Source organism: Pseudoglutamicibacter albus (assembly GCF_022346425.1).
Taxonomy (GTDB): Bacteria; Actinomycetota; Actinomycetes; order Actinomycetales; family Micrococcaceae; genus Pseudoglutamicibacter; species Pseudoglutamicibacter albus.
In genome coordinates this window covers 57,672-115,342 of sequence record NZ_JAKRCW010000006.1, presented here as the reverse complement: position 1 = coordinate 115,342, position 57,671 = coordinate 57,672, and the positions used below count along the sequence as shown (strand labels likewise).

At 59.2% G+C, this 57,671-nt stretch carries 41 protein-coding genes (2 of these 41 cut by a window edge); 36 read left to right on the top strand and 5 right to left on the bottom strand.

All coding sequences use genetic code 11. The annotated features are described in order from the left end of the window. The 5 genes from mtrA to secA form a co-directional block, all read left to right on the top strand. Positions 1 to 670 carry the 3' portion of an MtrAB system response regulator MtrA gene (gene mtrA, locus MHJ63_RS05385; protein WP_035754442.1) on the top strand. It extends 11 nt beyond the left edge of the window, so only the last 670 of its 681 coding nucleotides appear in the window; its start codon lies off the left edge, out of view; it ends in the stop codon at positions 668 to 670. Between the two features lie 67 nt (positions 671 to 737). Continuing rightward, on the top strand, positions 738 to 2,549 hold the full coding sequence (mtrB, locus tag MHJ63_RS05380) for an MtrAB system histidine kinase MtrB (RefSeq protein ID WP_239446436.1): 1,812 nt from the start codon (positions 738 to 740) through the stop codon (positions 2,547 to 2,549). Beyond that, positions 2,546 to 4,285 carry an LpqB family beta-propeller domain-containing protein gene (locus tag MHJ63_RS05375; protein ID WP_239446435.1) on the top strand — a complete coding sequence of 580 codons (1,740 nt, stop codon included), beginning with the start codon at positions 2,546 to 2,548 and terminating at the stop codon, positions 4,283 to 4,285. Before mtrB ends, MHJ63_RS05375 begins: the two co-directional genes overlap by 4 nt. A 1,203-nt stretch (positions 4,286 to 5,488) precedes the next feature. Further along, positions 5,489 to 6,133, top strand: coding sequence for a ribosome hibernation-promoting factor, HPF/YfiA family (gene hpf, locus MHJ63_RS05370; RefSeq protein ID WP_070490542.1), 645 nt, complete (start codon positions 5,489 to 5,491; stop codon positions 6,131 to 6,133). A 186-nt stretch (positions 6,134 to 6,319) separates the two neighbouring features. After that, a complete protein-coding gene (gene secA, locus MHJ63_RS05365) occupies positions 6,320 to 9,010 on the top strand; it encodes a preprotein translocase subunit SecA (RefSeq protein WP_035754450.1) in 2,691 nt (896 codons plus the stop codon). A 123-nt stretch (positions 9,011 to 9,133) separates the two neighbouring features. Here secA and MHJ63_RS05360 read toward each other — a convergent pair whose 3' ends face one another. Together MHJ63_RS05360 and MHJ63_RS05355 are read right to left on the bottom strand one after the other, a co-directional pair. Continuing rightward, the gene (locus MHJ63_RS05360) at positions 9,134 to 9,625 is read right to left on the bottom strand and encodes an Rv3235 family protein (protein WP_239446434.1); all 492 of its coding nucleotides are present in this window, start codon (positions 9,623 to 9,625) and stop codon (positions 9,134 to 9,136) included. Between the two features lie 91 nt (positions 9,626 to 9,716). Then, complete coding sequence (locus tag MHJ63_RS05355; RefSeq protein ID WP_070507127.1) at positions 9,717 to 10,415, bottom strand: LysM peptidoglycan-binding domain-containing protein; 699 nt, start codon at positions 10,413 to 10,415, stop codon at positions 9,717 to 9,719. 159 nt (positions 10,416 to 10,574) lie between these two features. Here MHJ63_RS05355 and MHJ63_RS05350 point away from each other — a divergent pair, with 159 nt between their 5' ends. The 4 genes from MHJ63_RS05350 (at position 10,575) to MHJ63_RS05335 (ending at position 18,822) form a co-directional block, all read left to right on the top strand. Beyond that, complete coding sequence (locus MHJ63_RS05350) at positions 10,575 to 11,117, top strand: hypothetical protein (protein ID WP_070507125.1); 543 nt, start codon at positions 10,575 to 10,577, stop codon at positions 11,115 to 11,117. A gap of 277 nt (positions 11,118 to 11,394) precedes the next feature. Next, a complete protein-coding gene (locus MHJ63_RS05345) occupies positions 11,395 to 12,039 on the top strand; it encodes an SAF domain-containing protein (RefSeq protein ID WP_239446433.1) in 645 nt (214 codons plus the stop codon). A gap of 9 nt (positions 12,040 to 12,048) precedes the next feature. Then, positions 12,049 to 13,812, top strand: coding sequence for a CpaE/TadZ family protein (locus MHJ63_RS05340; protein ID WP_239446432.1), 1,764 nt, complete (start codon positions 12,049 to 12,051; stop codon positions 13,810 to 13,812). Between the two features lie 54 nt (positions 13,813 to 13,866). Continuing rightward, positions 13,867 to 18,822 carry an NAD-glutamate dehydrogenase gene (locus MHJ63_RS05335; RefSeq protein ID WP_239446431.1) on the top strand — a complete coding sequence of 1,652 codons (4,956 nt, stop codon included), beginning with the start codon at positions 13,867 to 13,869 and terminating at the stop codon, positions 18,820 to 18,822. Between the two features lie 185 nt (positions 18,823 to 19,007). Here the strand turns inward: MHJ63_RS05335 and MHJ63_RS05330 are convergent, their stop codons facing one another. Beyond that, the gene (locus tag MHJ63_RS05330) at positions 19,008 to 20,159 is read right to left on the bottom strand and encodes a lytic transglycosylase domain-containing protein (RefSeq protein WP_239446430.1); all 1,152 of its coding nucleotides are present in this window, start codon (positions 20,157 to 20,159) and stop codon (positions 19,008 to 19,010) included. A gap of 406 nt (positions 20,160 to 20,565) precedes the next feature. Between MHJ63_RS05330 and MHJ63_RS05325 the strand changes: the two genes are divergently transcribed. Further along, a complete protein-coding gene (locus tag MHJ63_RS05325) occupies positions 20,566 to 20,958 on the top strand; it encodes an Rv2175c family DNA-binding protein (protein WP_141742442.1) in 393 nt (130 codons plus the stop codon). Between the two features lie 91 nt (positions 20,959 to 21,049). On the opposite strand, the gene MHJ63_RS05320 is transcribed toward MHJ63_RS05325, so the two are convergent. Then, on the bottom strand, positions 21,050 to 22,165 hold the full coding sequence (locus MHJ63_RS05320; protein ID WP_070490536.1) for a polyprenyl synthetase family protein: 1,116 nt from the start codon (positions 22,163 to 22,165) through the stop codon (positions 21,050 to 21,052). 108 nt (positions 22,166 to 22,273) lie between these two features. Between MHJ63_RS05320 and dinB the strand changes: the two genes are divergently transcribed. The 5 genes from dinB (at position 22,274) to MHJ63_RS05295 (ending at position 28,494) form a co-directional block, all read left to right on the top strand. Beyond that, positions 22,274 to 23,590 carry a DNA polymerase IV gene (gene dinB / locus MHJ63_RS05315; protein WP_176745112.1) on the top strand — a complete coding sequence of 439 codons (1,317 nt, stop codon included), beginning with the start codon at positions 22,274 to 22,276 and terminating at the stop codon, positions 23,588 to 23,590. Between the two features lie 74 nt (positions 23,591 to 23,664). Further along, positions 23,665 to 24,051, top strand: a complete 387-nt coding sequence (locus MHJ63_RS05310) for a DUF3040 domain-containing protein (RefSeq protein WP_070490534.1) — start codon at positions 23,665 to 23,667, stop codon at positions 24,049 to 24,051. Positions 24,052 to 24,336: 285 nt separating this feature from the next. Then, positions 24,337 to 25,212, top strand: coding sequence for a hypothetical protein (locus MHJ63_RS05305; protein WP_070490533.1), 876 nt, complete (start codon positions 24,337 to 24,339; stop codon positions 25,210 to 25,212). Between the two features lie 91 nt (positions 25,213 to 25,303). After that, positions 25,304 to 26,581 (top strand): hypothetical protein, encoded by a 1,278-nt coding sequence (locus MHJ63_RS05300; protein WP_239446429.1) that lies wholly within the window; start codon positions 25,304 to 25,306, stop codon positions 26,579 to 26,581. Continuing rightward, positions 26,581 to 28,494, top strand: a complete 1,914-nt coding sequence (locus MHJ63_RS05295) for an ABC transporter ATP-binding protein/permease (protein WP_239446428.1) — start codon at positions 26,581 to 26,583, stop codon at positions 28,492 to 28,494. Before MHJ63_RS05300 ends, MHJ63_RS05295 begins: the two co-directional genes overlap by 1 nt. Positions 28,495 to 28,515: 21 nt before the next feature. Here the strand turns inward: MHJ63_RS05295 and MHJ63_RS05290 are convergent, their stop codons facing one another. After that, the gene (locus tag MHJ63_RS05290; protein WP_239446427.1) at positions 28,516 to 32,346 is read right to left on the bottom strand and encodes a YPDG domain-containing protein; all 3,831 of its coding nucleotides are present in this window, start codon (positions 32,344 to 32,346) and stop codon (positions 28,516 to 28,518) included. A gap of 508 nt (positions 32,347 to 32,854) precedes the next feature. On the opposite strand from MHJ63_RS05290, the gene mraZ reads away from it, so the two are divergent. The 21 genes from mraZ to dnaE all read left to right on the top strand — a co-directional run. Further along, positions 32,855 to 33,286, top strand: a complete 432-nt coding sequence (mraZ, locus tag MHJ63_RS05285; protein ID WP_035754472.1) for a division/cell wall cluster transcriptional repressor MraZ — start codon at positions 32,855 to 32,857, stop codon at positions 33,284 to 33,286. Positions 33,287 to 33,631: 345 nt separating this feature from the next. Beyond that, a complete protein-coding gene (gene rsmH / locus MHJ63_RS05280) occupies positions 33,632 to 34,651 on the top strand; it encodes a 16S rRNA (cytosine(1402)-N(4))-methyltransferase RsmH (RefSeq protein ID WP_052048254.1) in 1,020 nt (339 codons plus the stop codon). Next, entirely contained in the window at positions 34,648 to 35,484 is an 837-nt protein-coding gene (ftsL, locus tag MHJ63_RS05275) for a cell division protein FtsL (protein WP_239446426.1), read from the top strand. The genes rsmH and ftsL overlap by 4 nt, the downstream gene beginning before the upstream one ends. A 27-nt stretch (positions 35,485 to 35,511) precedes the next feature. Further along, entirely contained in the window at positions 35,512 to 37,314 is a 1,803-nt protein-coding gene (locus MHJ63_RS05270; RefSeq protein WP_239446425.1) for a peptidoglycan D,D-transpeptidase FtsI family protein, read from the top strand. An 8-nt stretch (positions 37,315 to 37,322) separates the two neighbouring features. Then, complete coding sequence (locus MHJ63_RS05265) at positions 37,323 to 38,969, top strand: UDP-N-acetylmuramoyl-L-alanyl-D-glutamate--2,6-diaminopimelate ligase (protein ID WP_239446424.1); 1,647 nt, start codon at positions 37,323 to 37,325, stop codon at positions 38,967 to 38,969. A 17-nt stretch (positions 38,970 to 38,986) separates the two neighbouring features. Then, a complete protein-coding gene (locus MHJ63_RS05260; protein WP_239446423.1) occupies positions 38,987 to 40,477 on the top strand; it encodes a UDP-N-acetylmuramoyl-tripeptide--D-alanyl-D-alanine ligase in 1,491 nt (496 codons plus the stop codon). A gap of 3 nt (positions 40,478 to 40,480) precedes the next feature. Beyond that, complete coding sequence (gene mraY / locus MHJ63_RS05255; protein WP_035754478.1) at positions 40,481 to 41,590, top strand: phospho-N-acetylmuramoyl-pentapeptide-transferase; 1,110 nt, start codon at positions 40,481 to 40,483, stop codon at positions 41,588 to 41,590. Next, positions 41,587 to 43,125 (top strand): UDP-N-acetylmuramoyl-L-alanine--D-glutamate ligase, encoded by a 1,539-nt coding sequence (murD, locus tag MHJ63_RS05250; protein WP_239446422.1) that lies wholly within the window; start codon positions 41,587 to 41,589, stop codon positions 43,123 to 43,125. Before mraY ends, murD begins: the two co-directional genes overlap by 4 nt. Before the next feature lie 103 nt (positions 43,126 to 43,228). Further along, positions 43,229 to 44,506, top strand: coding sequence for a putative lipid II flippase FtsW (ftsW, locus tag MHJ63_RS05245; RefSeq protein WP_239446421.1), 1,278 nt, complete (start codon positions 43,229 to 43,231; stop codon positions 44,504 to 44,506). Between the two features lie 23 nt (positions 44,507 to 44,529). After that, positions 44,530 to 45,645, top strand: a complete 1,116-nt coding sequence (murG, locus tag MHJ63_RS05240; RefSeq protein ID WP_035754479.1) for an undecaprenyldiphospho-muramoylpentapeptide beta-N-acetylglucosaminyltransferase — start codon at positions 44,530 to 44,532, stop codon at positions 45,643 to 45,645. A 76-nt stretch (positions 45,646 to 45,721) separates the two neighbouring features. Beyond that, positions 45,722 to 47,188 (top strand): UDP-N-acetylmuramate--L-alanine ligase, encoded by a 1,467-nt coding sequence (murC, locus tag MHJ63_RS05235; RefSeq protein ID WP_239446420.1) that lies wholly within the window; start codon positions 45,722 to 45,724, stop codon positions 47,186 to 47,188. Next, the gene (locus MHJ63_RS05230; RefSeq protein WP_239446419.1) at positions 47,185 to 48,192 is read left to right on the top strand and encodes a cell division protein FtsQ/DivIB; all 1,008 of its coding nucleotides are present in this window, start codon (positions 47,185 to 47,187) and stop codon (positions 48,190 to 48,192) included. Before murC ends, MHJ63_RS05230 begins: the two co-directional genes overlap by 4 nt. A 276-nt stretch (positions 48,193 to 48,468) precedes the next feature. Continuing rightward, the gene (gene ftsZ, locus MHJ63_RS05225) at positions 48,469 to 49,671 is read left to right on the top strand and encodes a cell division protein FtsZ (RefSeq protein ID WP_035754483.1); all 1,203 of its coding nucleotides are present in this window, start codon (positions 48,469 to 48,471) and stop codon (positions 49,669 to 49,671) included. A 4-nt stretch (positions 49,672 to 49,675) separates the two neighbouring features. Further along, entirely contained in the window at positions 49,676 to 50,431 is a 756-nt protein-coding gene (locus tag MHJ63_RS05220) for a purine nucleoside phosphorylase YfiH/LACC1 family protein (protein ID WP_070507105.1), read from the top strand. Positions 50,432 to 50,450: 19 nt separating this feature from the next. Continuing rightward, positions 50,451 to 51,224, top strand: coding sequence for a YggS family pyridoxal phosphate-dependent enzyme (locus MHJ63_RS05215; protein WP_239446418.1), 774 nt, complete (start codon positions 50,451 to 50,453; stop codon positions 51,222 to 51,224). Positions 51,225 to 51,280: 56 nt separating this feature from the next. Continuing rightward, entirely contained in the window at positions 51,281 to 51,841 is a 561-nt protein-coding gene (locus tag MHJ63_RS05210; RefSeq protein ID WP_035754487.1) for a cell division protein SepF, read from the top strand. Positions 51,842 to 51,989: 148 nt separating this feature from the next. Beyond that, the gene (locus MHJ63_RS05205; protein ID WP_052048220.1) at positions 51,990 to 52,283 is read left to right on the top strand and encodes a YggT family protein; all 294 of its coding nucleotides are present in this window, start codon (positions 51,990 to 51,992) and stop codon (positions 52,281 to 52,283) included. A 167-nt stretch (positions 52,284 to 52,450) separates the two neighbouring features. Continuing rightward, positions 52,451 to 53,089, top strand: a complete 639-nt coding sequence (locus MHJ63_RS05200; protein ID WP_035754490.1) for a DivIVA domain-containing protein — start codon at positions 52,451 to 52,453, stop codon at positions 53,087 to 53,089. Between the two features lie 196 nt (positions 53,090 to 53,285). Further along, entirely contained in the window at positions 53,286 to 53,882 is a 597-nt protein-coding gene (gene lspA, locus MHJ63_RS05195; protein WP_070507103.1) for a signal peptidase II, read from the top strand. Beyond that, complete coding sequence (locus MHJ63_RS05190; RefSeq protein WP_370977418.1) at positions 53,879 to 54,796, top strand: RluA family pseudouridine synthase; 918 nt, start codon at positions 53,879 to 53,881, stop codon at positions 54,794 to 54,796. Before lspA ends, MHJ63_RS05190 begins: the two co-directional genes overlap by 4 nt. A 130-nt stretch (positions 54,797 to 54,926) precedes the next feature. Continuing rightward, positions 54,927 to 57,671, top strand: the 5' portion of a protein-coding gene (gene dnaE / locus MHJ63_RS05185; protein ID WP_141739809.1) for a DNA polymerase III subunit alpha. Its footprint extends 819 nt past the window's final position; only the first 2,745 of its 3,564 coding nucleotides appear in the window; its start codon is at positions 54,927 to 54,929; its stop codon lies beyond the right edge, outside the window.

The window sequence follows — 57,671 nt, the reverse complement described above, 5'->3', positions numbered from 1 at the left end:
CGTCCTCGTCGTTGATGATGATGAAGCATTGGCGGAAATGATCGGCATCGTTTTGAAGAACGATGAACATGAGCCGGTTTTCTGCCATCACGGCATGCAAGCTGTCGAGATGTTCCGCCGCAGCGAACCTGACCTTGTGCTGCTGGATCTGATGCTTCCCGGGAAAGACGGCATCCAGATTTGCCGTGAAATCCGTGAAGAATCCGACGTCCCCATCATCATGCTCACCGCCAAATCAGACACGCAAGACGTGGTGCGCGGGCTCGAGGCGGGCGCTGATGACTACATCCCTAAGCCCTTCAAGCCGGCGGAGCTGCTCGCGCGCGTCCGTGCACGCTTGCGTGGCGGCGGGCAACGCCACGACGGTAGCAAACTCACGGTCAAAGACATCACGATCGACGTGGCGCGCCACACGGTTTTCCGTGGGGACGAGCAACTGCAGCTGACCCCACTGGAGTTTGATCTCTTGACCACCATGGCCCGCAAGCCGGGCGAGGTTTTCACGCGCGAAGACCTGCTCAATGAGGTGTGGGGTTACCGCGAAAGTGCAGACACGCGGCTTGTGAACGTGCACGTTCAGCGTCTGCGTTCCAAGGTTGAGCGTGACCCGGAAAACCCAGAGATCGTTCTGACCGTCCGAGGGGTAGGTTATAAGACTGGCCAGAACTAAACCGAGGGGTAGACGAGCAGCCCTACCCAACCGTTATTTGGTGCGCAGGCGCCGCCGAAGCACGGTGGTGCCCGATCCGAGCGCGCACTCCAAATGGGATCCACGCAGATGGTTTGGCCTCGGTTTGCGGTTGTGGCGGCGTTCCGTCCAGTTCCGAACCGTGGGAATCACCGTGGTCCTGGTGGGTCTTGCCGAGATTCTTGTGGGCGGGTTCTTGAGCGCCCAGATCTCCAAGGGCCTGTTCGAAGAACGTCTTGAGCAGGTTTCCGCTGAAGCGACCCGTGGGCTCGCACAAGCGGACTCCGCGTTCTCTTCCGCATCGACCACCAACGCCAACGCCGCATCCACCCTCGTGATGGACACTCTGCGCGGCATGCAAGGCGACGGTGTCGCGGTGCGCCGCGACGTCGTGTTCCGGCTCCTGCCAGGTGCTTCCGCCTACTGGGTTCCGGGCCAAGACACCTCATCAGTTGCATCGGCGGCTATCACCGATGAGCTACAGAACCAGGTCTCCAGCGGCTCCGACATCTACTGGCAATCGGTCGAGCTGACCGGGGAAAAAGGCGAGATCAAACCCGGGGTTGCGTTCGGTAAACGCGTCACCGTCCCGCCGGGCCGTGACTACGCGCTATTCCTCGTCTATGACTTCTCGCAAGTAGCTGACACCCTCGTGTTGGTTCAACGCGTGTTGCTCGGTGGCGGGGCGGTTCTGTTGGTCATCATCACCGGTATTTCTTGGTATGTGGCCCGCCGTTCGCTACAGCCTGTCGCGGAAGCCGCTCAAACCGCAGAGAAGGTCGCGGCCGGTAGGCTCGATGAACGCATGGAAGTACAAGGTCAAGACGAGCTTGCGCGTTTGTCTACGTCCTTCAACCGGATGGCGGATTCACTCGCCGAACAGATCGTGCAGCTTGAAGCGCTCTCACAGATGCAGCAACGCTTCGTATCTGACGTGTCTCACGAGTTGCGCACACCACTGACCACGGTGCGTATGGCCGCTGAGGTCCTCTACCTCAGCCGCGACGAATTCAGCACCGTCAACGCCCGCTCAACCGAACTGCTCTATGACCAGGTTGAACGCTTCCAGGGCCTGCTGAATGACCTGCTCGAAATCTCCCGCTTCGACGCCGGCGCCGCGCAACTAGCGGAGACGAAAACCGATGTCGAAGCAGTCGTTTCCCGCGCGATGGCCACAGCCCAACCGTGGGCAGACAAAGCTGGCTCGCCCGTCAAAGTCACCATCGTGGGTGCTGATAAAAACAAGCGTGGGGTCTATGCGTCAATGGATCCACGCCGCATCGAACGCATCATCCGTAACCTGATCCTCAACGCGGTCGAACACGGCGAAGGTAACCCGATCGAGGTGCTGATCGCTGAGAACTCCGATGCGGTTGCAGTCGCCGTACGAGATCACGGCATTGGCTTGAGCGAAGAAGATGCGGTGCGGGTCTTCGAACGGTTCTGGCGTAAAGACCCAGCCCGTGCACGCACGACCGGCGGCTCGGGACTTGGCCTATCCATTGCGCGGGCGGACGCACGCTTGCATGGCGGTGCGCTCGAGGCATGGGGTAAACCTGGCGTCGGCTCGACCTTCCGCCTGACACTGCCTAAAACCCTCGGCGAGAAAATCACCGTCTCCCCGCTGCCGCTGGGACCCTACGGTAAGAGGATTGGCGCTATCGAAGCCGCAGTCAACACCGACACCAACCCGATCCAACTGCCCGCTGCGGAGGAGAAAGCAGCGGAGGCGAAAGCGACGGAACAGAAGACGACCGCGCAGAACACAGCGACACAGAACACGCCAACTCAGAACACAGCAGCCCAGCACACAGCAGCATCGACGAAGCCGGCATCGCCTGAGGGGAGTGACGCGCCATGACCTCGCTGATTTCACCCAGCCACAACGCAAGCTGCAACACAGGCTCGCGTGGCTGGCGCATCGTGCTGATGTCCGTGCTGAGCGTTGTGCTCGCTACCGTCCTGGCTGGGTGCGGGAGCATCCCCACCGCGGGGCCTGTCGGAACGTTGGAGCCAAGCGAACGCAGTGGCGGGGAACAAAGCTATACCTTCGATGTGCCTGGCCCGTCCCCGGGGGATTCACCAGAAACCATCGTGAGGGGTTTCCTCGCCGCGGGTGTCTCTTCACAGGATGACTGGGCGGTGGCCCGCAGCTTCCTGACTGCAGAGAAGGCGCCTGAATGGAACCCGACCCATGAAGTCATCGTCACTGACTCAACACCTGAGGTGAAGCGTTCCGGGGAGGGCGCAAGCGCTCTGGAAGCGAACCCTCGCGTGCTGCGCACGATCGACGCCTACGGTGTGAAAACCGATGCTGAGAACCCTAAACCACGCAACCTCAAATTTGAGGTTTTGAAAGAAAACGGGGAATGGCGCATCTCGAAGGTGCCCGATAGCGTAGTGGTTGAATCGCAGCTGTTCCAACGCGCCTACGAACCTGTAGAGCTCGCGTTCTATAACCCGCAGTTCACGGCCGTGGTGCCGGATGTTCGGTGGTTCGCGCGCCGTCAAGGTATGGCTACCGCTGTCGTGACCGCGCTACTGCATGGCCCTGCGCCCTATCTTGAGGGTTCGGTCTCGAGCGCGTTCCCGCGCGATGCGAAACTTGCCCGGCAGGCTGTGCCCGTGCAGGACGGCATGGCTCAGGTTGATGTTCCGGAGGGTGTTGTTGCTGGCGCTGATGACCGGCAACGTAGCCTCATGATGCGGCAACTGGACCTGAGTTTGAACGAATTGTCCTCGGTCAATCAGGTCTCAATGTCGGTGGATCAGCAAGAGTTGAAGGTTTCCGCTGATGCTGAACGCAATCCACCTGTTGTCGAAGCCGAGGTATCGGATAAGCTCGTGGGGCTTCAGAACGACCTTTTGGTGCGTGTGCGTGATTCCAACAGCACACTCATTGAGACGGATTCGACTTTAGGCCCGGGGCTGTCGTCTCCGACGATGCAGCCAGAAGATGACACCAAATACGCGGTCTTAGCGGCCCAACAGACCCGGCTTTTGGCCGTGGACGGTGAGAAAAGAACGTACAAGGAGCTCGCCAGCGGCCCGGTCATGACCGCGCCGTCGATGGATAGCTTCGGGTGGGTGTGGACATCGGACCCTGAGGGCGTGGTGGCCTACGATTCCTCGAACGGGAAAACGGTCCGCATGAAGCTGGACATGAAACCTAACACCTCTGTGACCTCGGTGCGGGTTTCTCCGGACGGAGCACGGCTTGCGTTTACGCTCACGGACGCTGATGGCGAACGCTTGCAGGTATCCGGTATTCAACGCACCAAGACTGACCGTCCGGTAGCTTTAGCGAGCCCGCTGAGGTTAAAGACCACCGTGAACCCGACACGCGTGCAGTGGATCGGGGCGGCCGACCTGGTTGTGTATAAACCCGATTCCACGGCCCGGGTGGATGTTGAGCAGATCGGCCTCAACGACGAAACGAGCATGTGGCGGCAACCGTTGCTGGGGCTAACGCACCTGACGGTGGGTGTGGGCCCCGAGGATGTGTATGCAGAGAACGCTGACGGCCTCTATCAGCGCACCTCTAACGGATGGCGGCAGGTTCGCAGAGACGGAAGCCAGCTTTCCTACGCAGGCTAAGTAGTTGCTGCGTTTGCCTATTCACAGGTCTGGTTTCCCGGTGTTCTGTCCACATCTTTTCCTTCTCGCGGTTGAGTGCGGCGTGCGGTGCGCGATGCTGAGTACATGGCGGCACCAAGCAGGCGCTTAGACGGAACCGGTGGAACCGACAAGCGCGGAACAACCGGCAGGCGGCGACTCAACAACAGCCCTGGCGGTCGTGTAGCGCGGTGGCGGGAGGCCGCTGATGCCGTATGGTTTGGGCCTGCCGGAACCACGATGCGCCAGGCAGTGAGTGAGGCAGCACGTGCGATTCTGCCTGCTCGGTGCGTGGGATGTACCAGCGATGCCGGCCCGCTGTGTCCGGAATGCTCCTCGCGCTTAGGCAAGGCTCTGTTGCACCCTGCGGTAGTTGATGATCTACGCGAATTTGATGTTCTAGCCCCGAGCTCTCCGGCCCCGGTGGTGTGTGCGGCACCGTACTCCGGGATCGTCTCTAATGTTTTGCTGGCGGCAAAGACGCGTGGTGGGCTGGGGTTGATCGAACGATTTGGGCCTGCCGTTGAGCGGACGTGGAACCTTTTGCAATCGGTTGCGGGACCTGTTGCGGTTGTTCCGATACCCTCGAAAGCTTCTTCGGTGCGATCCCGTGGGTTCTCTCCGGTTGAAGAGCTCTTACGTGCTTCTCACGTGGGTCCCGTCATGAACCTCTTGCGGGTGCGGACGTTGACGAGCCTGGGGCTGGCCAACCAGGGTCCGCAGAAGTCCCGGGGTAGAAGTGGCCGAGCGAACGCAGTGAAAGGACAGTTCGCTGTCGATTACCGTGCCGTGGCCCACGTGAAACATCGCAGTCCCTACAGAAAGGTTCCCAGGCATGTGGTTCTGTTCGATGACGTAGTAACGACCGGTGCCACGCTTGCCGAGGCTTCCCGCGTCTTGCGTGCTCACGGCTTCAACGTCAAAGGGGCTTTCTGTGTCGCCTGGGTGCGTCCACCGGGAGGGGCAAACGTAGTGTCAGAAATAAGCCACCCGCTTAACTGATCCACAACACGAGCACATGGGATGCGCTCCAGGGTGTGACCGGGGTAACTTTAAGCATGGGCTTGAGTTCGAGGATGAGCCTCCAGCCAAACCCATCACCTGGCGTCAACGGCGGTGATGAGTTCATAATCTTCCCGTCAGACCGTCACCGGGTGTTGTTTCGGAATTGAGGGAGGACCTCTCATGGATGTCAACGTAATTGGCCGCAACGTCAGCGTTACTGACCGGTTCCGCGAATACGTCGAGGACCGTGCCGCGAAGGTTGAACAGCTTTCACCGCGGGCCCACAACATCGATATCAAGGTCTCACGCCAACCGAACGCACGCGTCTCTGATTCTGAAATGACTGTCGAAGTCACCGTGATCGGGCCTGGCCCGGCGGTCCGTGCTGAAGCGCACTCGTCCGAGAAGTTCTCGGCTTTTGACCTCGCATTCGCTAAGTTGCTTGAGCGTTTGCGCCGTGCACGCGACAAAGCAAAGGACCACCGCCGCAATGACCGTGCGTTGAACCCGCCGATCGATCTGGAAGCTGTTCCTGCAAGTGATAAGTCCCTGGTTGAACAGGTGCAGGAAGCTCAGCGTAAGGAAGAGGTTGGCGATGTTCCGGTTGAGATCCGCCGCAAGCGTTTCCCAGCCATCCCCATGACTGAAGACGATGCCGTGGACAACATGGAGCTGGTGGGCCACCCGTTCTATTTGTTCCTTGACTCCGAAACCGGCCTGCCATCGCTGGTTTATCGTCGCCGCGGCTGGTCTTACGGTGTTATTTCCCTGGATGAGAACCTTACGGAAGCAACCCGGGACGGAAGCAAGACCTACCGCAGCTAACACAAGCATCGTGTCTAGCCTTCCCATGGCAGTGGGGAACTAGAGTTTTAATAACTGTCGCCTGAGTCAGTGGCGGGAGATTTTTCATGAATCTCCCGCCATTGGCTTGGGGTTAAAACATATTCAACGCGTAAGATGGCGAAAGGCCGGTAGATTCCGGTTGCTTTGTCATGGGGGAGAACACACGTGGCCAATCTGTTCGAACGTATTCTGCGAGCTGGCGATAAACGCATTCTGAAGCGACTGCGTTCATACGTTTCACAGATCAACGCACTCGAAGACTCCATCATGGAACTCACGGATGACGAGCTGCATTCCATGACGGATCAGTTCCGTGAGCGTTACGCGGCGGGCGAGAGCCTCGATGACATGCTCCCGGAAGCGTTCGCGGTGGTTCGAGAAGCCTCACAACGCACACTGGGTATGCGCCACTTTGATGTTCAGATGATGGGTGCGGCCGCCCTACACCTGGGCAATATCGCTGAGATGAAGACCGGTGAAGGTAAGACGCTCGTGGCTACCGCGGCCGCGTATCTCAACGCGATCTCCGGTAAGGGCGTCCACGTCGTGACGACCAACGACTTCCTCGCCAACTATCAGGGCGAGCTGATGTCGCGCCTCTACCGTTTCTTAGGCATGAGCACGGGCGTGATCGTTTCGAATCAGAAGCCTGCGGTGCGTCGTGAACAGTACGCCGCGGACATCACGTACGGAACCAATAACGAGTTCGGTTTCGACTATCTGCGTGACAACATGGCTTGGTCCAAGGATGAGCTGGTTCAGCGCGGCCACAACTTCGCGATCGTCGATGAGGTCGACTCGATTCTGATTGATGAGGCCCGTACTCCACTCATCATTTCCGGCCCCGCGCAGGGGGATGTGAACCGTTGGTACAGCGAGTTCTCCAAGCTCGTGCGTGGCATGAAGCTGGATGAAGATTATGAAGTCGATATCAAGAAGCGCACGGTGGGCGTTAAGGAATCGGGTATCGACAAGGTTGAGGACTACCTGGGTATCGACAACCTGTATGAGTCCGCGAATACTCCGCTGATCGGTTTCTTGAATAACGCGATCAAAGCTAAAGAACTGTTCAAGCGGGATAAAGACTATGTGGTCATGAACGGCGAGATCATGATCGTCGATGAGCACACGGGCCGTTCACTGCCTGGCCGCCGCTATTCGGAAGGCATGCACCAGGCGATCGAGGCTAAAGAAAACGTTGAGATCAAGGCCGAGAACCAGACCTTGGCAACGGTGACGTTGCAGAACTATTTCCGTCTCTATGACAAGCTCTCCGGCATGACCGGTACAGCTGAGACTGAGGCTGCGGAGTTCAACAACACGTATAAGCTCGGCGTGGTCCCGATCCCAACGAATAAGCCGATGCAGCGCGTGGATAAGCCGGACTTGATCTATAAGAACGAGATCTCAAAGTTTGAGGCGGTAGCTCAAGATATTGAGGACCGCCACCGCCTGGGCCAGCCGGTGCTGGTCGGTACAACATCGGTTGAGAAGTCCGAATACTTATCGCAAAAGCTTGCCAAGCGCGGTATCCGCCACGAGGTTTTGAACGCTAAGCAGCACGAACGCGAAGCCGCGGTTGTTGCTCAGGCCGGTAAGAAAGGCGCTGTCACGGTCGCTACGAACATGGCTGGCCGTGGTACTGACATCATGCTCGGCGGTAACGCTGAGTTCCTCGCCGTCACGGAGATGAAGAACCGTGGCTTGGATGCAGAGAATGATCCTGAGGGCTACCAAGCGGTCTGGGATGAGGTCTTTGACCATATCCAGGCTGAATGCGAAGCCGAAGGCGACGAAGTGCGCGAGCTGGGTGGCCTCTACGTTTTGGGTACCGAACGCCACGAATCCCGCCGTATCGATAACCAGTTGCGTGGTCGTTCCGGCCGTCAGGGTGACCCTGGTGAGTCTCGTTTCTATCTGTCGATGTCGGATGAGCTCATGCGTCGGTTCAATGCCGGTATGGCAGAACGCATCATGAATTCGCCAAACATGCCGGATGATATGGCGCTTGAATCGAAGATGGTTTCGCGTGCCATCGAGTCCGCTCAGCGCCAGGTTGAGTCTGTCAACACGGAGCAGCGTAAGAACGTTCTGAAGTATGACGATGTGATGAACCGTCAGCGTGAAGCGATCTATGCTGACCGCCGCCAGATACTCGAAGGCGAAGACTTGGGTGAGCGGATCAAGCAGTTCATCGAAGACGCCGTGGGTGCGATGGTCACCGAAACCACTCTGGCCGGTGAGCCGTATGATTGGGACCTCGACGCGTTGTGGAGCAACCTGCGGGTTCTCTACCCGGTAACGCTGAGCCCGGAGGACCTCATTGAGGAAGCCGGCGGCGATAAGGGTGGCTTGACCGCGGAGATGCTCAAAGAAGAGATTGTCTCTGATGCGATGGTCGCTTATGAACGCCGCGAGGAGTACTTGGGTTCGAGCACGATGCGTGACCTTGAGCGCCGTGTTGTGTTGTCTTCGATCGGCCGTAAGTGGCAAGAACACCTCTACGAGATGGATTATCTCAAGGAGGGCATCGGTTTGCGTGCGATGGCTCAGCGTGACCCGCTGGTTGAGTATCAGCGCGAAGGCTATGAAATGTTCGAGGCCATGATGGAAGCGATCCGTGAGGATTCGGTTTCCCTCTTGTTCCATGCCGAGGTGGAGCCGGGCCATGACGCCGGTGAGGCTCGCGGTGCTGGCCTGATGGATGCCCAGACGAGCCAGGAAGATCTCGAGTATTCGGCGCCGGATGAAAGCGGGGAGGCGCGTACTCGCCGGACTCGCGCTGCCAAGGAAGGGCCGAGGATGACCGGTAAACAAGCACGTAAGGCTAAGAAGCGTTCACGCAAGCGCCACTAGCTTCCAAACGGATGAGCGAACTAGGGCGCAGAGTTAGAGCGTTGACCTAGGTAGCGGTTCTGATGCAGTGGGGTTTGCACACCAGCCTGGTGTGCAAACCCCACTGTTGATTTAGCTTTGCTTTCACCCGATGTGTACGTCGGTGCAACGCAACCTGCGGCCGTGTGGTTTCAGGGTGAAGGCGATGGCGCGTACCCCGCGCGGGGTGAGGATGCTCGCGCAACATTCAAGCGTGGGGAGTGCGCGGGTGTCTTCGTGTTTGTATTGGGCTTGGACGTGGCATGAGATGAGTGAAAGTGTCCGCCACGGCCACGGGGTTGCGTTCGCTTGGGATGCTTCGCGTTCCCAACCGGCACGGTTTTGGACTTTGTTGAGTGGCATGAGTTCAAACCACCCGGCCAAAGCGAGGGAGGGGCGACGCCCGGAGAGTACATCGGCGATCGCTTGAGCTACCGTTCGTGCCAGATGCTGATGCGCCGGAGCACCCGCCTGCACCGGAGACTGTGGCGTGCTTAATGGCTGTGCTGATAATGGTGGTGCTGGCGCAGGTGCACCTGTTGATGCGGTTGCAAGTGTGGCAGCTGTGGTTGGTTCGCAAAGGGGTGCGGTGGTCATGGGAAGTCCTTTGTTTCCTTGCTGTGATGTGTCAGTAGAGGGCAGTGGGGTGACTGCAGGGCTGGATTGCTAGTACAGGGCGCTGCGCTGTCTAGGCGGGGATGTGTAGCTCTTGGCCGGGCATGATCAGGTGGGGATTGTCTCCGAGGAGATCGCGGTTAGCTTGGTGCCATCGGTTGGTTTCGGCTGCGATTTGTTGTGGTGTTGCGCCGGGTCCTAGGTGGCGTGCCGCGATGTCCCAGAGTGTGTCGCCCGATGTGACTACCACGGTGTCGTTTCGAGCTGGTGTACCCATGTTGCGGGGTAGGGGGACGGGGTCGGATTTCTTGATTGTGAAGGTCTCTTGCTGCTGTTTCGTTGATGGTGCTTGTTGCTCTTGGTCGTCGATCGGGAAGGCGGCGCTGAAGGGTGTGGGAGAGGTGTGCGTGGTGGTTTCGGTTGTGACCACGGTTGTGTCAGGCGTGGGTGCCGCGTGGGATGTTGCCGGAGCTGCGAGGATCAGGCCTGCGGCAACAGCTGATGCGCGGGGGACCCAGCGGCTCCAACGTTCGGTGCTCACGCCGAGTGAGCTGAGGCCGCGTAGGAGGAGGGCGAGCGTGTGGGTGAACAGAAGCCAAGCGCTGATGAGGCATAGGGCCCAGGCCCCGATGCGGGCAATGAGGGTGTCCGCTGACTCTGCGGCTGGGAACCACGGGTTGAGTAAGGCAAGGCCGGTAGCTCCGATGATGAGGCCTAAAACTGGGGCGATCCAAGCGGCTGTGATGTGTATGCGTGAGGCTTTCTGGTTCATGTCGTTGCCCTCTTTTGAGACTCGAGAACTGTGTGTTTCTCAGCGCCTATTGAGTGCTGTAGGGAGGTGCCTCCCTATGGGCGCCAATTTGTTGTGCTTTGATTCTGTTTGATGTTTCGCGTTGGTGTCAAGAGGTAATTTTTTCAGTAGCCTGTGAACATGCGTTTTGACGATCTATTCGAGGACATGGCCCATGAGCTGCAGGCTGGGCAATGGCAGGAGATGCGTGCCGAAGCTGGCGAGCTGGCACGGGCGGAGTACGCGAGGCGAGGGTTCCTCACCGAGATCGCCGGCGCACATGTGAAAGTTCATGCGAGTGGGCACTCGTTTACAGGCGCGGTCGCGGCAGTGGGTGTGGGGTGGTTCGGTGTTGAGACTGCAACCGAGTCGTGGATGTTCCCGGATCAGGGCGGTGCCTGGGTAGAGGTTCTTATGCCTAACGCTGGTGTGCGCGAGCGTGACATGAAGGGTTCGTGTCGCCGCACCAAAGCTCCATGGAAGTCGGCTCTACGTGCGATAGGTAGGGACCGTCAGAGCGTTCGTTTCATCTTGTCTGACGGGGTGGTGGGCAGTGGCCTCATCGTTGCTGTGGGGGCGGACTTTATCCGTCTGCAAGCCCAGGTGGGTGGGACGGCGGCCCGCTCGCTTGTGCTGGTTCCGTTGGTGGCGCTCGTGGCGGTATCTGCGGTATCGACTAGCTAAACGCATCCCGTCGAACCCTACTCAAGGAGAACCTGTGTGAGACCTGTGTCCGAGATGCCGGATAGCACTACTTGTCAGTAGTTGTTGTAGTTCATCGTGCTGGTTATCGTCTAAGCATGCTTGTAAGCGACCTCGCGAGGCATCGAACCGCGAGGCATCGAACCGCGAGGCATCGAACCACGCGGCGGAGCATCGTGCATGGCTACCAAGCGATGCGCGGCTGTCCATCGCGCACGGTCCTCGCGAGCACGCAGGTGTAAAGAGCTTGAGGTGAACAATGACTGACCGCAGTGGCAATAGTTCGTCAGTGATGCGCTGGCAACCAGCTAGTTGGCGTGACCCTAGGCTTGTTATCGGCATCGTCCTGGTTGTCGCATCTATTCTGGGCGTCGTCTTGCTGGTGCGTTCGGTAACCCGCACGGACACCTACATGGTCGCAGCACATGATCTTGCCCCGGGGACCGTCCTGACTGAGAAGGACGTGGTCCCGGTTGAGGTTCGGCTTGCTGGCCCGGGTGAGCGGTATGTTCCAAGCGACACCAAGCTAGGCGGTGCGGTGGTGAGTGATTTCGTTTCGAAAGGTGAGTTGCTGCCTCGCCGCACCATCGAATCGGAGGCCCCCGCTGATTTGCGTTCGTTTTCGTTGACGTTGGAAGGCGCTCTCCCCGCGGGGGTGAAGGTCGGTAGCGGGGTGGATGTGTATGTGACCCCGAAGGACGCTGAGGAGGACGCCGAGCCGAAGCGCGTGCTTTCTGGTGTGCGAGTTGTGAAAGTTGATCGCGCTGATTCCGGTTTCGGTGTCACTCAGGGGCACGTCTTGGAAGTCCTGATTCCGCGTGAGGATGTTGCCACGATGGTTGGTCATGTTGCGCGCGAAAACGTAGTGAGCGTGGTTTCTGCCCCACTTTCAGGCAAGGAATAGGGGTCGGCTGTGAGTTCTTCCGTTGTTTTGTTTGGCGAGTCCCCTGAAGTATTTGCCCGCTTGGAGTCAGAGGTCGGACTGGTTACCGTGGTGCGGGTCTGCACTGACGGGGCAGAGCTTTTAGCGACCCTAGCGGCCGGCTTGGCACGGTATGTGATTTTTGTGGACCAGTTCGATGAGGTCGATAGCGGTCTGGTCGATTCCGTCCACGCTGCCGGCGGCCGTGCTGTTGCGGTCACCAACGATGCGGCGGTGGCCTCGCGATTGCTCCGGCTTGGTGTCGGCTCGGTGAGCCGCTCGTCTTCGGCAGAAGTGATCGCAGAAGCGCTATCGCGTGCCGGCGGGCTTGTACCAGAACAGCCCCGTTCCTTACCTAAACGGCGGGGCCTGCGGCATATCGAACCTAAGCTGAAGACCCCTAAGGTTGTCGACCTTAAAGGTTTCGGAGTCCAAAGCGCGGCCCCCTCGAAATCGGAACCGGTGACGTCGAAACCAGACTCGGCCTCTCCGCAATCGGATTCGGTCCCGCCGAAAGTGGAGCCAGCTCCGTCGCGACCGGAGCCCGTGCCTACGAAACCGGAGCCAGCCCCGTCGGGACCGGAGTCCGCGCCTACGAAACCGGAGCCAACCACTACAGAACAGGAGCCAGCCCCGTCCCAACAGGAATCAGCCTCTCCGCAACCGTCAAGTAGCTCGGAAGAATCGAAACCTGCCGGCCTGAAAGAGCTGAAACCACGCGCACCACTAGAAGAAAAGTCATTCGATGAGTTGGTGGCTGGAATCCCGGACGATCTTTCGCAGCTGTACGTGGTTGATCCGCGTACAGGAATGCTGAACCAGCCAGAGACCCAAACAGATCAAGCCGACTCACAGCATGCGGCTGGGCATAAACGGGGCCGCATCATCGTGGTGTGGAGCGGGGCAGGCGCGCCAGGCCGCAGCTTTCTAGCGATCGAGCTAGCAACGGAAGCCGCGCTAGCCGGGAAGAAAGTCACGCTCGTGGACGCGGATACGCGCGCCTCGAGTATCGCCGCACGCCTAGGGATGCTGGGGGAGACCTCCGGGATCGTGCGTTTGTGTCGTTCGGTCGAAGCGGGCACGTTTTCACCCACCGCTGACACGGATGCGCATGCCCGCATCCGCATCGGGAAGGCTGTACTCCGCGTCACCACGGGACTTCCGCGGCCCAGCCGCTGGCAAGAGGTCGGTAAGGCCGCGCTCAAGCGTAGCCTCGAGGCGCTACGTCAGGGTTCCGAGGTTGTGATTGTGGATGTCGCCGCACCGGCGGATAACGATCACGACGTCAGCTTCGACACGTTCGCCCCGCAACGTGATGACGCCACACTTACGGCCCTTGAAGTCGCCGATGACGTGGTGGTGGTCGGTACTGCGGACGCGGTAGGTTTGCCGCGTTTGATGCGGGCGGCCGCATACGCGCCCGAGCTCACGCAAGCACGGATTTCTGTTGTGGTGAACCAGGTATCCAAGGGGGCCGTCCGAGGGGTCAAACGCGCGTGGGAACGCTTCGGGCCTAAGACGATGCAACCGGAGGTTTTCATCCCGAAAGATGCCGAGGCGGTAGAGCATGCACTGGAGGCCGCGACCGCGTTGAGCCACTCGGCGCCGCGCTCGCCGGTGCGCGCAGTGATACGGGAGTTTGCGCAGAGCTTGTGTGAGTGTGAAGAGAATCTGGAAACTCCCTTAAAACAGGTCCGTGGCAGGCGGTTTAAGGCTAGGCTAAATACGGCTCCATCTGTGACCCGGGGCACATAAAAATAGGCCGTTGCGTACGGCCGTGCGTCTAAACATGTGAAGGCGGTGGGTTGCGTGTCGAACACGCAGTCAGTTCCTCAGTCCGGCTCATCTGCGCAGTCTGGCTCATCTTCTCAGGCTGGCTCGTCTGTGCGGCCTGACTCGGTTCCTCAAACAAGCTGGTTTGGCGATGATGTTGTTGAGCGTTATGGCGCGGATATTGATGCGCAAGAACGTGAGGCGTTCGGTCTTGATCGGGTGAGGGAACTGCTGGAGCGGCACGCGTCAGTGGGGCGGGTTCGGCAGCCGGGTTCTGCGGTGGTCAGTGTTGAGCCGCATGAGCGGGGCACCGTTGTTTTCTTGGTTGCAGATGACATGCCGTTCATCGTTGATTCGGTGACGAACTGCGTGGTGGAGTTCTCAAATAAGATTGGTTTCGTTTTCCACCCGACCTATATGGCGCACCGTTCGGTTGAGGATGGCACGCTGGTTGGTTTGAAGAAGGTTCCGCTTTCGGATGCGGCGCCGGCGTCTGAGGGCACTGCGGCGTTGCCCGCGTTGGGTATGTTGGCGGCACCTGAGGGCGCCCGAGCTGTCATTGAGTCGTGGACTGCGGTGTTGGTGACTGAGGAACTGGATGCTGATCAGCGCGCGCAGCTGCAGCAAGCTGTCGACTCGGTTTTGAAGGATGTTCGTAGCGCGGTTGAGGACTGGGAGCCGATGCGTGTGCAGGCCCGCCGTCTAGCTGATGCGCTTGAGGGGGATATCCCTTCGGTTCCTGAGAAGGAACGGCGTGAGGCCGCGGCGTTTTTGCGGTGGATGGATGATGATTCGTTCACGTTCTTGGGTTACCGCTATTACGAGCTTGAACAAGACCAGGGCCGTGAGGTTTTGCGTGGCGATGTTGATTCGGCGTTGGGTCTGATGCGGCGTACGGATGCTGTTTCCCGTCCGTTGAGTGGTAAGGCCGCTCAGAAGGCGCGCGAGCCGCATCCACTGGTTTTGACTACCGCTAACCGCCGTTCCACGGTGCATCGTCGCGTGTATTTGGACTATGTGGGGGTCAAAGAGTTCGCGGCTGATGGTTCGGTGATCGGGGAGCACCGTTTCATTGGTTTGTACACGTTTGAGGCTCTGCGTCAACCGGTCACTGATGTTCCGGTGGTGCGTTCTAAGGTTCGGCGCGTGCTTTCGCGAATGGGGTTCTTGGCTACCTCGCACACGGGTAAGTCGATTCTGCGGATTCTTGAGTCGTATCCGCGTGAGGAGCTCATCCAATCGAGCACGGATGAGCTCACTGAGATTGTGGCGAAGATTGCCCGGTTGGGTGAGCAGCGCCGTACGCGTGCGTTCGTGCGGGGGGATGCTTTCGGCCGGTTTGTGACGGTCATGGTGTATTTGCCGCGTGATCGTTACAACACTATGGTCCGGTTGCGTGTTGAAGAAGAGCTTAAAGAGACTTTCGCGGCTGAGGCGATGGATCTGGATGTCTGGAATTCCCCGTCCACGGTGGTTCGGTTGACGTACCGGATCAAGGCTGGCGAAGGCGTTGACACGGTAGAGGTTGATGAGCAGGCGCTTGAGGCTCGCCTAACACGGGCGGTGCGCTCGTGGAGCGAGGGCATCCTTGAGGTGTTCACGCAGGAGCCTGGTTCGCAGGAGGGTCTGCAGCATGCGCAGCAGTGGGCTGAGGCGTTCCCGGCTGATTACCGGGTGCGGTATGAGGTTGAAGATGCCCTTGATGATGTCCGTGCTTTTGAGCGGGTTGAAGATGATGAGGATTCTGCCGGTATCGGTCTGAGCTTGGACTCGATTGATAACCCGGAAGAGCTCGATGTTGAGGCGGATGGCGTAACGATCGCTAAGCTGCGTCTGTACTTGAGTGAGCAGGCTCCGTTGTCCTCGATCATGCCGCATCTTGAGGCGTTGGGGATCCGCGTGATTCAGGAGCGTCCTTATGTTGTGGAGCCTCTGGGTGCCCGGGAACGTTATCTCTATATCCTCACGGTCGCATTGGCCCCTGAGGTTGATGTTGCCCGGATCGCTCCGTTGGTTGAAGATGCCTACCGGGCGGTTGCTGCTGGGCGCACGGAGTCTGATGCGTTGGAGGGTTTGGTCACGGCACAGGGCCTCAACTGGCATCAGGTCGCGATTTTCCGTGCTTATGTCCAGTATCTGCGCCAGTGCGGCTCGATGAACAGTGTTGATTTCGCGGCCGCCACTTTGCTGCGGTATCCGGCGGTGACGGCTGCGCTATTGGGCTTATTTGAGGCGCGTTTTGATCCGGATTTCGCGGGTGATCGTGAGCAGGGCCAGCAGGATGCCCGCGATGCGCTTGCAGTGGCGTTGGATGATGTTGCGACCTTGGATGCGGATGCGTGGATTCGACGTATGCGTGATGCGATGGGTGCCACGTTGCGCACGAACGCGTATCAGGGCAAACCTACTGTCGCGTTGAAGATCGCAACGGGTGAGTTGGGTTTCGCTCCGATGCCGCGTCCGTTCCGTGAGATCTGGGTTGATTCCCCGCGTGTTGCGGGTGTGCATTTGCGTTTTGGTGAGGTCGCCCGGGGCGGCTTGCGTTGGTCGGACCGTGAGGAGGATTTCCGTACGGAGGTTCTCGGTCTGGTGAAGGCCCAAGCTGTCAAGAACGCCGTGATCGTGCCTGCGGGTGCTAAGGGCGGTTTCTTCGCTAAACAGTTGCCTGATCCTGCTGTGGATCGTGGTGCTTGGGTTGAGGCTGGCCGGGCGGCGTATCAGGAGTTCATCCGTAGCTTGTTGGATATTACGGATAACTATGAGTACGCCGATGATGGCTCGCGTTCGGTGGTTCACCCTGAACGGGTTGTTGCTCACGATGGGGATGACCCGTATCTGGTGGTCGCCGCGGATAAGGGGACGGCGGCGTTTTCGGATACCGCTAACGAGATTTCCGCTGAGCGTGGTTTCTGGCTCGGCGATGCGTTCGCATCTGGCGGCTCGGTTGGTTATGACCACAAGGCGATGGGTATTACGGCCCGTGGCGCGTGGGAGTCGGCTAAGCGTCATTTCAAGACGCTGGGTACGGATGTGCAGTCTGAGGACTTCACGATGATCGGTATCGGTGACATGTCGGGGGACGTGTTCGGTAACGGTTTGATGCGTACCGAGCACGCGAAGTTGGTTGCCGCGTTTGATCACCGTGACGTGTTCATTGACCCGAATCCGGATCCGAAAGTTTCGTTTGAGGAGCGGGTGCGTCTGTATAACACGCCTCGTTCTTCGTGGCAGGACTATAACCCTGACTTGATCAGCTCAGGCGGTGGCGTGTTCTCGCGTTCCGCTAAGTCGGTTTCGGTCACCGATCAGATGCGTGAGGTACTCGGCCTTGCTTCCGATGTGCGGGAGCTGACTCCGCAGGAACTGATTCGGGCCGTGCTGATGGCCCCGGTTGATTTGATCTATAACGGTGGCGTTGGCACGTACGTGAAGGCCGAATCGGAGACGAACGCTGACGTGGGGGATCGCGCTAACGATGCGATCCGTGTCAATGGTTCGCAACTGCGGGCTCGCGTGGTGGTTGAGGGCGGTAACCTCGGTTTCACTCAGGCAGGCCGTGTTGAGGCCGCGCAACGCGCGGGGACGGTCAATAACACTGACGCGATCGATAACTCGGGCGGTGTTGAGTCTTCGGACCGCGAGGTTAACATCAAGATTCTGATGGACGGCGCGGTCCGTGATGGTCGTCTAGCGTTTGAGGACCGGCCGGCGTTGTTGGCAGAGATGACTGACAATGTCGCCGACGCCGTGTTGGCTACGAATAAGGCGCAGAATGTTTTGCTCGCTGCTGAGCGGGGTGTCGCGGTTGAATTCGCGCCGGCCTATGAACGTCTGATGGGCCTCCTTGAAGAATCGGTTGATCTTGACCGTGCGCTTGAAGACCTGCCGAGCTCGGATGAGTTCGCTGCTCGTAGGCAGGGTGGCGAGGGGCTAACGACCCCTGAAACATCCGTGGTGGTTGCCTACACCAAGATGCAGCTGATCGATGCTCTGGTGGATTCTGATCTGCCGGAGGACCCTGCCATGCAGAAGGTCCTGGAAGCGTATTTCCCTCCTCAGCTGGTTGAACGTTTCCCTGAAGCGCTCGCCGCGCATCCGTTGCGCCGTGAGATCATCGCGACGATGGTCGCTAACCGCATCGTGAACATCGGTGGCGTGACGTATGCGTTCCGTGCGATGGAGGAGACGGGTGCGGACGCGGCGCGTCTGGCTCGGGCTTTCTTAGCGATGGACGAGGTCTACGGTATCGCTGAGCAGGTTGAAGCGATCGCCCAGTTGCCGGCAACGATCGATGATGAACAGTGGCTGCAGTTGCACGTGGATTTGCGGCGGCTTCTGGATCGTGTGACGCGGTGGGTTCTGGAGCACGAGGCTCTGGATAGTTCAGTTGATGAGATCCTTGCGAAGTTCGCTGATCCTGTGGCTCGGTTGCGTGAGGGTCTGCCGGGCATGCTGTGTGGCGTGGATGCCCAACGTACACGTGCATGGTTCGAACGCGATGTTGAGGCGGGGCTCCCTGAGGAGCTCGCGCAGCGGCATAGCTTGGACTTTGAGTCCTACACGTTGCTGGATATCACCGCGTTGGCGTCAACGGGCGAGTGGGAGCTCGAGGAAGCCGCTGAGGTCTATTACGCGGTGTATGAGCGTTACGGAGTGGACGATCTGCTCTCGCAGATCAGCCAGTTGCCGCGCTCTTCACGGTGGGAAGCGTTGGCGCGCAGCTCACTGCGTGATGACCTTTACGCCGCGGTGCTTGGTTTGACCCGCGCGGTTCTAGAAGAGACGGAGGGCACCGAATCACCGGACGCTAGCGATGCGGATGGCGTGGAGCTGTCTGCCGCGCAGGCTCGTGTGGTTGCGTGGGAGCAGCGTGATGCTGGCCGGATTGAGCGGGCGCACGAACAGCTTGATGCGGTGCGTGAGGTAGGCGGCGGCCAGATGGCTCCGTTGTTGGTGGCTACACGAACCTTGCGTTCGATGATCGGCCGCTGAAGCTAGTTCCGGCAGGCGTGTGTTGGGCGTGGCCAGCGAGTATTCGCTGGCCACGCCCAGTTTTATTGTGCCCGTTAAGGCAACTGGGGCGGTTGATCTTCCCCGGATCTACCGCCCCAGTTGGCTTGGTGGGGCCCCATGCTTGCGTCCGTTCCATAGACGCCGAGTCATGAGCCCCGTGCTTGTTACATGAACGCGCGGACTTTGCGGACGTAGTCCCTGGTGTCTGCGTACATTCCGTACCGCTTGATGCCGGCGAGGCCCTGGTAGTAGGCGCCGATGGCTTGGTCGCGGTTGTCCGCATTGTTGTGCAGGTACTTGATGAACAGGACCCCGGCGGTGACGTTGTCGTGCGGGTCGAGCGGATCCAGCTGACGGCCGATCGTGTTGCCCATCCATTTAGCGGTGGATGGCAGAACCTGCATGGTGCCGACAGCGTTAGCAGGGGACACAGCGCGGGCATCAAAGCCGGATTCGATTTGTGCATGTGCCAGGGCCAATCGTGGGTCCACGCCATAGCGGACTGCCGTGTCGGCGACGATCTGCCGCATCTGAGCGCGGGAAGGCACCTGGCGCGCAAACAGTGTGCGCTTGGATGCGTTGGCGTTGGCGTGCGTCTGCGCATCGTAGGTGTAGTGCAGGAACTTATTGGAGACCAACGAGTTGTTTGCCGCCCGCTTGGTGGTCTTCGACGCGGTCCTCGCGGCGGTCTTTGGGGCGGACGCGGTGCCGCTGAGCTTGATCTTCTGGCCCGGGTAGATGATTGTGGAGGCGCCCATGTTGTTGGCGCGGAAGATGGTGGCGAGGCTCACGCCGTTCTTGGAAGCGATGGCTGAGAGGGTGTCGCCCGCCCGCACCGTGTAGGTCTTAACTGCAGAGCCGGCGCGTGTTGACCGTGCCTTGCGAGTGGCCTGCTTCTTACCTGCTGGCTTTGACTTCTGAACGCCCGGCTTAGGGAGGCTCGCACCTCGGCTGATGGTCAACTTCTGGCCCGGGAAGATCAAAGACGAGGCCTTGAGCTTGTTCAGGCGCAGAACCTGCTCCACGGGTACGCCGTGCCGGGATGCAAGGCCCCACACGGTGTCGCCGGCCTTAACAGTGACGGTCTTGGCTTTCGGTTTGGCCGCCGCAACCAGTGTTGCGGTGCGCGCCTTTGCTTCTGCGACGTTGGCTGGCGTTGGGACTGCTGCGGGACGCACCGTCGGCTTGAATGCCGGGGTGTTGCTTGCGTGAGCGGTTCCCGCGAGGGAGCCGAGGGTCGAGAGGGTGATGATGGGCAGGGCCGCCGTGGCGATAGCGCCATTGACGGCTGTGCGGCGCGGAGGCGTTGGAGCCATGATTGCTGACCTCACGTTGTGGGGACTTACTTACTGCACTGTTCTCTGCATCGTGCAGGTGGTATCCGCGAGAAGGCAGGAGGGGCAGCTCCCGGGTTCAGCAGTTGCTGTTTTGTTATCCCGCAGGCAACACCGTGATGCAAATGTGACATCTGTGAATGTACAAGAACAAAGTTCCTAATGTAAACCCAAGTTGTAAAAGTTTCTCAAGAGGTACCTGTGATACAAGTTAGAAAAGTGGCGACTGAGGCAAATGTGACTGGTGTGACTCATGTGTAATGGTGAGGGAAGCTTGAGTGCGGCGGCATAGGCGTGGTCGCGACATCGCAGGCTTCGCCACGACAACACAGGGCCCCGGATCGCGGAAAACAACACTCCTTGGGCGAGTGTGTGCCACAGTGGTGGTGTGCAGAATTCAGTACAGAATCATCAGGCGCCGCACGGCGAACAGGACCTTGAAACGCTGGTAGGCGAGTGGACGACCGTCCCGGACCTTGTTGAGTCCACCGGTCTTGATGTGCGCGAGCTGCGTCGCTTGCTCGATGTTCGCGCGATCCTCGCTGTTCCCATCGGAGAGCGTGGTGTTAAGAAGATTCCGGCACGTTTCTTCCGCGATGGAGTGCCCCTAGATTCGCTCAAGGGCACCATTCAGGTGCTCACCGATGCCGGATACAGCGACGAAGAGCTCATCGCGTGGCTATTCACGGAGGACGAGACTTTGCCAGGCAGCCCCATGGATGCGCTGGAAGCAGGGCGCAAGAGCGAGATTCGCCGCCGCGCATCAGCCCTGGCCTGGTAGTAGCCACCGGGCAGCTCAGCTGAGTTGAGTAGTGACGTTGAGCTGACTCGTAGGTCGCTGACTCGTAGAACTGAAGCGCGCAGCGGCGCTGTTAGGCGTGGCGGCGGACTGCCGCGGATGCGACCGAGCGTAGCCCTTCGCGGGCTTGGGTTGGGATGTCGAGGCCATCGAGTGCGTTCATCGCTTGGTTGTAGAGCGCATCGATCTGGCTGGCGTGTTCTTCTGCTGCACCGGAGCCGCGGATCAGTTCGCGCACCTTTTCGATCGTGGCGTCATCGAGGTCATTGCGGCCCAGGACGGATTCGAGCCAGGCTTGCTGTTCGGTATCGACCCGTTGGCGGGTCAACGCGATGAGCAGGGTGCGTTTGCCTTCGCGGATATCGTCTCCGGCAGGCTTACCGGTTTGGGCTGGGTCGCCGAAGACGCCGAGTTCGTCGTCGCGCAGCTGGAACGCTTGCCCTGCCGGCAGGGAGAAATCGGACAGCCCGTCGAGGAGTTCTTGATCCGCACCGGCCAGTGCGGCACCGAGCAGGGTTGGCTTTTCGGCGGAATAGCGGGCCGCTTTATACGTCACGATCGTCCAGGAGTTCTCCGCCGCCTCATTGGGGGAGAGCTGGGAGCCGGTTTGCTCAGCTAAGACGTCGAGGTATTGGCCCGCCATGACCTGGGTGCGCATCTCGTCGAAGAGCTCACGAGCAGTAGGCCCGGCTTCTGCACGGTTGAAGAGGGTTTCGCTTAAGGCCAGCGCGATGTCACCTGCGAGGATCGCGCCTGCAATACCGAACTCTGAGGCCGAACGGTTCCACCCGTTGTCCCGGTGCAGCGCCTCAAGTTTGCGATGCACCGCGGGCTGGCGGCGGCGGGTGTCTGAATGGTCGATGATGTCGTCATGGATGAGCGCGGCGGCCTGGAACAGCTCAAGTGAGGTGCCTAGGGTGAGGAGGCGTTCATCATCTGGGCTGCCTCCCGCAGCGAGTGCCCCCCACAGCGCGAAAATGGGGCGGAGCCGCTTACCGCCTGAGCTGAGAGCGCTGATCGCATCGATCAAATCGTTAGTGCGGGGGCTCACGCGGGTGAGGTCTTGGCGTTGCTGTTCAAAGAAGGTTTTGACGTGTTCTTCGATGGCGTCGCGGAAGAGCGCGCTGATGCGCTCGGGCGAGGTGTCTGGGCTCAAGCCTGCCAGGGATGCCTTCGTAGAATCAGTCATGTCACCATTCTAGCGACGCGCGGTTCTTACGCGGGCCTGTCCCGCCGCCTGTCGAGGCGGAGCGGGGCGGCCAGGTGAGGTACTGAACTGATGGGAGGTGGTTGCCGGGTGAGTGAAGCGAGGCGTAGGCCGGAGCGGGTGATCGCTCACGTTGATATCGATGCGTTCTTTGTTTCGGTCGAGCGGATCCTTGACCCTACCTTGCAGAACCGCCCGATCATCGTGTCTCAAGACAGTCCGCGAGCCGTGGTGCTATCTGCTTCGTATGATGTGCGGGCCTATGGGGTGCATTCGGGGCAGCCGGTAGCGCAGGCCAAAAACATGGCTCCGCACGCGTTGATTGTCCCGCCCACACGCTCTGCCTATGGTGAAGCGTCGGCGCGCGTCATGGAGGTTCTCAAGGATCTGACCCCGCTGGTTGAGCAGGTGAGCGTGGATGAGGCGTTCATGGACATCACCGGGGTGATGCGCCACTATGCCAACCCGTTTCATTGTGCGCAGGTGGTGCGGGAGCGCATCAAACAGGCGGTGGGTTTGCCGGCTTCGGTGGGGCTTGCGCCGAATAAGTTTCTGGCGAAGATGGCTAGCGATAAAGCGAAACCGGACGGCGTGTATGCGATCACGCCTGCAGATGTTGAAGGTTTCATGCAAGCGTTACCGGTGGGTGAGCTGTTTGGGGTAGGTAAAGCCACTGAGCAGAAGTTGCATTCGCAAGGGCTCATGACCGCCGGCGATGTTGCACAGGCTGATCCGCGCCGGATGCTTCGCGTGCTAGGTAAGCATGGGCCGGAGCTGATCAAGCTCGCGCAGGGGATCGATCCGCGCCCAGTGGTGACCGAACGGGTCGAGAAATCGATTTCTCATGAACACACGTTCGATGTTGATGTCACGGATGAAGCGCACTTGCGTACCTGGATCAAGGAGTTGTCCTTCAAAGTCGCTGAGCGTGTCCGGGCTGCCGGGCACCGTTTCTATGTTGTGGGTTTGAAGGTCCGGTGGGATGACTTCACGACCGTTTCGAGGCAACGCCGCCTAAGTGACCCGACTGACTCTTCCTCAGTTATGAGCGAAGTGGCACTATCCTTGCTTTCCGCTTTGCCACGCCCGTTGAAGCCCGTCCGCTTGATCGGGGTGCGGGCGGGGGAGTTCGCCTCGGAATGGGAAGGTGAGCAACTCATGTTCGAATGGGAAGAAGCATTCAGCGACCACAGTGGGCGTGAACACGGTGGTAGCGAAGGCAACGCGACCGGACGCAGTGGGATGCAACAACGTAGCGGGAGAGAGCATACGGGACCTGCGGCACGGGCTGCGGGCTCGCAAGCGGAGAAAACGATGGACGCGATCAACGCGCGTTTCAAGGACAGCGTGCGCCCCGCATCGTTATTGAGAGGGGGTGAAGGTGAAGAAAAGCGTAGCGGCGGATAGGAAGTCGGCTCGAACTGTTAGCTCCCGCCTGCGTACAATGGGAATCCAGGAGTGGTCCGAAGAAGGGGGAAGCCGTGGGTTTATCTGAGAGTGAGCGCCGCATGCTCGCTGAGATGGAGAAGCAACTCCACGCAGATCCACAGTTTTCGAGCACGATGCGCCGCGTTGAACAGACGCCGCAGAATAAGCTGAGCACCCGCAACATCGCGCTTGGTGCGCTGATCGCATTCGCTGGCTTGGGCCTCCTCCTGCTCGGTATCGGTATCAGCGCAGGGCTGATCGTGACCGTGATTATGGGGATCGCAGGGTTCGGGATCATGGTCGCAGGTGCCGCGCTCGCAATGCGAAAGACTGAACAAGAAGCCACTACAGCAAGCCCCAGCCAGCCAACTAAACGGCGAGGCGAAAGCCTGATGGCGCGGCTTGAAAAAGACTGGGACAATCGCCACAACCAAAACTAAGCGCCAACTCTCAACGTCAGGCGCTAGGCGGCAGGCCCCGACACACACGCCAGAGATTTTCAGGTGGGTTCGAACATAGCCTTCGAGCCCACCTTTTCTATGTTCAAACCCCTCTCGCAAGACGAGTAAGAGATTTTGCTAAACGCCATTCGACGACATGGCAAAAAAGAGTCTGCTGTGACTTTCCTCACGCCACTTCTTGGTTTAAGGTTAACTTACATTGTCAAGGGGTTTTACAAAGGACAGTGCTTTACCGGTGTCGCTCTACGATAAGGCGGAACAGTAATGATGAAATCTGGGCAAAGGCTGTTGGTCGGTTTCGCTACTGTGTTCTTAGGCGTATCGCTTGCGGCGTGCGGCGGGCCGGAAGCTAGTACCGAAGGTAGGGATCCGGACGCGCGGGCAAAACTTGACCGACAGTCTTCCCAGATCCTCACACCGTTTTCTGCATATCTGCAGAACGACGACCCTGCAGATCAAGCCTTGGTAGATCAAGCTAAACGTATCTTCACCTCGAAATGCATGGCTAAGAAGGGTCAAAAGTTTTCGGTTGTTGGTCCTGAAAACGCGATCATCGATGACCGCACATTCGGCATGTGGGATGAGAAATTCGCGGCCCAATACGGGTGGGGTTCCATGCCCAGCAGTGTAGACATGACCTGGGAGCAAGAGGAGACAGCGGGAGGTGAGGCCTGGGAGGAAGCCTACGAGGAATGCCAAACGGACTTTGACGCAGATGCAGAAACGGAAGCGCTCAGAGAGATAGACCAAGAATCCTCCGCTCGGGCTGAGGAGCTGAGCACTCAGGCTTTCAACGCTGCGGTTAAGGATGAGGAGTGGAAGCGAGTCCACGAGGAGTGGTCTCAGTGCATCACGGATGCGGGGCTCACGGCTCCGAAGAACTCTGAAGAGTGGGCATCCGTTGAAACTAAGAAACTTCTAGAGTCTGAAGGCGCTCAAACTTCGAAGGAAAGTATCCGGCTTGCCAGCATTGAGGCCCGCTGCAATAACCAGACCTCAACAAGCCAACGCCTAGGCGATCTTGTGGCCTCTTATCAGCAGCCGCTCATCGACAAACATGAGGCTGAACTTAAAGCAGCTAAAGAAGCAAAGGACCGCGTCTTGTCTGCGGCCCGCGAATATATTGCACGGAATGGCTAACTCTGGCCCACAGTAGATCTGACCCACAGTAGAAAGGTGTTTACGCATGAGGAAAGCCGGAGCACCGCATCTTTCACGGGTGGCTTTCCCCGTGCGTACCCTGATTATCACTGGGGTGGTGATCGGTGCGGTTGTTGCAGCGTTTTTCATCGGTACACTCACAGCCCCGAAAAACTCGGTCGCCACAGTCTCGGATGAAAGAATCCAGGCCACCGCGGTGGTTGAACAGCGGGCCATCGTGCCTGACACGGTCATCTTAGGCACGGTAGGCGAAGGTAAAACGAAGAATATTGTGCCTTCTGTCCTTCCTGAAACCGCCACCGTCACCAAGCAAGCGTTGAAGAAGGGCGACGATGTTGTTGCCGGCCAGCTCCTTGGATCCGTGGCTGGAACACCGGTGTTCGCGATGCAGGGGAAGCTACCTCTCTACCGTGACCTAGCCGCTGGAGATAGGGGCGACGACGTCGTAGCGTTCCAAGAATCCCTCCAAAACTCCGGGTACACGGTACAGATCACGGGCGTCGTAGACTCCGCGACCGTCCAAGCCGTAACGGGTATGTTCCAACGCGCCGGATATGCACTACCGCAACGCGAGATCGAGCCACCACCGGAATCTACCCCGGCAGAACCTGGCTCAGATGGCGCCTCGGGCGAGGGCTCATCGGAAGAGGGCGAAACGAACGCAGCACCCGCGCCGCGCACGCAACCCTATATCCCGGTCTCCGCTTTCGCCGCCATCGACGGTAAAGGCGGAACCGTACTGAGCGTCGCCGCTGTCGCATCCACTGTTGGGCCTGAGCAGCCGCTGGCGAAGGTGCGGGTTGGCAGGCGGAGCATCAGCGCGCACGTCAACGCTGTAGAAGCCGAGCAACTCAGCAAAGGCACGGAAGTCCACATCACCGCCGACGCTGACAAGTTCGCGGGCACAGTCGAGAACGTCGGAGAGTTCCAAGCCGGTTCAGAAGGTCGCACCCCTGGGCATAACGTGACCTTCACAACCAAAGATGAGGCCTTCGACAAAGTCCAGAACGGGACCCAAGTTCGCGTAGGCCTGAAAACCAAAGTGAAACCGCAAAAAGCCGTGCCAGTCACCGCGTTACGCCACGATGCCGACGGAGACTATGTCCTCGTCCAAAGCACGGGATCGGGCTCAGAACCGAAACACGACAACGGTCAGGGCGCTGACAAACAAGGCTCAGACAAGCAGGGCGCTGATAAACAAGGCTCAGATAGTCGGGGCGCTGACAAGCAGGGCGCAGGCAGCACATCCGAGCCGCGCCGCGTCAAGGTCACGGTGGGGAAGACTGCCGCCGGATGGGCCGCGGTTGAATCAGACGATCTGGCCGTTGGTGACACCGTGGTGCTTTGATGGAACGCCAAAGACTCATTCAGATGCGCGGGGTAACCCGCCAATACGGCCCGGACAGCACCGCCGGTATCTTCGACGTAGACCTAGACATTGACGCGGGAGAATACGTCGCCATCGTGGGCCCCTCAGGGGCGGGTAAGAGCACACTCCTGCAGATCCTCGGTTTGCTCGATGCCCCGAATGAAGGCTCATACACGTTCGCAGGCAAGGACCTTACAAGTGCAACGGAAAAAGACCGCGACCAACTACGTGCCGAAAGCATCGGCTTCGTTTTCCAAGCCTCACACGTGCTGCCTCACCTGGACGCGCTATCCAACGCGGCCCTAGGAATGGTTCCACACGCAGTACCCCTGCAGGAACGGTCAGAGATCGCATATGAAGCGATGAACAGCCTCGGCATCGCAGACCGCGCAACCTATAAAGCGGGTGTGCTCTCAGGCGGTGAAAGGCAGCGCCTCGCCGTTGCGCGCGCCCTGGCACCCCAGCCGGAACTGGTGCTCGCTGACGAACCGACAGGTGCACTCGATACCGCATCAGGCATGGCGGTGCTCGCAGACCTTGAGCGCGCGCGGGAACACGGCGCCACGCTCATCGTCATCACCCACGACGAAGACGTAGCGGCCCGCGCCCACCGCGTCATCCGCATCGTGGATGGCCGGATCGCCGAAGACACCGGCGCCGCCGAGTCCACACCAGCCGCCGCAAACGAATCTGTAGCCAAACCACGCAAGGGGCCGCTACGAACACGCGTCGCTGACGTGCTGGCCGAATCCCTCACAGAAGTGCTTCTACGCGGGATCCGTACAGCGTTTCTGGTGCTGGCTTTCGCTCTAGGCATCGGCGGGTTGATCGCCTCAGTCGGCATCAGTCAGACAGCCGCGGTACAGATCAACGAACGCCTCGAAGCCGCCGCGTTCGACGAAGTGTGGATCTCCACCCCGGACTACGCACGCGAGGAACTAGAGAAGAACCTTGCACAGGATCAACACCGGCTCATGCAGCTTCCTCACGTGCAGAGGGTGACCCGCATGATCCAGTTACCCACCGAATCCACTGGCCTATACCGGATGGAACCAGGAGACGTGAACGTCAACGGGGGACTGCAGATCATCGCCGTTGACGACCAATTCTTCGAAACCCAAGACCTCACCCTAGGCAAGGAACACACGGCTGATCTTTTCGGGATGCCTGCTGTGAACTCGGTGGCGGTCGTGGGGCCCGATGCGCATGAAGCCCTGCAACTGCCCGGTAGCGAAGCCGGCGGCACGGTTGTGGTGGGAGGCCACCGTTTGACCGTCGTGGATTCCTTCACAACCGGTCAACGCCGCCCAGGCTTGAGTAGCGCCGTGCTGGTTCCGTTGTCTCTGGCACCGCAACTGCACCTGGGGCAACCGCAATTAGTGATGCGCACAGACAAAGGCTTCCCAGCCGCGCTCGCAGAAGCCGTACCGATGCAGTTGAACGCCGCAGACCCAGGCAGCTACAGAGTCCAGACCGTCGCAGACCTACGAAACCTCCGTATGGGTGTGTCAACAGACCTCGATGCGCTTGTCGGGATCATGGCGGCAACCCTGCTGAGTCTCGCGGCCGTGAGCGCATCAACCTCGATGTACCTCACCGTGCTCTCCCGAGCCCCAGAAATCGCCCTGCGGCGAGCTCTAGGCACCACACGAAAAGGAATCGCGGCACGGTTCGTAACCGAAGGCGTGATGATCGGTTTCATCGGCGGGGCGGTAGGCGCACTCGCAGGCGTCCTCGGGGTAGTGGCGGTGTCTGCCGCGCAAGGCTGGAAACCACAAGTAGAGCCGTGGCTTGTACCCGTAGGCTTAGGCCTCGGGGTTGTAGCCGGACTCGTATCCTCCGTAGTCCCAGCCTTCATCGCGAGCAAACAGCCACCAAGCAACGCCCTCTAAGCGCGCCAGGGCATCTCACCGCTACGATGCGCGCCGGCGCAAAACCAGCAGGCTGACACCACCCAGCATCAGTAGAGCAACCGAAGCCAGCGCACCCTCAGCGCTGATACCCGTACGGGCCAACGACGAATCACCCGGCGCATCAGACTCACCCGGGTTATCAGGCTGTCCCGGCGCATCAGGCTGGCCCGGCGTCTCTGGTTGAGCTGGGTTGTCTGGCTGAGCTGGGTTGTCTGGCTGAGCTGGGTTGTCTGGCTGGCCCGGCTTACCGCCGTCACCGCCGTCTCCACCGCCCGGGGCGCTAGGGCCTTCGCTTGGACCGTCGCTCGGAGTCTCGCTCGGCTTCTCAGAAGGAGATTCGCTTGGCGATTCACTCGGCGCCGCGCTTGGAGCCTCGCTTGGGTCCTCGGAAGGGGCCTCGCTTGGTTCCTCAGTTGGCGTATCGCTCGGGGCCTCAGTCGGGCCCTCAGTCGGTTCCTCGGTTGGCTCGTCCGACGGGTCCTCGCAATCGCATTTGGTGCCTACACGGATGATCTGTTTGACCGGCTCCGCGGTGCGCTTGGTTTCAACAACAGGTTCACCGGATGGTTTACCGTCAACCAGCTTCTGCGTCGAGGTCACGGTGTCCTCGCCGAGCTTGCCTTCTTGCTCGACCACTTGCTTGCCGGCTTCGAGGGTGTCATCGAGCACGACCTCCGTCTCGAACGGAACCGGCTTCTTCACCGTGGTGACCAACTCCTGGGTACCCAGGCGAGGCCCGTATTCGATAATGCGGGGGACAGGTTCCTTAGTGGTCTTCTCCTCGACCACCTCGGCCTGATCACCCTTAGCAGTGAACTTAGCGGTGAACGTCTTCTCGCCGTCCTCACCTTCCTGGACAACCTTGGTTTCCCCCGGCGCCAGGTCAGGGTTCTCACGAACCTCAGTAGGGAACGGGATCGGTACGGTCCACGTCACGTCCTTCGCGCTTTCGGCAGGCTTAGTGCCCACGCGAACAACCTCGTTGACAGGTTCTTCAATGCGCTCCCACGTGCCGTCCTTGTTCTGTTTTTCCTTACCCGGCTTGCCCTCGGTATCAACCTTGTACTCGCCAGCAGGCAGCGTGTCGTCGTATTTGTATTCGACCTTGAACGGAACCTCACGCGTCGGCACGTTCACAACCTTGACCACGGCAACCGCGGTGTCCCTCGAGCCATCCGCGTAGGTCACCGTGACGGGGATCTTCGCCTCGTCTCCGGCCTTCGCATCCTCCGGCGCGGTCGCGGTGATCGTGCCGTTATCATCAACCGTTACAGTCCAGCCTGCAGGAACATCACCCACCGTGAACGGGTTGTCCTCGGCAACCTTGACGTTTTCCGGCTTATCAATCGTGACCGGCAGCTTCGCGGTACCGCCCGGGTAGACCGTCTCCGCCGGATATGACGGTTCAGCTTCCCAGTTGTTGCTCAAATTGACCACCGTGGTGACTGGCACTTTCGGGGAAGAGCCGTCTGGGGCCTCAACGGTGACGTTAATGGTCTTCTGATCACCTGGCTTGGAATCGGCAGGGGGGGTCGCGGTGACCACTCCTGTGTCCGGGTTGATCGTGTACTTCCAGCCGTCAACTTCCTGTTCGAGGATCGGCTGGTCCCCGTCCTTACCGAAGGAGAACGTCGAGCCCTTCGGCGCGTTGCTGACCTGGTGGTCCACAGAGTTACCGGGGCCGGTGGATTCCACGGTGTAGGTCGGGATGTCATCGCCCTTGATGACAAAGACCGTAGCGGTTGCTTCGTGAGGCTTAGCGCCCGACGCGTAGTGGGCCAGAACAGGGATGTCCAGCTGGTCGCCTGGCTCTGCGTCCCTCGGGACCTCGGTGCTGATCTCGCCCGTGTTCTCATCGATCGTGACGGTCCAACCGTCCTTGGAGAGCGTGGTTGTGCCGTCTTCGAAGGTGTAACGGTTTGGTGCCTCGTCGCTTTCCTTACCGCTCAGACCCTTCTCGGGCAGGGTTGGCTTCAAGCTGGCTTTCTCGCCAGGCTTCTTGGTTTCCGTGCCGTAGGTCGGGACCTTGATGTCGTTGACAACCTGGAACTGCACCTCGACCTCGTCGGTGGTGTGGTCCGGGTAGGTGGCCTTGACCTTCGGGGAGATCACGGTTCCCAGCGGGACGGCGTCGTCAGCTTTCGCAGTGACCTTGCCGTTCTTGTCCACGGTCACGGTCCAGCCCGAAGGCACAGAGGAATCATCGACCTCGTACTTGGCCGGCGCCACAGCCTTGTGGCCCTTCATGATGGCCTTGGTCTTGATCTGAGAATCGATGTCCTGGTTCGGCTTACCTTGTGCAATAGCAGGCTTGACCAGGTCCGTTACCTGCGTGTTGTTCGGGTCAACAACTACCAGCAACGGAAGCTCGTCTTTGGAACCGTTGGAGTAGGTGACCACAACCCGCGGCTGCGCGAACGTGCCTGGGGTTGGGTTCTTCGGTGCTGTGACGGTGACGTTATAGGTTTCTGGGTCCAGGGTTGCGTCCCAGCCCTCATAAACATACTTGTCATTGAGCTCGACGTCGGCTTCGAAACCGCCGTCTTCTTTTTTCTTCACCAGGTCCTTGATCAGGTCCGGTACCTGGGTGAAGGTCACTGACTGGCGATCTTTAGCCAGCGGGCCTTGAGGACTTTCAACACCAGAGATGATCGAGGCATCACGCTTGTCATATTTCGGGTCATGGAACTGGGTATCGTCGAGGCTCCACTGGTGTGAGTCGATGACGTTGGCTTTGTTGTATCGGGGCAGAGCATTGGATTCCTGGAAAGCCTGCCCGTAACTATCCGCGTCCGCATCGATCGCAGCCTGCAGCTGTTCAACGGAGCGTGGCAGGGCGAGAACGCTGAAGCGGACACCCTGTTGGGCGTTGAGCTCCGTGCCCTTGTATTCAGGCATTGTGAAGTACACGTCTCCGCTATCTTCGACGCGCAAACGTGCTTGGCCACCGGAAGCTTCAGTGTTGCTGGTGCCGATAAACTTGCCCTGAGAGTCATAGGCTTCAACAACCATGCGCGGCATCGATGCAGCGTCGGCACTGATGCGGCCTACCTTGAGCTTTTCACCCGGGGTGACCACAAGCTTTTCCCGGTTTTCCCAGGACACGGAAATAGGCGAGCAGTTGTCATTCTCGCTTGGCCACGGATTCACAACAGCCGTAAATCCAGCGTTTTGGCCCTGAGTCGCTTTGCGGCCGTCAATATTACCTTTTGTGTACTTTCCTTGCCAGGCATAACGTACGGGGTTTCCAGCATCGGCCTGTGCATACTGCTTGACCTTATCCCCGGTCAGTTCTGAGCTGAGGATCAGATTCCTTTGGGAACGACTGGCTTTGATCTCGAGTTGTTCATCGGCCTTAGCAGTCACCGGTCCCTCAGCGCCAAAAAGAGTCTGGCCGACGTCCATGGAGGAAATGGTTCCGGGGTCCAGGACACCACTAAGGAGCCCAGAATTACTAAAACCCCAGGCTGCGAACGTTCGATCCTTCGAATTGTCGAACGCGAGGCTCAAGCCCCATATGGTCTTATCAGCGCTGTGCTGGCTTGGCTCTAGGGTCGTCCATGTGAAACCGGCCTGACTGCCAGATGAGCCGCCACCGAAAACTTCACACGAGCCGGCTAACAGGTCCGAGGGCTTCTGTTGCTCCTGCTCCACAGCGCCGGCTTTATCTCGGATTCCGCCCGAGAGTGCAGACGCTGCGGCGGCTGGCTCAGCGGAGAAGAAGCTAGGGGCAATCGCTAGCGAGCTACCTGTCAAAGCAATGACAGATAGCGCAGTTAACGACGAGCGCGCAGAACGTTTGAGCCCACGTGTGTTGTGTGGAGTACGCATCAATGAATCCTTATTGAAATCTTCTTCGGTGCTCGCGACACCCTCAAGCTGTGATTTAGCTATGAATCATCATATACGTTCACAAGGCGCATGTGGATATGAACACTTTCCGGAAAGTGACGCTATCTGCCGCGAGGTTAGTTGAGGTGTCACCCAACCCTCATGGAGGTTGGTTGAAGTGTCACCCAAGTCCCAAATGGGGCCTCCTCCACTTCCATCCACTGCCGCCCCCGCGATCGACCTTTAGCCGCTCTTTGTGCGTAAAACTGGGGGTTATCGCTTGCAGCGTAGATTGGGCGTCCTTTAATCCTCCACTTTCACCCCTGCCGCTAAAAACCGCGTAATCTCGCGGGAAAATAGGCATAGACAATTCACAGAAAATATATGAAACACCCAGAAACCACTTGACGGGGGAGGGATGTGGAGTAAAGTGGAGGGCGTTGGAGCGAGCTGGAGTTCAGGGAGTCAGACCCCCTGAACCTCACCACTTTCGGAAAGGGGTGGCGTTATGTTCCTTGGGACGTATACGCCACGTCTTGATGAGAAGGGGCGCATCATTCTTCCGGCCAAGTTTCGTGACGAGTTGGGCAAAGGGCTCGTCTTGACCCGAGGCCAAGAAAGATGCATCTACGTTTTCAGCGTGAAGGAATTCGAGGCGGTCCACGAGCAGTTGCGGGCCGCCCCGATGTCTTCCAAGCAAGCGCGGGACTACATTCGCGTGTTCCTCTCCGGTGCCTCTGATGAGGTGCCAGACAAGCAGGGCCGCGTGACCATCCCGCAACCGCTACGGACCTACGCAGGTCTCGATCGCGACGTGACCGTGATCGGCGCCGGTAGCCGCGCGGAGATCTGGGACACCGAGGCCTGGAACTCCTACCTCGCTGAGCAGGAAGATTCCTTCTCAGACACAAATGAAGAAGTGATACCCGGATTCTTCTGATCCACCTGCCGGCACGCCAGCCAGTCAACGCATCAGAAACACCGGAAAACCGAGGGGCGCGCTCTCCTCCCGCGAAACCCAGTGGATATCCCGACTCAACTTCCCCTGAGCCGGGCCAGCCGCCAGGGACGCGGTGGGGGAACGAGCCCCTCGGAGCATCTTCACCAACGAATGTTCACCAGCGAATTGCCAACACCAGGCCTTTAACACCAAGACTTCTACCTAAACCATCAGCACAAGCAACAGACCCCGTAGGGAGGTGGCAATACAGTGACAAAGAACAAGCGCGCGGCAGGAAGTCAGGCAGTTAATGCCCACGCTTTCGATGGCGCAGCATCAGGCCGCGTGCAGTCGGCAGCTGAGCGCCACGTCCCAGTGTTACTTGAGCGCTGCCTCGATCTGTTGCAACCCGGAATCGACGCCGCGCGTGACGCCGGCCGCACACCGTGGGTTATCGATGCAACCCTAGGCATGGGTGGCCACACCTACCAGTTGCTTGCACGCAACCCGGACGTCCACGTGATCGGTATCGACCGCGACACCAATGCGCTCGTCATGGCATCAGAGCGCCTCACCGAATACAGCGACCGGCTAGTGCCGTGCCACACCACCTACGACAACATCGACGAGGCACTCGAAACCGCTGGCATCGAAGCCGTCGATGGCATCCTGTTCGACCTCGGTGTCTCCTCGTATCAACTCGACGAACGTGAACGCGGATTCGCCTATTCTTACGACGCCCCGCTCGATATGCGCATGGACACCACCGCGGAACTCACCGCGGCCGAGGTCGTCAATACCTACACGCATCAGCAGCTAACCCGCGTGCTCAAGGCTTACGGCGAAGAACGCCATGCACGCCGCATCATCGACGCGATCCTGCGCACACGCGAAACTGAGCCGTTCACGACGACCGGGCAACTCGCCCAGCTCATCATCGACGCCTACCCGCGCGGAACCAAGGGCGGACACCCCGCCAAACGGACCTTCCAAGCGCTCCGCGTTGAAGTCAACAACGAACTGGCCGTCCTTGAATCCGCGCTACCTGCAGCCCTCGATGCCGTCGCTAACGGAGGCCGCATCGTGGTCATGAGCTATCAATCCCTCGAAGACCGGCTCGTTAAATACGCCTTCGCGCAAGCAACGACCTCATCCGCCCCGGTAGGGCTACCCATCGAACCCGAAGAACACAAAGCCCAATATCGGCTCATAACCCGCGGCAACGAGAAACCGACGGAAAGGGAAGTCGAAGAAAACTCCCGTGCCGCCGCAGCAAGACTACGAGCGGTCGAACGCATCCGCGAACCCCTCAGCCGCCACCACTACACAGACCGCTTTAGCCATCGCTCTAGGAGGAACTCATGAGCGCGCAACCACTGCTCAGGGCCGAACCCGCCCACGCGGAACCGCAAACCGAGGAATTCAGCGGAACCGCGAGTCAGCTTCGCGTAGCCGAAACCCCTCAGGGCGTTCGCACTGAAACGCGGAAACCGCTCTCGGTTATCGAGTACAAGCCCCGCAAGAAAGTGTTGAGCTTCATCCTGTTGTGCCTTGTGATCATGGCGGCGACGGTAGCGACGGCTCTGGGCATCAACGTCAAGGTAGCCAAAGGGCAATACGAACTCGTGCAGCTGCAAAAGCAGGAGCAGAAGCTCACGCAAGACAATGAAGCACGCAGCAGTGAACTGTTCAACAAGAAGTCCCCGCAGAACCTCGCGGCACGCGCGGCACAGCTGGGAATGACCGCATCCGGAAGTGCTGCCACGATCGATGTGGATAAAAAGGAGATCTACGGCAAAGCGACCGAAGCCAAGAAACAGGGCAACGATCTCGCCAAAGGCCCGCACGTCAAGGCCCCGCGCGAACCTGACTATAACGAGCGCGAACTCGCCCGCGCCCAACAAGAACTAAAGGCTAAACAGAACACCGCCCAGGGCGCACAGGCTCCCGCACCGACAAGCCCGGATGCGGCTGGCTCTGAGAAAGCGGATTCGCCTCAGAGCGGCGCGGCGGAGAAGGGCGCTCGTGATGATGCGAAAGGGGAGCGCGGCAAGGTCAGCGACACCCCTTCCAAGAAGGGGAAAGCCAAAGAAGCTGCCGGGGATAATAAAAAGAACACCAAGCCGTTTTCCGGTAAGGACCTCAATGGCGGAAGCATTCCAGGTCCGCAGACCAGCTCAGATAACGCTGGTGACTAGACACTAATCACACGAGGGGAGTCATCCATGGCACGCAGCACGGCCGAGGTTCGCTCCGTCTACCGCATGCGGACGCTGCTCATGCTTGTCCTCTTGCTCATGCTCGTGCTTGCTGGGCGCATGATCTGGGTTCAAGGGATCGACTCCAAACAGGCCGCAGCAGACGCGCTCTCCTCACGCACAACCACTGAGGAGTTGCACCCGGTCCGCGGCCGCATCCTCGACAGCAAGGGCGAAGTCCTCGCGATGTCCGTAGTGCGCTACGACCTGATCGTCAACCAGAACCTCGTCACCGAAGAGTTCACCCGCAAAGACCCAGAAACGGGGAAGAGGGAAACGATCACCGCGCAGCAGGCCGCGGAAGAAGTCGCATACGAGCTCGGCAAAGACCCCGATAAAGTTCGCGACCTCATGCTTGGCGTTGAGGGGCAACCCAAGAACGGGTACTCGGTCATCGCGAAAAATGTGACCCCTAAAGTCAGGGAAGCCGTCCTACGGGTCGGGTTCCCGTGGATGACCAGCGAACAACGCGCCCACCGCGAATACCCCAACGGGCCCATCGCAGGTCAAGTGCTTGGCTTCACCAACGCGGAAGGCGTAGGTGCCAGCGGCATCGAGCTTTCACAACAGAAATACCTCGAAGGCATCCCAGGGGAACGCGTCTATGAACGCTCCGCAGACGGGGTCCGCATCCCCGGTGCGGCACTAGCCGAAAAAGAGGCCGTTGACGGCCAAGACGTGCAGCTCTCAATCGACCAAGACATCCAGTGGGCCGCCCAAGAAGCCGTGATGGCCAAACGCAAGCAATTTAACGCCCTCTGGGTCAACGCGATCGTGATGGACGTTAAAACCGGGCGCATTCTGGCGTTGGCTGACTCGACACCGATGGACCCCAACGATCCCGCCGACACCGAAGCCGACTACCGTACATCCACGGCGATCTCCCAAGCGATCGAGCCGGGATCCACGGGTAAAGTCCCGACGTTCGCGCTCGCTTATGAGCAAGGCAAACTCAAACCCGAGGAAAACTTCAAAGTGCCGAATAAGAAAAGATTCGGTACCGAAGTCATCTCGGACTCGATGCCGCACGCAACCTTTAACATGACTGGAGCCGGCATCTTCGCTCGCTCCTATAACACCGGAACCGTCATGATCGGCGAACGGCTCACCGATCAGGATCGTTACGAGTTCATGAAGAACCTCGGCATCGGCTCTTCCCTCGACGTAGGCCTCGGCCCCGGCAACCCCGGGATCCTCGTGAACTCAGAGAACTGGGACCAGCGTCAACGCCTCACCACAATGTTCGGGCAAGGCTATTCGCTCTCGCCCATGAACACCGCATCCATGTTCCAAGGCATCGCCAACGGAGGCGAACAAATCACGCCGACCATCGTCGAAAATTACGTCGACGCGGAAGGTAATAAGACTAAAGCGCCGACCGGCGATAAACGCCGCGTTATCAGCCCGGAAACGTCGAAAACCATGATGCGGACCATGGAATCGGTGGTTGACAACGGCACCGCGTACGCAATGAAGATGCCGGGCTACCGGGTAGCCGGTAAAACCGGTACCGCACAGGCCCAGGGCCCCAGCGGAAAGTTCGATCAACACTCGCAAGCCTTCGGCGGGCTGGTACCAGCCGAAGACCCCCAGTACCTTGTACTCGTGACCATGCATCACCCGAAAGGTAATTGGAAAGACTGGTCGGTCGGGGACACGTTCACCCGCATCATGGAAGCCACCGTACGTAGCCGAGGGCTCGCGCCAACGGAATCGAAGTCGCAAGCATATAAAGTATTCTCCGGCGAACGACAAAACTATCCATGGTAAGGAAACCCGTGTCTGAGACCCCCACCAGTGCGGCGCAGGCTGAACGAGCCTTCCGGCCAAACCACACAGCCGGTGTGACGCTTGCACAGCTCTTCCCTCACGCCACCCTCGGCAGCACCGAAGCTGAAACCCTTGTCACCGGGATAACGCTTGACTCCCGTGCCGTCCAGGAGTCCGACCTCTATGCGGCTCTACCTGGGGCGAAAACCCACGGGGCACGCTTCGCAGCCCAAGCAATCGAGGCCGGTGCTGCCGCGATCGTGACCGACGCCGCCGGTGCAGACATCATTGCTTCGGGGCAGGCTGGCGCTGAACAGACAGGAGAGACGAGCACACCCGTTGTGGTGACCGAAAACTTGCGCACCCAGCTGGGGGATCTCGCCGCAAGCATCTACAGTTCATCCACCAACAGCTCAGGTGAGAGCCCAGCGCCGCTGCCAGCCCTCATCGGTGTTACCGGAACCAACGGCAAAACCACCACAACCTACATGGTGCGCTCCCTCCTCACCGCACTTGGGCACCACACCGGGCTCATCGGGACCATCGAAATCCAGTCCGGAACCGAGACCATCGAGGCTAAACTCACCACTCCAGAAGCGACCCAGCTGCATTCTTTGCGGGCCCGTATGGGCGAATCCGGTGTGGACACCATCGCGATGGAGGTCTCTTCCCACGCGATCGAATTTCACCGCATCAGTGGGCTGCTCTACGACGTTGTGGGGTTCACCAACCTCACCCAAGACCACCTGGACTTACACGGTTCCATGGAGGAATACTTCAACGTCAAAGCCGAGCTGTTCACCCCCCAACACGCGCGTCGCGGGGTTGTGCTCGTAGACGATGAGTGGGGTAAGAAACTCGCTGAAACCGCGAGCATCCCGGTGCAAACCCTCTCGGTGAACGCTACTGAAACCAAGGACGGTGCGGAAGCCGACTGGAACGTGACAAATATCCGCCGTGAGCACCTCGGCTACCGTTTCACGCTCACAGGCCCAGCTGACGATGCCGGTGTGTCCCAAACCCTGGACGCCCACGTGGACATGCCAGGTGAATTCAACGTCGCCAACGCAGCGCTCGCGTTGGTTATGGTTATCGCCTCTGGCGTTCCGGCGGCCAAGCTACAAGAAGCAATAGCTGCCGAGCCATCCCCGCTGACCCCGAGCGTCCCTGGGCGCATGGAGGTCGTCTCAACCCGCCCCGCTGTAATCGTCGATTTCGCTCACAACCCTGACGCGCTTGAACGAGCGCTCGCATCCGTGCGTACGCAAGAAGGCCGAGTGATCGTAGTCTTCGGTGCAACCGGGGAACGCGATCAACTCAAACGCCCCATCATGGGCCGCATCGCAGCAGAAAACGCTGACATCGTGGTCGTCAGCGATGACGACCCGCACGATGAAGACCCGGCAACCATCCGCGCCGCCGTCATCGAAGGGGCGCAGCAAGCGGCCGCACGCACCGGCGCGAGGGTCATCGAAGCCGCGCCACGTGCCACAGCCATTCACCAAGCCATCCAGATGGCCCAGGAAAACGACGTTGTGTTGCTTGCCGGCCGCGGGCATGAAACCGCCCAGGAAGTCAGCGGAATCATGGTCCCCATCGACGACCGTGAAGAGGCAAGAGCCGCACTCGTGCAACAAACCAGCAAGACCGAGTAGAGTCAGTCCACAGAACAATGATCACTCTCACCATTTCCCAACTTGCCGAAGTCACCGGAGGCCGCCTGTACGGCCCGGTGAATACTGACGCGCACGTCAGTTCACTCACGACCGATTCCCGCGAGGTCACCCCCGGCGCGCTGTTCGTAGCGAAGCCAGGGGAGAGGACCGACGGACACGAATTCGCAGCAGCCGCCATCGGCGACGGCGCGGTAGCGGTCCTCGGGGAACGCGAAGTCACCGACGCCGCAGGTCAGCCGTTGCCGATGGTCATCGTCAACAACGTTGTTGACGCGATGGGTGTGCTTGCCCGCCACGTGGTTGAAACGGTCCGCGATCACGGTGAGCTCACCGTGATCGGTATCACCGGCTCCGCAGGCAAAACCACCACTAAAGACCTCCTAGGCGCTATTTTGAGCCATAAAGGACCCACCGTGGTTCCGCAAGGCTCCTATAACGGCGAGGTAGGTTTGCCGCTCACCGTCTTCGAGATGACGGAAGATACCCGGTACCTGGTCGCCGAAATGGGGGCCACCCAGCGCGGGAACATCGCCTACCTCGCAGACATCGTCAAACCAGATATCGGCGTGGTCCTCATGGTCGGCACCGCCCACGTGGGCGAGTTCGGCGGCATCGAAAACATCGCTCTCACCAAACGTGAGCTCGTTGAAGCGGTCGGCCCTGAGGGTGCTGTGGTGCTCAATAAGGACGATTCCACGGTGTGGAACATGCGAGAGGCTGCACACGCACCCGTCTGGGCTTTCACCGAAAGCGACCCAGCAACCGCATCCCTCGGCGCTGCTGGAGACAGCGATGACAACATGGCTGGTGCCGTCTACGGAACCAACGTGCACCTGGATGGGAGCGGCCACCCCGTCGTCGCCCTCACGTTCCCAGACGGCTCCGTCCGGCAAGTCACCTCTGGCTTAGTTGGCCGTCACCACGTAGCCAACGTTTTGGCCGCGGCGACTGCGGCCAGCGCGGCCGGGATCGAATCTGGGCTGATCGCAGACACTCTCTCCGGGCTCGGGGCAATCTCACGGCACCGGATGGAACGCACTGACCGCGCAGACGGCGTCACCGTCATCAACGACGCCTACAACGCCAACCCGGAATCCATGATGGCAGCCCTCCAGCTGCTCGCTGAGATCGAACGTGGAAACCCGCACAGCGAGCCCCGCCGCACGTGGGCCGTGCTGGGGGAGATGCTCGAACTCGGCGAAGACTCCATCACCGAACACGACCGGCTCGGCCGCATGGCGGTGCGCCTCAACATCTCTAAAACGGTGGTTGTGGGCCGCGGCGCTAAACCGATCCACTCCGCAGCGGTCCAGGAAGGCTCGTGGGGTGAAGAGGCATACTGGTTCGAAACGACTGAGGAAGCCGAAACTTTCCTCAACGATAACGTCCAGCCAGGCGACGTCGTGCTCTTCAAATCCTCGAACGGGGCAGGACTACGCTGGCTCGGTGAAAATTTCGCTAACGCTGAGCAGACACGGGAGGGCTGATACATGCTCGGACTCGTACTCGGTGGCGTCATAGCCCTCATCATTTCCTTCGCAGGCACCCCGCTGTTCATCCGTTTGCTGACTCGCCGCGGCTATGGGCAGTTCGTGCGCGAAGACGGCCCGCAAAGCCACATGTCCAAACGCGGAACCCCCACGATGGGCGGCGCCGTGTTCGTGACGGCCGCGATCCTCGCGTACTTCCTGACTCACCTGATTCTGGCGCTGTTGGGTTCGCCGACCGCGGGACCAACCGCATCGGGCCTCTTGCTGCTGTTGCTCATGGCCGGGATGGGCATGGTCGGTTTCTTTGACGATTACGCGAAGATCCGGCAGGAACGTTCGCTCGGGCTAACCCCGTGGCAGAAGATCCTCGGCCAGGGCATCGTGGGCGTGTCTTTCGCGGTGCTTGCGCTCATGTTCCCGGATGAGCAGGGCCGCACGCCTGGCTCCATGATGATCTCCGCGGCACGTGATATCCCGTGGCTTGATCTGAGCTTTGCAGGCCCTATCTTCGGTGGGGTCCTGTTCGTGATCTGGGCTAACTTGATCGCAACCGCAACCACCAACGGCGTAAACCTGACTGATGGCCTCGACGGCTTGGCGACAGGTATTTCGATCTTCGTGTTTTCCGCGTACGCCCTCATCGGGTTGTGGCAGGAAACCCAAAGCTGCGGCACGCATCGTGCCATGGCTGGGGGATGCTATGAAGTCCGCGACCCTATGGACCTTGCGATCTGGGCTGTGATCTTGATAGGTGCGCTCGTTGGTTTCTTGTGGTGGAACACCAAACCCGCACGCATCTTCATGGGCGACACCGGCTCGCTCGCGCTCGGTGGCGCTGTAGCGGCGTTCGCGATCCTGGGCCGCACCCAGTTGCTACTGATCGTGATTGCGGGCATGTTCGTGCTGATCTCACTGTCCGTGATCATCCAGGTCGGCTACTTCAAACTCTCCGGTGGCAAACGCGTGTTCCTCATGGCTCCACTCCAGCACCACTTTGAGCTCAAGGGGTGGCAAGAGGTCACCGTTGTGGTGCGTTTCTGGATCTTGGGCGGCCTGTTCGTGATCGCGGGCTTGTGCTTGTTCTATCTGGACTGGCTGGTGAGAGTATGACCAAGCAGCTACCCATGCTGGGAGGACTTGAACACCTCGATTCGTGGGGTGCCGATTGGGGCGGGCTGCGTGTTGTTGTAGCCGGCATCGGCGCGAGTGGTTTCGCAGCCGCTGACACTTTGGTTGAACTCGGCGCGAAGGTCGCTGTCGTCGATGGTGTTGATAACGAATACAACCGCGAACGCAAACAGACCCTGGAAATTGTTGGTGCGGTATCGGTTGAACTCGGTACCGAGCACGTCGAGGCCATGCCTGCGGTCGATGGTGAACAACCTGATCTTGTGATCGTTTCCCCAGGTTGGCGGCCGAGCCACCCGTTGCTGGTTCAGGCGCGCGAAGCCGGGGTTCCTGTGTGGAGCGAGATTGAGCTTGCGTGGCGTGTACGCGATGGCCGCGAGTTGGCTGAACCAGCGGAATGGTTGTGCGTGACCGGCACCAACGGTAAGACCACGACCGTGACGATGGCAGCGGAGATGCTACGTCAGGACGGCTTCCGTGCGATCGCGGTCGGCAACGTTGGAACGCCGGTCTTGGATGCAATCCGGGACCCGCAAGGCTATGACGTTTTGGTGGTTGAGCTTTCCAGCTTCCAGCTACACCACACGTATTCGATCTCTCCGCTGGCATCCACGGTGCTCAACATCGCTGAGGATCACGTCGATTGGCATGGCGGTTTTGAACAGTACAAGGCCGATAAAGCCAAAATCTATGAGCGGACCAAGATCGCGGCGATCTTCAACGCGGAAGATCCGGTCACGCTTGCGATGGTTGAAGAAGCCGATGTGGTTGAAGGGTGCCGGGGGATTGGCTTCACAACTCAGAGTCCGGCTGTTTCGATGCTTGGCGTGGTTGAGGACCTGCTGGTGGACCGCGCGTATATCGCGGAGCGCCGCACGCAGGCCCAAGAGCTTGCGCAGCTATCTGATCTGGGGCCGCGTCCAGCCCATCACACTGTCGCGAACGCGTTGGCTGCCGCGGCACTGACGCGTGCTGCCGGTATCAACGCCGAAGGTGTTGCCGCTGGCTTGAGGGCCTATGACCGTGGTGAGCACCGCATCCAGACGATCGCCGAAGCTGATGGTGTCACGTGGATCGATGACTCTAAAGCAACCAATCCGCATGCAGCTCACGCGGCACTGGCTGCGTATCCGAGCGTGGTGTGGGTAGCTGGCGGATTAGCCAAGGGCGTTGAGTACTACGAACTTGTTCAGCAGCACAGCCACCACCTTCGGGCAGTGGTGTTGATCGGCACTGATACGAGCGCACTTGAGGAAGCTCTCACTCAACACGCGCCCAACGTCCCCGTTCTTCGGACCCAGGTGGGAGAAACTGGTAAGCCTAATAAGGTCACACCAGAACTTGGTGAGGCCGTCATGAAGCAAGCTGTCAGCCACGCGCTCAGCGTTGCACAGGAAGGCGACACCGTCCTGCTCGCGCCAGCATCGGCGTCCATGGATCAGTTCGCCTCCTATGCGGCCCGCGGCCACGCGTTCGCGAAGGCTGTTGCTGAGGCACTCGGTAACTCACCCGAATAAACCGCCGAGAACTGATACACAGGCAACCGGCTGGGCAAGGCCACCGGCCGTGCACAGCAACCATCGGATGAGGCACCATACCGGAGAACTGCAGGAGGTACCCATGGCCACCGCTAAGCCACGTAGAGGGTTCCTTCACCGCCAGATGCGCCGCATCGAACTCACAGACGCCGCGGGCCTGCGCACCACGGTCTATGTCTTGATCGCTTCCACACTGTTGCTGACGGCGTTCGGTTTCGTGATGGTGCTGTCCTCCTCGGCCGTCGAGTTCGTGTCCGCTGACCGTGACCCGTATTCGCTGTTCATCAAGCAGGCGACCTTCGGTGTGATCGGCATCGTGGGCATGTTCGTGATGATGGCGATGCCGACCGCGTGGCTGAAGCGTCTGGCGTGGATTGCGATGATCGGGATGCTCGGGTTGCTGGCGTTGGTTCTGGTGATCGGTGTCAATGTCAACGGCAATAAGAACTGGCTCCAGTTTGGTCCCGTGACCTTGCAACCGTCTGAGATGCTCAAACCTGTCATGGTTCTGTTCGCCGGGACGATGTTTGAGCGTAAACGTCGTGTGATGGATCAGCCGATGCATGCACTGGTTCCGGTTGCTGTGGTGGTGGGCATGGCGATTGCTTTGGTGCTGCTGGGGCGGGACCTCGGGCAGGTACTGGTGCTCGCCGGGATCCTCGCGGTGATGTACCTGGTTTCGGGCGCTCCGTGGCGTGTCATGGGTTTGCTCGGGGCTGCGGGGCTTGCGATGACGGTGGTCGCTGTTTTTGCTAGCCCAAACCGTATGATGCGCATCTTGTCTTTCGCGGGTCAGGGTGCAGAGGACGATGCGCAGGGGATTGGGTTCCAGGCGTTGCAGGGCCGTTTCGCGTTGGCTTCTGGCGGCTGGACGGGCGTGGGCTTAGGCCAGTCGCGTTTGAAGTGGAGCTACATCCCGGAAGCGCAGAATGACTTCATTGTGGCGATCATCGGTGAAGAGATCGGTTTGTGGGGCACGCTCACGATTATTGCGGCGTTCATGGTGATGATCGTGTGTATCTACCGGATCGGTTTCCGGGGGGATTCGCTGTTTTCGCGGGTTGTGTGTGGCGGCGTGATGGCGTGGATCGGCTTCCAGGCTTTCGTGAATATCGGGATGGTTTCTGGGATGCTTCCGGTGATCGGTGTCCCGTTGCCGTTTATTTCTTATGGTGGTTCGGCACTTTTGTCTACGTTGATTGGCGTTGGCTTGGTGCTTAATATTGCACGGACTGAGATTATGGCTTCTCAGCGTGCAAAGTTTGTAGCTGCCTCAGCGGCTGAGGAAGACGCTGACGGTAGTGAGGCTGTTGTACATAGCGTTGCTGTAACTGACGCTAGTGAGAAGGACGGAGTTTAGCGTTGGGCGAGAAGGGGTCAGGCGTGAGTTCTGAGCTTTCTATTGTGTTTGCGGGTGGCGGTTCTGCCGGCCATGTTTCGCCGTTGTTGGCGATGGCTCGTGCGGTTCGCCGGATGCACCCTGATGCCCGGATCACGGTAGTGGGTACCGAGGAGGGGCTCGAGAGTCGCTTGGTTCCCGATGCGGGTTTCGAATTGGAGTTGATCCCTAAGGCTCCGATGCCGCGGCGGCTGAATAAGGCGGCACTGCAGTTTCCGCGTAAGTATCTTGATGCTGGCCGCCGTGCCGCGGAGATTCTGCGTCGCGTTGATGCCGATGTGGTGGTCGGTGTGGGTGGGTATGTGTGCCCGCCGATGTATAAGGCTGCGTTCAAGGCTAAGGTTCCGGTGGTGATCCACGAGGCGAATATTCGTGCGGGGATGGCCAATAAGATGGGCGCGAAGAAGGCCGCGTTTGTTGGTACGGCTTTCGCTGAGACGAAGATCGCTGACGCTAGGCATGTGGGGATGCCGATGCGGGAGGCGATCGCGAATCTGGACCGTGCAGGGGGCGCGGCTGAGGCTCGGCGAGGTTTCGGTTTGGATCCGGAGGCGCCAACGCTGTTGGTTACCGGCGGGTCTTTGGGGGCTGTGAATCTCAATAGGGCTTTGGCTGGTGCTGTTGAGGAGCTGACGCGCCGTGGGGTGCAGGTTCTGCACATCACTGGTGTGGGTAAGGGTATTGAGGCTCAAGGCGCCACTGACGGTGCCGCGTACGTTCAGCTCGCTTACGTGGATGCGATGGAGCGGGCGTACGAGGCCGCGGATGTGATCGTGTGCCGTGCCGGCGCTGGCACGGTGAGCGAAGTCGCGGCCGCGGGATTGCCGGGTATTTTGGTTCCGTTGCCGGTGGGTAACGGTGAGCAGGCACTCAACGGTAAAGTTCTAGTTGATGCCCATGCGGCTCTCATGGTTGAGGATGCCGAGCTCACTAGCGGCTGGCTCATCGAGAACGTGATGGCTCTGTTCGATGATCCGGTGCGTCTTGAGCGGATGGGTATCGCGGCGGCTACCGTTGGTATTACTGACGCGGCGCAGACGATGGCGAGAACCATTGTCGATATTGCTTCACAGCACGCTTCCCAGCGTTCTTCTCAGTGAAGTTAGGCATCTCAATACTGTTTCGAGGCCTCTTAGCCATTGCGGATTGAGGGGCCGTGAGTGGAGGAACCACACCATGAATGCTTCGGGTTCTGATACCCGTTCCACACAGCGAACTGTTGACGAGCTGAATCTGTCTGATTTGGGTCGGGTTCACTTCTTGGGCATTGGAGGTGTGGGGGTTTCTGCGGTTGCGCGGCTATATATTGCTGCGGGCGTGGAGGTTTCCGGGACGGATGCGAAGGATCTGCCGGTTCTGGATGAGCTTGAGGCCGCCGGTGCACGTACGTTCGTTGGTTTCAAGCCCAAGCACGTTGATGGTGTGGACACGATCGTGATGTCCTCTGCGATTCGTGAAGATAACCCTGAGCTGGTTGCCGCGCGTGAGGCTGGCGTGCGCGTTCTGCATCGTTCCGAGGGGCTCGCGTTGGTTATGAAAGGCCGCAGGTCAGTCACGGTTGCCGGTACGCACGGTAAGACCACCACGAGCTCGATGATCACGACGATGCTGTCCACGTTGGGCGCTGACCCTTCTTTTGCGGTGGGTGCCACGGTGGGTGGTTTGGGAACGAACGCGGCCGCCGGAGGCAGCGATATTTTCGTTGCTGAGGCTGACGAGTCGGATGGCTCTTTCTTGAACTATGAGCCGCGCATCGCTGTGGTGACAAATATTGAGCCGGATCACCTGGACCATTATGGGACCGCTGAAGCTGTTGCGGAGGCATTCGAAAAGCATGTTCAGCGCGTCCCGGAAGGCGGCGCTGTGGTGGTGTGCCTGGATGACGCTGGCGGCGCCGAGCTTGCGGCTAAGGTTTCGGCTTCTGGACATGGCCCGAAAGTGGTTGGCTACGGTTTCACCTCTGACGCCGATGTGCGTGTTTCCCGCATGCAACCTCACGGGATTGGTGCCACGGCTAAGGTCACAACGCCAAGTGGTGTGGCCCAGCTGGATCTACCGTTTCCTGGTGCGCACAATGTTTTGAATGCGGTGGCCGCGATCTCGGTGGGTGTTCTGCTCGGCTTCGAACCGCAGGCGTGCGCGGATGCGCTTTCAGAGTTCCAGGGGGCCTCTCGCCGTTTCGATTACAAGGGACAGGCGCGAGGCGTTCGCGTGTATGACGATTACGCGCATCACCCAACGGAGGTGACCGCGGCCCTTGGCGCGGCCCGCGATGTTGCAGGCGAGGGGCGCGTGCACGCTGTGTTCCAGCCGCATCTATTCTCCCGGACGCGAGATTTCGCGCACGGCTTCGCTGATGCGGTCTCCCTTGCTGACACGGTCACGTTGCTTCCCATCTATCCTGCCCGTGAAGACCCCATCCCGGGGGTAACCACCCAGTTGATCGCTGACCACGTGGGTGTTGAGTATGCGCTGGTTGATCCCGAGGATGTTGCCGAACGGCTTGCGGAGCTTGCCCGTCCAGGGGACGTGGTTCTAACGCTCGGTGCCGGTGATGTCACAGCTCTTGGCACACAGATCGTGGAAGCCATCGAGGAGGACGGCTACGAAGATTCCGAGGGCGGTGAAACATACACAGGATGAAATCCGATGACGAGCTTGAGTTCAGCGCGGTAGCCCGTCCCAAGGAAACAGGCAGCGCTGAGCAAGACAGCGCTGAACAAGACAGCGCTGAGCAGGCCGGCGCTGGGCAAGACAGCACGGAGCAAGAAAGCACAGCGCAAGACAGCACGGCGGCAGACGGCGTTGCTCCGGTGTCCCAGTTTGAACCGCCGCCACCTGAACCGCAGCCAGAGGCGGACTCTCAGCCTGATGTGGACTCTGAGCTCGTTCCAGAGTCTCAGAGCGAGGCGCCGTTACCTGCTCCGACGCCGATTCGGCCTCATAAGAAGGATCAGGCTCGCAAACGGAAGAAGTGGCGCCGGATGGCTGGTGTTGGGGCGTGCTTGCTGTTTGTGGGCGGCATGGTTGCGTTGTCGTTCAGCCCGCTAGCCAAGGTTGAAAAGGTCAGCGTTTCCGGTTCGAAACTTGCCGATAGCGCCAAGATCGTTGAGGCGCTTAAGCCGCTGGAGGGGAAACCGGTCGGCAGTCTTAACAACCGGGAGATCACGGGTCTTCTGAAGAAGTTCCCCGCTATTCAGGATGTCCGTATCCAGCTGGATGGTCCGCATGATCTGCGCGTTGAGGTTGTTGAGCATCGACAGGTTGCTGTCATGGAACGTGACGGTAAGAAGATGATCGTTGGCGATAACGGCGTGGCGCTCAAGGAAGTATCTGGTGATGAGGCCGATAAGCTGCCTCTGGTGAGTGTTCCGGAGAAAGACCCTGGGCATCAGATTTTCGACGGTGTAGTCCAGGCGCTTGCGGAACTTCCCGGTGGCGTTTTGGCTACGTTGAAGCAGGCAGAAGCGAAATCAGTGGACACCGTGACGTTCAAGTTGCGTGACGGGCGTAAGATTGTGTGGGGCGGACCTGAGGACGGGCCTATGAAGGCCGCGTTGGTTGAAACGTTCCTCAACCAAAAAGACGTCAAAGACAAGGTCATTGATGTCTCAACGCCTCAGCGACCCGTCACGAGCAATGAATAATCGCACGAGTGGCGTAGCCTGGCGAGAACCAAGAGCTTCAACCAACGGTTGAAAGATATGGAATGAAAAGCGGCCAAAATGGACGCTTGAGGGATGAATTCCCCTCCGGCATAACGACACGCCGCACGCAAGGTTTGAAGCGGCCTAGCGTGGGCGGTTTACTCGATATATAGGCTCGGAGATCGCTTCAGCACCATGCAATACACATGGACCGCATGATGCTCCGGCGTCAGCTTATTTTTACGAGCACATACCTACGAGCAAGGGACCCAAAACGTGGCAGTTGGACAAGAAAACATCGCCGTCATCAAGGTGGTCGGTGTTGGCGGCGGTGGCGTCAACGCAGTCAACCGTATGATCGAGGAAGGCCTCCGTGGCGTCGAATTCATTGCCATCAACACTGACCTTCAGGCGCTCATGCTCTCTGAAGCGGATGTGACCCTTGAAATTGGTCGCGAACTGACCCGCGGCCTCGGCGCCGGCGCTAATCCGGATGTTGGCCGTCAGGCTGCAGAAGATCACGAAGAAGAAATCAACGATCTTCTCACTGGCGCTGACATGGTTTTCGTGACCGCAGGTGAAGGCGGCGGCACCGGCACGGGCGCGGCCCCTGTCGTCGCTCGCATCGCTCGCTCGCTGGGTGCTTTGACTATCGGTGTTGTGACCCGCCCGTTCACGTTCGAAGGCCGCCGCCGTGCGAACTCGGCAGAAGCTGGCATCGACGCGTTGCGTGATGAGGTTGACACCCTCATCGTGATTCCGAACGACCGCCTGCTTGCCATCTCTGACGAACGCATCACCATGCTGGATGCGTTCAAGGCCGCAGACCAGGTTTTGCTCTCAGGAGTGCAGGGCATCACGGACCTCATCACAACCCCAGGCGTGATCAACCTCGACTTTGCAGACGTCAAGACTGTCATGGAAGGCGCGGGCTCCGCGCTCATGGGTATCGGTGCCGCAAGCGGGGAGAACCGTGCACTCGAGGCAGCCGAGCAGGCTATTGCCTCCCCACTTTTGGAAGCAAGCATCGAAGGCGCGCAGGGCGTTCTGTTGTCCTTCCAGGGCGGCTCGGATCTGGGCCTGTTCGAGATCAACGATGCGGCACGCTTGGTCCAGGAAGTCGTTCACCCAGAAGCCAACATCATCGTTGGCTCCGCAATCGACGAATCGATGGGCGACCAGGTGCGCATCACCGTCATCGCTGCCGGATTCGACCAGGTTGATAAGACCTCCCGCCCGGCTCAGCCTAGCCAGGTGAGCCAGTCGAACCAACAGCCTGTTCCACCTCGCGTTGATGAACAGGCATCGGGAACACCGACGCTCGCTGCGGTGCCTCATCCGGTCCCAACACAGGAACAGGACCTGCCGGTTCCTGCCAGCATCGAAGAAGAAGACGAAGAGAACGACGTTCCAGAGGTTGTGGAACCGGTCATGCCACCGGGGCGCGACGCACTGGATGTCCCGGATTTCTTGAAGTAAACCAATGCGCTGCGAAACGTTCACACTTCACCCGGACGTTGCCGTAGCGTTCACAGGCCGCACGGAGGGGAACCTCGCCGTACATACGGTAGAGGGCCCCTCCGTTGCGCTTGTGTTGCACGCGCGGACACGTGTTGAACAGCGTCTTGGTGTGAAGCCGGGTTCGCTGGCTTTCATGTCGCAAGTGCATAGCCCGTTCGTAGCGGTCATTGATTCCGATGGTGCTTGGGCTGACACGTGCCAGCGAGAGCACAATGTGCCAACAGCTGATGCGTTGGTCGATGTCAGTGCACGGTATGCCCCCGCCGTGTTGACAGCAGACTGCATACCGATTGCGATCGCGGCGAGCCTCCCGGCAGGCCGCACCGCTACGGCAGTAGTTCACGCCGGGCGTACAGGTCTTATCGACGGGGTTATTCAGAACACACTGAAAGCCTTGACCGACCAACATGCAGCCGAGCTTGAAGCGTGGATCGGGCCGGCGATCTGTGGGCGGTGCTATGAAGTGCCCCAAACGATGGTTACCGATGCGGTCGCCGCACTGCCAGGGGCCGCATCGGAAGTTATCGCTTCCACCACCAGCTGGGGAACACCATCTTTAGATCTGCCGCGAGCAAGCCGCGCCATCTTAGAAGAATACGGAGTCTTGGTGCATGAGGCAAACGAATGCACACTCGAGAACTCCGCTTGGTACTCCTACCGCGGAGAAAACAAGCACGAGCGCAACGCGACCATCATCTATCAGCGAAACATTCAATAGGAATAAAAAGAGGTAGACAGTGAGCAACACCCACGGGCAACCCCAGGACCTGCAGACACCAAGCCTCAACGCAACCGATTCCCGCCGCGAAGAACTTGCAACCCGCCTCAGCGCAGTCAAAGAGCGCATCACGCGAGCAACCAAGGAGGCGGGGCGAACCGAGGAACCCACGCTCATTGTGGTCACAAAGTTCTTCCCACCATCGGATGTCGCTGCCCTGTATGACCTCGGGGTACGCAACGTGGGGGAGAACCGCGAGCAAGAAGCTACACCTAAAGCCGCAGCACTAGCCGAATATGCACCGGATTTGCGTTGGCACTTCATCGGCCAGTTGCAAAGCAACAAAGTTAATCGTGTGGTCCGGTATGCACAGGAAATTCATTCGGTTGATCGTGCCTCACTTGTGAAGGCGCTGGCTAGGGCTGGGCAACGTCGGGTGGACGAAGGTTTCGAACCGCTTGGTTGCTACGTTCAGGTCGATGTGCGGAAGGACCAGCCCGATGATGGCCGCGGCGGCGTAAGTATTAATAATGCGCCCGAATTGGCCGACAGTATCGCTGAAAATCCGGGTCTTCAGTTGCGTGGTGTTATGACTGTTGCACCCCTAGATGAGGCGCCAGAGATAGCTTTTCAGCGGATAGGTGAACTGGCCCATCGAATTCAAGAAACACACCCGGATGCGAGTGGAATCTCGGCCGGTATGAGTCATGATCTAGAGCAAGCAATTTTTGCAGGGGCGACACACCTACGCATCGGGTCGGATGTGCTGGGTTCTCGCTCACCTGTGCGTTAGCTTTGAAAGGTGCCTGAATTTCATAGGCACCTACGCATCTACTTAAGGAGAATCCGATGGCAGGAGCCCTCCGCAAAACCATGATCTACCTAGGCCTGGCTGAGGCGGAGGATGAAGACCTCAAGCGCCCTGAGCCGGCGAAGACCGTTAAGCCCGCCGTTTCGGAGCAGGTGCGCCAAGAGGTAAAATCCAAGCCAGTAGAGGTGAAGCCAGAACCGGCTAAACCGCAACTGGTAGAAGTTGCACAGCCCGAGACGGCGCCGAAAGCTGCGGAAGAATTCCGCGCTCCGGTGACGCCCATCAAGCGCGCGGCGTCCGCGCCGGAGGAGGACACTGAGTTGCGTCAGATTACGACTGTTCACCCGCGCTCTTACAACGATGCCAAGACGATCGGTGAGAGCTTCCGTGATGGTATTCCGGTGATCATGAACGTCACTGACATGGGGGAGTCTGAGGCCAAGCGTCTTGTTGATTTCTCGGCTGGACTCGTGTTCGCTCTACGCGGCAATATTGAGCGTGTAACCAATAAGGTCTTCTTGCTCACTCCGCATGGCGTTGAAATTTTGGGTGAAGAACTCACTGGGGATAGCCAGTCAGCGTTTTTCAACCAAAGCTAAGTTTCACCTTTCTCGGTAGCTACTGACTTGTTCGGTAGCTACCGATTTTGTCAGTAGCCGCCGAATCGCTCGGTGGCTACGCAGTGGCGCTTGTGGGGCGATACGGCTCGCAAGGGACGAGATCGAAAGATAATCGGAGGCAATCGGCGTGATCTTTGGCGTGATTTATCTGGCGTTGAGCGTGTTTATGTATCTGCTAATGGCGCGCATTGTCGTGAGTTTCATCGACTCTTTTGTTCGTGACTGGCGCCCGCGGGGCGCCGCTCTTGTATTCGCGAGCACTGTCAACCGCACCACAGAACCCCTGCTCGGGTGGGTTCGCAAGGCGATGCCTCCGGTGAATTTCGGCGGCGTCCAGCTGGACCTTTCGTTCATTCTCGTGTTCTTCGTGGTGTCCATTGTGAAGGGACTTGTGTTCCAAATGGGTGTAGGATTTGTGTAGGCTGTGACGCTAATAGCGGTCAACATCGCAAAAAAGCGAAAATCGTTATATAGTTGTTATCAAGCAAGCGTCGAGCTGATCCGCAGCACAGGCGTTTCTAAGTCTTTATTCATCGTGACTGGCGAAAGTATCGCTGGTGACCGTACCCGAGTAATCGAGGAGATCAGATGGCCCTCACGCCGGATGATGTAGTCAACAAACGCTTCCAGCCAACGAAGTTCCGTGAAGGCTACGACCAGGATGAAGTCGATGACTTCCTGGATGAGGTTGTAGAAGAACTTCGTCGCCTGAATGATGAGAACGCCGAGCTGCGCCGCCAGCTGGCTGAATGCCAGGAAGGAAACGTTGTTCCTGCACCAGTCTCCGCAACCTCGGAGACCGCAGACCACGATGTTCCAGAGCCTGTCATGCCAGTCTCTGCGGCAACCGAGGCAACGTTCCCGGTATCTACGTCTGGCGGTGGCACCGCAGACGAGGCCGCAGGCGTTCTGCAGATGGCCCAGCGCCTCCACGACGAATACGTCAACCAGGGCGCTCAGGAACGCGATCGCATCGTTTCCGAGGCACAGGCTCAGGCGCAGTCGCTTGTCTCTGACGCTGAAGCAGCAGCTAAGAAGACCACCGACGACGCCGAAGAAACCAAGCGCCGCACGCTCGATGATCTTGCACAGAAGAAGAGCATGCTCGAAGACGAGATCGAAGACCTCAAGGCCTTCGAAGCCGATTACCGCGGCCGTCTGCGTAACTACATCGCAGACCAGCTATCTGATCTTGACGGCCAGACCCCAATCTCGGCACAGATCTAAACATCGGCACGACAGTTCTCAGCATCGGCACAGTTCTAAGGACACTGTTCTGATCTAGTTCTAAGCCAGCTTCAAGGCGGTGACCCTGATCAGGGTCACCGCCTTGAACTGTATCTGTAGCCTTATACCTGTGGCTGTAGCTCTATAACTATCGAGCTTTTCCATTCATTCTTTTGACGGCACCAGAAGGGTACCTATGACAACGCCGAAGAGCACCGCATCCCGTGGAGGTCTCGCGATCATCGCGGGCATCATTCTGGTGATCGGTTACGGCTTTGATCAGCTGACCAAGTATTGGGTTGAAACGCAGATGAGAATCGGCGAGATCCGTTGGGTCATCGAGCCGTGGTTTAAGTGGTATTCGATCCGGAACCCGGGTGCGGCGTTTTCGATGGGTGAGGACTTCACATGGGTCTTCACCGTCTTCATGGCGGTGGTTTCCGTGGCGGTAGTGATCACGTTGTTCAAGACACGCTCGCGTTTGTGGACCATCGCTCTTGCTTCGTTGCTCGCCGGAACGCTCGGTAACCTGACGGACCGGCTTTTCCGCCCACCAGCTTTCGGACACGGCCACGTGGTGGACTTCATTTCAGTTGGCAATTTCGCGATCTTCAACATCGCAGACTCCCTGATCACATGCAGCGTGGTCGCGATCGTGTTGTTGATCTGGTGCAACGTGCCGTTGAAGGAACTGAAAGAACAGAGCTTGAGCGAAAGCAGCTCTAGCGGAGGAAGTTCCAGCGGAGCAAGCCCCAGCGAACGCCGCGAAACAATCGCTCAGGAGGACGCGTGAGTTACGAATCTGATGCGCGCATCATCACGGTGGCAGGTACGGGGCAACGGCTCGATGTGGTGGTCGCTAAAACCGCAGACGTCTCGCGAACGCTCGCGGCTCAGATGATCCAAGACGGACAGGTGAGCGTGGATGGGCAGCGTGGCTTGAAGTCGATGCGCCCGGACGCCGGTTCTGAGATTACGGTGAGGATCGAAGCGGCTGAAGAAGTGGAGGAACCCGTGCAGGACATCCCGATTGTGTATCAAGACGCCGACCTTGTGGTGATCAACAAACCGGTCGGGGTCGCCGCGCACCCCTCCCCGGGATGGGCGGGGCCGACTGTCACGGGACAGCTGGCACGCCAGGGTATTGCGATCGCAACTTCAGGAGCGCAAGAGCGTGCCGGTATCGTACAGCGCCTCGATGTGGGCACATCGGGGCTCATGGTTGTTGCGAAATCCGAACCCGCCTATGCCGGGCTCAAGCAAGCGTTCAAAGACCGCACGCCGACCAAGATCTATCACGCCGTGGTCCAAGGGCTACCTGATCCGATGGAAGGCACCATCGATGCACCGATTGGCCGGCACCCGAACGCGACGTGGCGTTTCGCTGTAGTCACGGATGGCCGCAACGCCGTGACCCATTACAAGCTTGAAGAGGCATTCGGGATCGCCTCGCTGATGCGGGTCAAACTTGAGACTGGGCGCACCCACCAGATCCGTGTGCATTTCTCCGCGATGGGCCACCCACTCGTGGGGGATCAGCAGTACGGAGCTGACCCGACCGTGGCGGCAAAACTGGGCCTGACGCGCCAGTGGCTGCACGCTAAAGAGTTAGGTTTCACACATCCAGTCACCGGGGAAGAGATGTACCTGGATGCCCCGTATCCGCAGGATCTTGTGGATGCACTCGAGCTTCTGCGTGAAGAGTGAACGCCGCGTAGAAGAAACAGAGCGTAGAAGGAACAGCGCTAGGGGAGCCGCGCCACACTGTTCGGTGATACTTGTGGGTTGATGCCGAGCCGTCCCCGGTAAGGGCCGTAGTGCTGGCTACCATGGTGGTGTGGCTGGAAGTCTTGACGATGGTTTTGTTCACCTGCACACCCACACCGAATATTCGATGTTGGATGGTGCGGCCCGTGTTACTGATCTTTTCGAAGAAGCCCAACGGTTGGGCATGGATTCGATGGCGATCACCGATCACGGCTATCTTTTCGGTGCCTACGATTTCTATCGGAAGGCTAAAGACAAAGGCATCAACCCCATCTTGGGTGTTGAAGCGTATGTGACTCCAGGTACTGCACGTAGCGACCGCACGCGTGTGCAGTGGGGTACGCGTGATCAAAAGGGCGATGACGTCTCCGGTGGTGGCGCTTATACCCACATGACGCTGTGGGCGGAGAATAACGAAGGCTGGTACAACCTCAACAAGGCGGTGTCGAAGGCGTCGCTGGATCAGGTTTTCTCGCGTTGGCCGCGCCTGGACCGTGAACTGATCTCCCAATACTCCAAGGGTGTTATCGCAACAACGGGTTGCCCATCGGGTGAGATTCAGACTCGCTTGCGGCTGGGTCAATACGATGAGGCGCTGCGTGCGGCCGGGGAGTACAAAGACATTTTCGGTGAGGGGAATTATTTCCTCGAGCTCATGGACCACGAGCTCGAAATCGAGCACCGCGTGCGTGGCGATCTGATGCGTCTAGCTAAAGACCTCAACCTGCCGCTGGTTGCGACTAACGACCTTCACTACACGCATGAAGAAGACGCGAAAGCACACGAAGCGCTCTTGGCGATCCAGTCAGGTTCAACCCTGTTGGAGCCCTCGTATGATCAGGGCGGTAAACGTTTCGCGTTCAACGGTTCCAGCTACTACTTGAAGTCACCGCGTGAAATGCGTGAGCTTTTCAGCGAGCTGCCTGAAGCGTGCGATAACACGTTGATGATCGCTGAACGGTGCAAGGTCGATTTTGAGCCATCGATCGGCAAATACATGCCACAGTTCCCGGTCCCGGAAGGGGAGACGGAGCACACGTGGCTGGTCAAGGAGGTTCAGCGCGGCCTGCACTACCGTTATCCGGATGGAGTTCCGGAAGAATCCCAGAAGCAGGCCGAATACGAGCTCGGGATTATCGAGCGTATGGGTTTCCCTGGCTACTTCCTGGTGGTCGCGGACTTCATCAACTGGTCCAAGGACCACGACATCCGTGTGGGGCCTGGGCGTGGGTCGGGTGCGGGCTCGATGGTCGCTTACGCGTTGCGTATTACTGACCTGGACCCGCTTGAGCACGGCTTGATCTTTGAGCGTTTCCTCAACCCGGAACGTGTCTCGATGCCGGACTTCGACGTCGACTTTGACGATCGCCGCCGCGGCGAAACTATCCAGTATGTGATCGAAAAATACGGTGCCGATAAGGTCTCGATGATCGTGACCTACGGTTCGATCAAAACAAAGCAGGCACTCAAGGATGCCTCCCGCGTGCTGGGTCACCCGTTCGCGATGGGCGAGACCCTGACTAAGGCTTTGCCGCCAGCGGTGATGGCTAAAGACATTTCGCTGTGGGACGTAGAGAACCCAGATGCCGCGCGCTACGGCGAGGCCGGCGAATTCCGCGAACTGCTCGAATCTGACCCGGAAGCCCGCAAGGTTTTCGAAACCGCGAAAGGCTTGGAAGGCCTCAAACGCCAGTGGGGTGTGCACGCGGCCGGGGTCATCATGTCTTCGGAACCGATCATCGATGTTGTGCCGATCATGCGTCGCCTCCAAGACGGACAGGTCATCACGCAGTGGGACTACCCGATTTGTGAATCCCTCGGCCTGATCAAGATGGACTTCTTGGGTCTGCGTAACCTCACGATCATCTCTGATGCGATGGAGAACATCCGCCTCAACGGGGGAGAGGTTCCGGACCTTGAACGGCTCGACACCCACAACAAGGCGGCCTATGAGCTGCTGGCTCGAGGCGACACACTCGGTGTTTTCCAGCTCGATGGCGGGCCGATGCGCTCTCTGCTGCGCCTCATGCGTCCAGACAACTTCGAAGACATTTCCGCGGTCATCGCGCTGTACCGTCCAGGCCCGATGGGCGCTAACTCCCACACGAATTATGCGTTGCGTAAAAACGGGCAGCAGGAGATCACCCCGATCCACCCGGAACTGGCTGAACCGCTCGCAGAAATCCTGGATACCACCTACGGTTTGATCGTCTACCAGGAACAGGTTATGGCGATCGCGCAGAAAGTCGCAGGCTATTCGCTGGGCCAGGCAGACCTCTTGCGGCGTGCGATGGGTAAAAAGAAGAAAGAAGAGTTGGATCGCCAGTATCAGGGATTCCATGACGGCATGGTCGAACGTGGCTTCTCCGAGGAGGCGATCACCTCGCTGTGGAACATCCTGCTCCCGTTCTCTGACTATGCGTTCAACAAAGCGCACTCCGCCGCCTACGGACTCGTGTCCTATTGGACCGCCTACTTCAAAGCCAACTATCCGGCCGAATACATGGCCGCGCTGTTGACCTCGGTCGGTACAGATAAAGACAAGATGGCGCTCTACCTCAACGAATGCCACCGGATGGGCATCAAGGTTCTGCAGCCTGATGTCAACGAATCCCAAAATAACTTCGCCCCAGTCGGAAGTGACATCCGCTTCGGGCTCGGTGCGGTCCGTAACGTCGGTAGCCACGTTGTGGAAGCCATCGTGGAGGCCCGCGAAGAAAAGGGACGTTTCGAGTCCTTCTCCGATTTCCTCAACAAAGTCGGCCCGCAAGCGCTCAACAAGCGCACCATCGAATCCCTCATCAAAGCAGGCGCT

Excerpts from the sequence above, each read along its gene's own strand:
- MHJ63_RS05375 (WP_239446435.1), top strand. The coding sequence starts at position 2,546 with ATGACCTCGCTGATTTCACCCAGCCACAACGCAAGCTGCAACACAGGC.
- hpf (WP_070490542.1), top strand. The coding sequence starts at position 5,489 with ATGGATGTCAACGTAATTGGCCGCAACGTCAGCGTTACTGACCGGTTC.
- MHJ63_RS05360 (WP_239446434.1), bottom strand. The coding sequence starts at position 9,625 with ATGACCACCGCACCCCTTTGCGAACCAACCACAGCTGCCACACTTGCA.
- MHJ63_RS05355 (WP_070507127.1), bottom strand. The coding sequence starts at position 10,415 with ATGAACCAGAAAGCCTCACGCATACACATCACAGCCGCTTGGATCGCC.
- MHJ63_RS05350 (WP_070507125.1), top strand. The coding sequence starts at position 10,575 with ATGCGTTTTGACGATCTATTCGAGGACATGGCCCATGAGCTGCAGGCT.
- MHJ63_RS05345 (WP_239446433.1), top strand. The coding sequence starts at position 11,395 with ATGACTGACCGCAGTGGCAATAGTTCGTCAGTGATGCGCTGGCAACCA.
- MHJ63_RS05330 (WP_239446430.1), bottom strand. The coding sequence starts at position 20,159 with ATGGCTCCAACGCCTCCGCGCCGCACAGCCGTCAATGGCGCTATCGCC.
- MHJ63_RS05320 (WP_070490536.1), bottom strand. The coding sequence starts at position 22,165 with ATGACTGATTCTACGAAGGCATCCCTGGCAGGCTTGAGCCCAGACACC.
- MHJ63_RS05305 (WP_070490533.1), top strand. The coding sequence starts at position 24,337 with ATGATGAAATCTGGGCAAAGGCTGTTGGTCGGTTTCGCTACTGTGTTC.
- MHJ63_RS05295 (WP_239446428.1), top strand. The coding sequence starts at position 26,581 with ATGGAACGCCAAAGACTCATTCAGATGCGCGGGGTAACCCGCCAATAC.
- MHJ63_RS05290 (WP_239446427.1), bottom strand. The coding sequence starts at position 32,346 with ATGCGTACTCCACACAACACACGTGGGCTCAAACGTTCTGCGCGCTCG.
- mraZ (WP_035754472.1), top strand. The coding sequence starts at position 32,855 with ATGTTCCTTGGGACGTATACGCCACGTCTTGATGAGAAGGGGCGCATC.
- ftsL (WP_239446426.1), top strand. The coding sequence starts at position 34,648 with ATGAGCGCGCAACCACTGCTCAGGGCCGAACCCGCCCACGCGGAACCG.
- MHJ63_RS05270 (WP_239446425.1), top strand. The coding sequence starts at position 35,512 with ATGGCACGCAGCACGGCCGAGGTTCGCTCCGTCTACCGCATGCGGACG.
- MHJ63_RS05260 (WP_239446423.1), top strand. The coding sequence starts at position 38,987 with ATGATCACTCTCACCATTTCCCAACTTGCCGAAGTCACCGGAGGCCGC.
- mraY (WP_035754478.1), top strand. The coding sequence starts at position 40,481 with ATGCTCGGACTCGTACTCGGTGGCGTCATAGCCCTCATCATTTCCTTC.
- murD (WP_239446422.1), top strand. The coding sequence starts at position 41,587 with ATGACCAAGCAGCTACCCATGCTGGGAGGACTTGAACACCTCGATTCG.
- ftsW (WP_239446421.1), top strand. The coding sequence starts at position 43,229 with ATGGCCACCGCTAAGCCACGTAGAGGGTTCCTTCACCGCCAGATGCGC.
- murC (WP_239446420.1), top strand. The coding sequence starts at position 45,722 with ATGAATGCTTCGGGTTCTGATACCCGTTCCACACAGCGAACTGTTGAC.
- MHJ63_RS05230 (WP_239446419.1), top strand. The coding sequence starts at position 47,185 with ATGAAATCCGATGACGAGCTTGAGTTCAGCGCGGTAGCCCGTCCCAAG.
- MHJ63_RS05220 (WP_070507105.1), top strand. The coding sequence starts at position 49,676 with ATGCGCTGCGAAACGTTCACACTTCACCCGGACGTTGCCGTAGCGTTC.
- MHJ63_RS05210 (WP_035754487.1), top strand. The coding sequence starts at position 51,281 with ATGGCAGGAGCCCTCCGCAAAACCATGATCTACCTAGGCCTGGCTGAG.
- MHJ63_RS05200 (WP_035754490.1), top strand. The coding sequence starts at position 52,451 with ATGGCCCTCACGCCGGATGATGTAGTCAACAAACGCTTCCAGCCAACG.
- lspA (WP_070507103.1), top strand. The coding sequence starts at position 53,286 with ATGACAACGCCGAAGAGCACCGCATCCCGTGGAGGTCTCGCGATCATC.